Origin of the sequence: Streptomyces sp. NPDC058773 (genome assembly GCF_042746015.1) — a bacterium.
Classification (GTDB): domain Bacteria; phylum Actinomycetota; class Actinomycetes; order Streptomycetales; family Streptomycetaceae; genus Streptomyces.
Window position 1 is genome coordinate 1 of the sequence record NZ_JBHYPE010000024.1, and the last position, 54161, is coordinate 54161.

Consider the following 54161-nt stretch of genomic DNA (forward strand, 5'->3'; position numbering starts at 1 on the left):
GTCGTGGGCCGCTTCTGTGGTGTAGATCTGACTGGCCCGGCCCCGCAGACCGGGCGGGGGGCCCGGCCCCCTGGGGGGGGCGCCGCACCGCTCGCCGCTGCCACCACCCTGCTCATGAACCGCCGGCGCCGGGCCGCCGCACCTCCCCTCCGGGGCAACCGCCATACTGCGTGCGATCTTTCTTGGCACCCCGAAGGGAACCCCGCGACGTGTCCTCCACCGCCCCTGTCACCGTCACGCGTACCCGCGTCGCGATCGTCGGAGCCGGTCCCGCCGGGCTCACCGTGGCGAATCTGCTGCGCTCCGCCGGCGTCGACTGTGTGCTGCTGGAAGCGGAGAGCAGGGAGTTCATCGAGCAGCGGCCGCGCGCCGGGTTCCTGGAGGAGTGGGTGGTGCGCGCACTGGACCGGCGCGGGCTGGCCGGCCGGCTTCTCGAACGGGCCGCAACCCAGGGCGAGTTCGAGTTCCGCTTCGACGGAGAGCGGCACACGATCCGGACCGCGGAACTGTCGGGGCGCCGTCACTACGTCTATCCGCAGCCGCTGTTGGTCACCGATCTGCTGGCGTCGTACGTGGACCGGGCGGGCGGCGAGGTCCGCTTCGGGGTGTGTGACGTGGCGCTGCACGACATCGACGGTGCCCGTCCGGCGGTGTCGTACACCGACCCGGTGAGCGGTGCCCGGCACCGGATCGAATGCGACTTCATCGCGGGCTGCGACGGCGCCCGCGGGGTGACCCGGGCGGCCGTCCCCGACGGGCGGGCGGTCCTCACCCGTCATGACCACGGCGTCGCCTGGCTCGCCCTGCTCGCCGAGGCGCCGCCCTCCTCGGACGGTGTGGTCTTCGGCATCCATGAGCGCGGCTTCGGCGCCCATATGGCCCGCAGCCCCGAGGTCACCCGCTATTACCTCCAGGTCGCGCCCGGTGAGGACGCCGCGAACTGGTCGCACACCCGGGTGTGGGACGAGCTGCGCCACCGGCTCGCCGCCGACGGCGCCCCGTCGCTGACCGAAGGGCCACTGATCGAGAAGGTGGTCCTGGACATGCACAACTACGTGGTGGAGCCAATGGTGTTCGGCCGGCTCCACCTGGCGGGCGACTCGGCGCATCTGGTCGCGCCGATCGCCGCGAAGGGCATGAACCTCGCGATCAACGACGCGCTGCTGCTCGGCGATGCGCTGATCGCGCACTACCGGGGCGACGACAGCGGCCTCGCCGGGTACTCGGAGGCGTGTCTGCGGCGGGTCTGGCAGTACCTGGAGTTCTCGGAGTGGCTGTCGTACGTGCTGCACGGCGCCTCGTCCGGCGACCGCTTCCAGGCCGGCGCGGCCCGCGCCCGGCTGCGGCGGCTGCTGGGCTCCGAGTCCGCGGCGAAGGCGTTCGCCGGGCTGTACATGGGTGAGGAGGCCGATCTGTGACGCCGGCGCGGACCGGGCGGGAGGGACCTCCGTGGGGTGATTCACAGAACGGTGTGGGGTGCGATCCCGCGGTCCTGGGTACGCGGCCTCGTGATCGCCGGGCGAGATACCGTTGAGAAGTGGTAGAAATTCGGCGAAAAGCATCGCTGAGTCACTGAGGAAGGAGACGTATGTCATCCAAGCGCCGTCGTAAGAAGAAGGCCCGCCGCAAGAACGGTGCCAACCACGGCAAGCGGCCTCAGTCCTGAGCGAAGGGCTGTGACCGGACCTCGCCGATGAGGTCTCTGTGGGCTCCCCGCATCCGCACTCCAGCGGACGCGCGGAGCCCACAGCGGTATGCAGGGCTACGCCTTGGTCAGGGCCTCCGCTATGCGCTGGGAGACCTGAGCCTGGGTGGCGTCGCGCCGGGTCGCGTGGAACGAGAAGACCGCGCGGCGCTGTTGGTCACGGGTCGCGAACATGGCGGAGGCGTAGCCGTACCGTTCGCCGGTCTTGCCCCACAGGGTGATGCCGTTCACCGTGACGGTCTGGAGGCCCGCGGCATAGCGCGCCGGGCTGCCGTCCACCATGCGCACCTCGTCCGGCGGCAGGGTGAACATCAGCGCCAACTCGCGCGACGGCAGGAGTTCGCCCGAGAAAAGGGCGGTGAGGAAGTGGTCCAGATCGCCGGTGTGGGAGACCATCTCGCCCTCGCCCCAGGCGGCCGACTGGTTGAACTCGGTGATGTCCAGCAGGGACCCGTCCGTCATCCTCATATAGCCGTGTACATGGGGACCGTGGAGCCGTGGGTCGTTGCCGGGCACGCTCGTCCGCCGCAGGCCCAGCGGACGCAGAATGCGGCGGGCGATGACCTCGCCGTAGCGGCCCCCCGTCAGCCGCTCGATCAGCAGCGCCAGCAGCACGTAATTGATGCCCCGGTACTCCTGCTTGGTGCCGGGGATGAACTTCATGCGGCCGTGTGACACCAGCGCCACGAGCTGCTCGGGCGTCCACCGGTCGTAGCGGTGCCGGGCGATGGCCTCCGGGGAGGAGGGGTCGTAGGGCGGGTCCTGCTCGTCGGGGAGTCCGCTGGTGTGGTTCAGCAGCTGCGTCACCGTGATCGGCGGGAACCTGGCCGGCAGCAGACCGGGCAGCAGGCGCTGGACCGGCGTCTCCGGGGACAACCGGCGCTCGGCGGTGAGCTGGAGCACCACCGTCGCCACGAACACCTTGGTGATGCTGCCGATCCGGAAGGTGTCCCGCTCATGGACCGCGCGGCCGGTGGACCGGTCGGCGACGCCCGCGGTGCCGTACCACCGCCCCGCCGAACCGCTCACCCGCAGCTGGGCGGCCGTCAGCTGCGGATGCTCCAGATCGGACAGGGCGGCCCGCAGCGCGGGCACATTCAGCGGCGGGACGGGGACGGGAGCGGGCGGCATCGGACGGGCCGGACCGCCTCCCGACGACGAGGCGGACGAGGGGGCCGGGGCGGGGGCTCGACGGGACGCGGCGCGGACCGGTCCCGTCGTCGCGGCGACCACCGCTCCGGACAGGGCGGCCCCCACAACTGCCCTGCGCGACAAGGGAGAAAGGCTCATGTCGAACAGCTTTCCGAACGCGGGCCGCGACGGCGTCAGGGATCTCCCCGAACCGCCCCTGAAGTACCCCTGAGCCGCCCCGGAGACGCGCCCGCGGTACGCGGCGGCGCCCGAGTAGAGCGAGTCCGGGCGGCGGTTTAGCGTGGAAGGGAGTTTCGCCTCCCAGGAGGGGCTGTTGCCATGTCGCACGGCCGGACGGATACCGCCGCCGGTGACCGGCTGTCGCATTTCCTGGACAGCCCCGTCATCGGTATGTCGCCGTGGATCGCGATGTCGGTCCTCGTCGGGCCGGGCCGCTTCGAGCTGGCGGTGGGAATAGCGCTGGCCCTCGCCGTGGCGCTCGTCATCATCGGCCGTATTCGCCGACCCGGATCCTCCTTCAAAATCCTTGAGGTCGCCGATGTGGTGTTCTTCGCGGCGATGGCGATCATCGGCATCTTCGCCTCCGCCGGCACCCACCGCTGGCTGGAGGATTACTCGGGTGAGGTCGCGAACATCGCGCTGATGACGATCGCCCTCGGGTCCATGGCCTGCCGGGTGCCGTTCACCCTGCAGTACGCCCGGGAGCAGGTGCCCCGCGAGATGTGGAGCGATCCCAGATTTCTGCGGACGAATTACTACATCACGGCCGCCTGGGGCGCGGCATTCGCGGTGGCGGCGATTGCGGGCGCCTTCGGCGACCTCGTCCTGCACAATTCCAATAACGTGTGGACGGGCTGGATCATCCAAATCGCGGCCATCATCGCGGCCTTGCAGTTCACCCAGTGGTACCCGGACGTCGTACGGGCGCGCGCCCTGCGCGAAAAGAATCTGCCCGGCCCGCCCGAACCCCCGCTGAGCAGCCTGCTCATCCCGCTGGCGGGCTATCTGGCCCCGGTGGGCATCGTGGTGCTCGCCGTCGGCGCCGGGCCGGTGTGGCTGGGCGTGGGGCTGATCGTGCTCGGGGCGCTGCTCGTCAAATCCCTGAGCCGCGCCAAAGAGGAGGCCGAGCCACGCGTATCGGGCTGAGGGGGTTCACTCCGTCCGGCATCCGGTGATCTAGACTCGGCGGATGATCTTTATCGTCGTCAAGTTTCCCGTGCAGCCCGAGTACGCCGAGGAGTGGCCGCAGCACGTGGCCGCCTTCACCGACGCCACCCGCGCCGAGCCCGGCAATCTGTGGTTCGAATGGTCCCGCAGCATCGAGGACCCGAACACCTATGTCCTGGTCGAGGCATTCAAGGACGACGCCGCCGAAGCGCATGTCAATTCCGACCACTTCCGTGCCGGCATCGAGCGGATGCGCCCGCTGCTGCGTCACACCCCCGACATCGTGAGCACCACCATCGAGGGCGCGGACGGCTGGAGCAAGATGGGCGAGATCACCATCGATTGAAACTGCCGGCTGAATGGCCGACTGAAACCGCCGACGGAATGCCGTTGGCGGAAAGGGACTTGGCGGAAAGGGAAAGCGCGCCGGCGCCCGCTACGCCTGCTTCACCAAATGGCCGACAAACCAGTCCCGCGCGAGGTCGGCGACCTGCCGCAGGGCGCCGTGCTCCTCGAAGAGATGGGTGGCGCCGGGAACGATGTCCAGGCGGGTCTCGCAGCGCAGCGCCGCCTCGGCCTCCCGGTTGAGGTCGATGACCAGGGTGTCGTTGCCGCCCACGATGAGCAGCGTCGGCGCCCGTACGGCGTGCAGCAGCGGTTCGGCGAGGTCGGGACGGCCGCCCCGCGAGACGACGGCTCCGACATCCGCACCGGGTGCCGCGGCGGCCCGTAGCGCCGCCGCGGCGCCGGTGCTCGCGCCGAAGTAGCCGATCGGTACGGCGGTGCGCTCGCGCAGCCAGCCGGTGGCGTCCCGCAGCCGCTCGGCGAGGGTGGCGATGTCGAAGACGTTCGACCGGTGGGCTTCCTCGGCCGGAGTGAGCAGGTCGAAGAGCAGGGTGCCCAGGCCCGCCTCGTTGAGGGCCGCGGCGACCAGCCGGTTACGGGGGCTGTGGCGGCTGCTGCCCGAGCCGTGCGCGAACATCACCACCGCCCCGGCGCCCGCCGGCACGCTGAGGTCCCCGGTCAGCCGCACCCCGGCGGCGTCGATCGCCACCTCCTCCTCGATGTCCCGGTCCGCCGCGGCCGCCGGGTCCGGCGCGGATGCTTCCGGCTCGGGACCGTCCGCCGCCTGCGCCAGCAGCGAGACCACCTCGTCATCGGGCGTCTGGGAGAAGTCCTGGTACCACTCGCCGACGGCGGAGAAGGCGAACGGGGTGGAGAGACAGACGAATTCATCGGTCGCGGCGCGCAGCCGCTCGGCCGCGTCCGGAGGCGCCACCGGGACGGCTAGCACCACCCGGGCCGCGCCCTGGGCCCGTACCACCTGGCAGGCGGCCGCCGCGGTGGCGCCGGTCGCGATCCCGTCGTCCACCACGATCGCCGTCCGGCCCTCCAGGGAGAGCCGTGGCCGCCCGGCGCGGAAGCGCTCCGCCTGACGGGCGAGTTCCGCCGCCTCGGCATGCTCCACGGAGGCCAGATCCGCCTGTTCGAGCCGGCCCCGGCGGACGATGTCGTCGCTGATCACCCGCACCCCGCCCTCGCCGATGGCGCCGAATCCCAGCTCGCGCTGGTACGGGACACCCAGTTTGCGGACCACGATCACATCGAGCGGCGCCTTGAGCGCCCGCGCCACCTGGAAGGCCACCGGGACCCCGCCACGGGGCAGGCCCAGCACGACGGGGTCCTCCTTTTCCAGGTGCCGTAGCGATTCGGCGAGGCGGTGCCCCGCGTCCGCGCGGTCAGTGAACAGCACGGTGTGCACCCCCTAGCCAGGGGAGACGGAAGCTGCGTTCACACCTCACTTCCGGAATAACCCCATCCACCGTGGGTCCGCAAGTCGTGCCGCCGACGGGCCCGTCGTCCGCCCGGCCACGGCCGCCCGTGGTTACCGTCGGCGTATGAAAGGAATCGGAGCGGTTCTGATCGATATCGACGGTGTGCTCACCGTGTCCTGGAAGGCGCTGCCCGGCACGGTCGCGGCCATGGAGCGGCTGCGCGCGGCCGGAATCCCGCTGCTGCTGGTCACCAACACCACCTCGCGGACCCGCGAGGTGGTCGCCGAGCGGCTGGCCCGGGAGGGATTCCCGGTCGGCGTCGACGACATCCTGACCGCACCCGCCGCCACCGCCGCCTACCTGCGCGCACACCATCCGGACGCGCGCTGTCTGCTGATCAACAGCGGCGAGGTCCGGGCGGATCTGGCGGGTGTGGAGCTCGTCGACGAGGGAGCCGGCACGGCGGGCCCGGAGGCCCCGGACGTGGTGGTCTTCGGCGGCGCGGGCGCGGAATTCGGCTATACGGCCCTGAACACCGCCTTCCGCCACCTTCAGCGCGGTGCCCGGCTGATCGCCATGCACCGCAATCTGTACTGGCGCACGGCGGACGGGCTCGCCCTCGACACCGGGGCCTTTCTGCCGGGCCTGGAACGCGCCGCCGGGGTCGAGGCCGTCGTGACCGGCAAACCGGCCGCGGCGTTCTTCGCCACCGCTCTGGAGCACCTCGGCGCCGCGGCGTCGGAGACCCTGATGGTGGGCGACGACATCGAGTCCGATGTGCTGGCGGCCCAGCGCTGCGGGCTCACCGGTGTGCTCGTCAAGACCGGCAAGTATCTGCCGGAGACCCATCGCGCGGCCTCGGGCACCCCGGACCGGGTGCTCGACTCCTTCGCCGGCCTCCCCGACCTGCTCGGACTGCCCGGTCCGCGGCAGCGGCCCGCCCGCTGACCCGGGGTGCGGCCCCGGGCCGGGCGATCACCCCGCGGCGGCGGCCCCGGCGCACCGGTAGTGGAGCAGGACGACGCCGTTGCCGAACGTCCGGGTCCCGGCCAGTTCCAGCCCGGTCCGGGTGTCCGCGTCCCGGAACAGGGGGGTGCCGCGGCCGATGAGGACGGGGTGGACGTAGAGCCGGTACTCGTCGATCAGGTCGTGCTGCCGGAAGGACGCGGCGAGGTCGGCGCCGCCGAGTGTCAGATCGCCGCCCGGCTGCGCCTTGAGCGCCATGATCTCCTCGGGCACGACGTCCCGCATGAGGGTGGTGTTGTAGCCGCCGGCGTCCGCCAGGGTCCGGGAGAACACGTACTTGGGCATGTCCCGCCAGATCCCGGCGAATTCCACCATCGGGGGCGTACTCGCGGGGTCGGTGTCGGCGGTCGGCCAGAATCCGGCCATCAGCTCATGGGTGACCCGTCCGCAGAGGAAGCCGCCCATCGTCCGGAGCTGCTCGTTGACGTACCGGTGCAGCTCGTCGTCGACCAGATGCCAGCCGATGTCGCGGTCCGGGCCCTCGATGAAGCCGTCAAGGGACACCGAAAGAGACACGACGATCTTTCTCATCACGGTCCTCACCGAAGTCAGGGCACCGGGCCGGCCCCGGCCGGAGGGCTCAAGTGTGCCCCGGTGGGCGCGGCGGCGGCCGGTACGCGCGCGTACGGCGTGCCGGGCGACCGGCCGCCGGTCAGGGCGGGGCGCTGAGCAGCGCCGCGATCCCGCTCGCCGTCCAGTGGCCGTCGGCTCCCGGGCAGCCCGCCAGATACGCGCCGGCCTGCTGGACGCTCCAGCCGTGGGAGGCGACGATGCCGGCCACGATATGGCGCAGATAGGCCGCGGACGGCGGGTTCCCGGCGACGTCCTCGCTGCGCCACGGGGCGGTGAAGGTCAGCACCGGGTAGCCGTCGAGCAGTCCGGCGCACACCAGCGTCTCGTACCGTCCGGGGCCGAGCCGGGACCGGCCGCGGGTGACGGCCTCCGTCGGATCGAGGTCCGCGCCGGGCTCCCGGTACATCTCCTGAGCGGCGATATCGGAGAACTGGGAGAGCGTCAGGAGGTAGGCGCGGGCGGGGAGTTCTGCGGGTTCGTGCGGTTGCCTGCCCGGGTGGTCCGCCGGTTTCGCGTCGGGGTCGTAGAAGGCCCTGCCGCCCGTCCACACGTCTGATTCGGTGGCGAAGTAGAGCAGCCCCGGCAGCATGACCGGGGCCGTCCGCGCGGGGCCGCTGGGGTCCCGGCAGCCCGGGTAGCTGCGCAGCCCGCCGGGCGGCCGGCCGCCGGCCAGGTAGGCGGTCAGCCGGTCGAGATGCATGTTGGAGCCGTACGCGGCGTACCACAGCCGGTGGACCGGGGTGCGGCGCCGCACGGCGGCCGGGGAGGCGTCCAGGGCTTCGAGGCGTCGGGGCCTGATCACGCCTTCACGCTACGCGGACCGGCCCGCCGCCGCGGCGCGTGACAGGGCGGCCGGAGGGTGCCGCACGGTCGACCGGGGCGCGGGCGGGCGAAGCGGGAGCAAGGTGGCTTGATCGTGACCACCGCGGGTTTTGCCGCGAAGGCGCTGGAGATGCGCACTGCACGGACCGGAGTGGACCGGTCCGCTCGACAACCGCCGTCCGGTCAACGGCCGGACGCCGGGGAACGGAGGCAGTGTGGCGCACGAAACGGCAGGGCGGAACGACGCGGAGACACGCGGGACCGAGGCGGCGGGACGCCGTCCCGCGACGCCTGTCACAGCGCGGAACGCGAGCCGGCGCCAGCTGCTCGCGGCCACGACGGCGGCCGGGCTCGGACTGCTCACGGCCTGCGGGGGCACGTCCTCGGGGGCCGGCTCCGCGTCCCGGGCCTCCCCGCCGGGCGAGCCGGGGTCCTCCGCTTCGGCCGGCAGCGGCAGCCCGGGCCCGTCCGCCTCCGCGTCCTCGGACCGCCCGGAGAAGCGCCGTCGCCGTCCCGAACTCCCGCGTGGTGGGCGGGAGTTGTTCCCGCGGTACCGGCTGGTCGGGTTCTGCGGTCTGCCCGGTGCCGCGGCGCTCGGCCGGCTCGGGACCGGTGACCCCGCGCGGCGGGCGGCCGAGGCGGAGAAGGTGGCGCACTCCTACGCCGCGGGGCGGGAGCCGCTGCCGGTGCTCGAACTCCTGGCGACGGTCGCCAATTCCAGCGCGGGCGCGGACGGCATGTACCGGTCGCGGACGCCCGCTTCCACCATCCGCCGCTTCCACCGGGTGGCGCGCGACCGCCGCGCGCTGTTGCTGCTGAACATCCAGCCGGGCCGTGCCGACGTGCTCGGCGAGGTCAAGGCGCTGCACGACTGGCTCGTCCACCCGGACGTGGGGATCGCCCTCGACCCGGAGTGGGAGATGGACCCCGGCCAGGTGCCGGGCGACACCTACGGGCACACCGACGGCCGGGAGCTGACCGAGGTCGCCCGCTATCTGTCCGGGCTGGTCGAGAAGCACGATCTGCCGCAGAAGCCGCTGGTCTTCCATCAGGTCGCCACGTCGGTGGTGGGCCGGGAGTCGGCGCTGCGCCCCCAGCCCGGGGTGGCGCTGATCAAGAGCGCCGACGGCATAGGCTCGCCCGGCCTCAAGCGTGGGACCTGGCACAAGCTGGTCGACGGGCTGTCCGAGGGTCTGCACACCGGCTTCAAGCTCTTCTACGAGGAGGACGCCGAGGGCAGCCGCCTCATGACGCCGAAGGAGGTGCTGGCGCTGCGGCCGCAGCCGGAGTACGTGATGTACGAGTGAGCCGCCCGGAACGCTCGGTTCCGGACGGCTCGGGTGGCGGGCGGGGCAACGGGCCCGCCTCCGACGGTCATCGGTCCGCCGACAGGTGTGCGGCGGTCGGTGGCCCACCGTCAGTACGCGTGCCTGTCGGACCGGTTGGTCCATGCCGCATACGCGTTGGCGCCCAGCTCGGGGTGGATCTGCTCGATCTTGATGCGTCGCTGGTCGAGCGGGCGCTGGAAGTCCTCGTACTGGAAGGAGTCGTCGAAGCCGATCCGCGCGGTGTCGTCCAGGTCGCAGCTGTAGTACACCGCGTCGATCCGTGACCAGTAGATGGCGCTCATGCACATCGGGCAGGGGGCGCCGCTGATGTAGATCGAGCAGCCCTGGAGCATCCGGGCGCGTTCCGGCAGCGGGTCCGGTGACCCTTCGGGCCGGGCGACATACGCCAGGGTGCTCTCGTTCTGATGCTCCACGGCGATCGACGGAGCCTCGGGGTTGAGGATCTGGATGGCTTTCCGGATCGTCTCCACCTCGGCGTGCGCGGTGGGATCGCCGGTCAGCAGAACGCGGTTCTGGCCGCGGGCGACGATGTCCCCGTTGCGCGAGATCACCGCGCCGAAGGGACCGCCCCAGCCGTTCTCCACGGACTCCGTGGCCAGTCGTACGGCTTCTGCGAGGAGTTCTTTGTCTTCCATCACGGACTCTCCGATCGGCATGGATTCCTCTGCGGAACGGAATGGAAATAGATGCCCAATTTGCCCCAGAATTCCCTTATGTACTAGGCTACTCGATGTGAGTGCCCGTGCAAGCCGTGACTCCATGGCCCTCAACGCCACCGTCGTGACCTCGCAGAAGGTGCGCGAAGGCCGGGCCGACGAGTATCAGCACTGGCAGGAACGAATGAACCGGGCGGCCCGCGAATTCGAAGGTTTCGTGGGCGCCGAGGTGTTTCCGCCCGGCGCCGGCGAAGCGAATGAATGGGTCGCCGTATTCCGCTTTTCCGCGATGGACTATTTGACCGCATGGCTGGATTCGGCCGTCCGTCAGGAGTTGCTGGACGCGGCACGCGACCTCTTCGACGGGCCTGTGACGCAGGAGGTGCTCCAGGGCGGCAGTCCCGCTCAGCAGGCCCCGGAGGTCGTCACGGCCGTGATCTCGCACGAGGTGAAGCCGGGCTGTGAAGAGGGATTTCTCAACTGGCAGCAGAAGACGCTCAAGGAGCAGGAGAAGGCACCGGGCTTCATGGGGTCCGAACTCTTCGAGCCGGTGGCGGGCGTGCAGTCGAACTGGGTCGTCGTCTTCCGGTTCGCGTCACGGGAGTACCTGGACGACTGGCTCGGATCCGACGTCCGCAAGAAGCTGCTGGAGGAGGGGAGCAACTACTTCACCTCCTACGACGTGCGCAAGGTCGGCTCGTCGTTCAGCGGCTGGTTCCAGTTCGACCACGGTGAGGAGCGGACCGCGCCGCCCAACTGGAAACAGGCCATGGCCGTTCTGCTGGCGCTCTATCCGACGGTGATGGTGCTCAACCTGACCGTGGGGTACGGCCTGGAGAAGATCGAAATCCGGGAGTACATCGGCCTGTTCCTCTCCAACGTACTGAGCGTCAGCGCACTGACCTGGCTGCTGATGCCGACGGTGAACCGGCTGCTCGCCTTCTGGCTGGTGCCGGCCCGCGCCCGCACCCGCCGGGTGCAGATCCTGGGAACCGCGGTGGTGGTGTTCTGCTACGCGGTGTTCATCGGCGTCTTCGGCCTGATCACCGGCCAGATCTGGTGAGGAGAGCACGATGCGCCCACATGCACCGGCAGTTGCGGCGGACATCGAGGGCACGCTGATCCGGCGGGGCGACCCCGGCTACGAGGACGCCCGGACCGGCCAGGTGTGGAACGAGGTCACGCCCCGGCGCTTCCCCGCATTCCTCGTCCGGGCCGCCACCGAAGCGGATGTGGTGCACGCCGTCACCTGGGCCCGCGACCGGGGCCTGCGGGTCTCGATCCGCTCCGGCGGCCACAACTGGTCCGGCTCACCGCTGCGCGACGGCGGCCTGTTGCTGGACCTCTCCGGGCTCCGGCAGTGCGGTATCGCGCCCGCGCAGGGCACCGGCCCGCCGGCCGCCATGGTCGGCCCCGCCGTCACCGGCCAGGACCTGGTCGCCGCCCTCACCCCGCAGGACCTGGCGTTCCCCGTCGGCCACTGCCCCACGGTGGCGGTCGGCGGCTTCCTGCTCAGCGGCGGCCTCGGCTGGAACTCCCGCGCCTGGGGGGCGTCCTGCGCCGACGTACGGGAGATCCGGGCCGTCACCGCCGACGGGCGGACGGTCACCTGCAGCGACACCGAACACCCGGACCTCTTCTGGGCCGCCCGGGGCGCCGGACCGGGTTTCTGCGCCGCCGTCACCGGCTTCCGCCTCGCCCTGCACCCCCACCCCGCCTCGATCCTGACGACCGGCCTCACCTTCCCGCTGGCCGATGCCGCCCGGGTGACGGAATGGGCCGAGCCGATCGCGCGCCGCCTCCCGCCGTACGTCGAGACGGCCTTCGTCCTCGCGGCCTTGGGCCCGCCGACGGCCAGTGCCCCGCCGGGGCCCCGGATCACGGTCTCCGCCACCGCGTTCGCCGCGTCGGACCGGGAGGCCCGGCGGGCGCTGGAGCCGTTCGCCGACTGCCCGTTCGGGGAGTGCGCCGTCACCCGGCGGCTGCCCGCCCCGGTGTCCTTCGCCGGACTGCACGAGGGCGCCGCGGCGATCTGGCCGCCCGCCCACCGCTACGCGGCGGACACCCTGTGGTCCCCGGAGAGCCACACCTCCCAGCTGACCCGGATCGCCGACGCGGTCGCCCGCGCCCCCTCCGGGAAGTCCCTGGTGCTCTCGCCCGTGCAGCCGGTCTCCCAGGACCCCGCGCTGCTGCGGAACATGGCCTTCGCCCCGCTCGGCGCGTCCTACCTCGTGTGTTACGCGGTCTGGGACGACCCGGCCGACGACCAGGACAACGCGCGCTGGCTGCGGGACGCGGTCGCCGCCGTGGACCCGCGGGGCGACGGCGCCCACTACATCGCGGAAACGGACCTGGAGACCGATCCCGCACGGGCCCGGCGCTCCTACACCCCCGCCACCTGGGACCGGCTCCAGGAGATCAAGACGCAGTGGGACCCGGAAAACCTCTTCCACTCCTACCTCGCACCATGACGGGGCCACCCCGGACGCGGTGCGGCGGCGGCCGCCCGGGGGAGCGGGAACGGTGGCGCGGGGGCACCATGGCCCTATGCTGCTGGCGCATCTCGCACAGGTGTCGGCGGAGGTCGCCGCGACACCGGCCCGTTCGCGGAAGACCGCGCTGCTGGCCGGGCTGTTCCGGGCCGCGGCTCCCGAGGACGTCCCGGTGGTCATCCCGTATCTCGCCGGACGGCTGCCCCAGGGGCGGATCGGCATCGGCTGGAGCGTGCTGCGGGAGCCGGTGCCGCCGGCCGAGAGCGCCACGCTGACCGTACGCGACGTGGACACCGCGCTGACCGCCCTGGCAGGCGTCTCCGGGGCCGGGGCGCAGGCGGAGCGGCTCCGGCTCGTCCGGGAGCTGCTGGCCGCGGCGACGGCGGAGGAGCAGCGGTTCCTGACCGGTCTGCTCACCGGCGAGGTGCGGCAGGGCGCGCTGGACGCCGTCGCGGCCGAAGGGCTCGCCGCCGCGACGGGGGTGCCCGCGGCGGACGTCCGGCGGGCCGTGATGCTGGCCGGATCGCTGCCGGACGTGGCACGGGCGCTGCTGGCCGAGGGGCCGCCGGCGCTCGCGGACTTCCGGCTCACCGTCGGCCGGCCCGTGGGGCCGATGCTGGCGCACAGCGCCAAGTCGGTGGCCGAGGCGGTCGACAGGCTCGGCGCCTGTGCCGTGGAGGAGAAGCTCGACGGCATCCGCGTCCAGGTGCACCGCGACGGTCCGGACGTCCGCATCCACACCCGCACCCTGGACGAGGTCACCGACCGGCTCCCCGAGGTCACCGCGGTGGCCCGGGACCTGCCGGCCGGCCGCTTCATCCTCGACGGCGAGGTCATCGCCCTGGACGGCGCGGGACGGCCGGTGCCGTTCCAGCGGGTCGCGGGACGGTTCGGCTCCCGGGTGGACGTCTCCGCCGCACGGGCCGCCCTGCCGCTGTCCCCGGTTTTCTTCGACCTGCTCTCGGTCGACGGCCGTGACCTGCTGGAACTCCCCGGTGAGCAGCGGCATGCGGAACTGGCCCGGCTGGTCCCCGAGCCGTTGCGGGTGCGCCGCCAGGTGGTCGGCGATCCGGCCGACGCCGCCGCCCGCGCGGCCGCGGAGGAGTTCTGGGCCGAGACCCTGCGCCGCGGCCATGAAGGCGTCGTGGTCAAGGCCCTGGACGCGCCCTACAGCGCGGGCCGCCGGGGCGCAGCCTGGCTGAAGGTCAAGCCCGTGCACACCCTGGACCTGGTGGTGCTGGCCGCGGAGTGGGGGCACGGCCGGCGCACCGGCAAGCTGTCCAACCTCCACCTCGGCGCGCGGGCGCCGGACGGCGGCTTCGTCATGCTGGGCAAGACCTTCAAGGGGCTCACCGACGCCACCCTCGGCTGGCAGACCGAGCGCCTCGGGGAACTCGCGGTCGCGGACAACGGCCATGTCGTGACGGTGCGTCCGGAACTCGTCGTCGAGATCGCCTACGACGGGCTGCAGACCTCCTCGCGCTACCCGGCGGGGGTGACGCTGCGCTTCGCGCGGGTCGTCCGCTACCGGGAGGACAAGACGGCGGCCGAGGCGGACACCGTCGAGACGGTGCTCACCGCGCACGACGGCGGGACGGCGTAGCCCCGTGGCCGGGAAGCGCAGCGCCGGACTGCTGCTGTACCGGGGCCCGGCGGACGCGGTCGAGGTGCTGCTGGCGCACATGGGCGGGCCGTTGTGGGCGCGGCGGGACACGGCGGCGTGGTCCGTTCCCAAGGGCGAGTACGTACCGCCGGAGGAGCCGTGGGACGCGGCCCGGCGGGAGTTCGCCGAGGAGCTGGGCCTGCCGCCGCCCGAGGGGCGCCCGTTCCCGCTGGGCGAGGCCCGCCAGGCGGGCGGCAAGGTGGTGACGGTCTGGGCCGTCGAGAGCGATCTCGACCCGGAGCGGGTGGTGCCCGGCACCTTCGAGATGGAATGGCCGCGCGGGTCCGGGGTGTTCGCCACCTTCCCGGAGATCGACCGGGTGGCCTGGTTCCGCCCGCACGAGGCGCGGGAACGTCTGGTGGCCGGTCAGCGGGTCTTCCTGGAACGGCTGGCGGAACGGCTCGCGACCGGGGCCTGACCGCCGGCGCCGCGCTCCCCGGCTTCACCACCCGCGCAGCCACCACGCCACCACTCGCCCTGGACACCCCCGTTCGGCACCGGCAGTCTGGCGGCGGGGCCGTCCGACCCGGCCCCGGAACGGGGGCCCTGGCGACGGGGTCATGAGCATGCCGCGGGGGCCGCATGTTGCGCATTCACTTCGAGGACCGGGATGTCGCGCGGGTGCGGATAGCCGCCGAACCCGACCCCCTGTGGGAGACGGTGCTCGCCATGCACCATGTCGCGGCGGCCGGGCGCGGGGTGCCGGTCTACGGCGCCTGGTGCGCCCGCGCCCGCCGCGAACTGGACACCCGGGGCCTGACCCGCGCCGCCCGGCTGATCAGCGCACTGGCGCCGGCCGATGCCCGCTACTTCCCGGACTTCCTCACCCCCGACGCGGCCCGCGACGGGCTGGCCGCCGGGCTGGCGGCGCTGCGGGACACCTCCCCGGTCCGGCTGACCGCGGAATCAGCGCGCGCCGCGCTGCCGGACCGGCTCCCGCGCTGGAGCGCCGCGCTGGCCGCCGGAAGCCGCGAACCGCTCGACGAACTGGCCCGGGCCGTCCAGGAGGTGCACCGCGCGGTGATCGCCCCCGACTGGACCCAGGCGTCGGCCACCGTCGACTCCGACCGCGGGACCCGCGCCCGCATCCTCTGCCGCAGCGGCGTCGACGCCCTGCTGAACAGTCTCCGCCCGGCGCTCCGTTGGGAGCCACCGGTGCTGTACGTCGACTACCCCCAGGACCGCGATCTGCGGCTCGGCGGCCGGGGCCTGCGGCTGATCCCCTCCCACTTCTGCTGGCGCAGACCCATCGCCCTCGCCGACCCCGCCCTGCCGCCGGTCCTGGTCTACCCCGTGGACCACTCCACCTCCTGGGCCCCGGCCACCACCCGCGGCTGCCACCCCCAGGCCCTCTCCACCCTCCTCGGCCGCACCCGGGCCCGCATCCTCGCCGCCCTCGACGTCCCGGCGACCACCGGCGAACTGGCCCGCCGCTTACGGGTCTCCGCCCCCTCGGCCAGCGAACACGTCACCGCCCTGCGCGAGGCCAACCTCGCCCACAGCCACCGCAACGGCGGCTCGGTCCTCCACGCCCTCACACCGCTGGGCGCGGCCCTGCTGCACGGGGAACTCGCCCCCGCGCGGTTGCCGAACTGAGTGCTGCTGCCGCCGGGGGGCGACCCGCTGCTCAACGGGGCCTGACGGGCGCCCAGAACCCTTCGGCGTCGCCCGTGGCCAGGCGGCCCCGGTAGACCTCGATCTTGCGGTCGATCATCTTCAGGTTCTCCTGGGTCTCCGCCAGCTTGGCGAGGACGTCCTCGCGGTGGGCTTCCATGAGGGCGAGCCGCTCCGCCTCGTTGCCCGGTCCGGCGGCGACGAGTTCGGCGTACTGGCGGATGCCCCTGATGGGCATGCCGGTGGCCCGCAGCTTGGTGCAGATGAAGATCCACTTGAGGTCGATTTCGCCGTACCGGCGGCGGCCACCGCTCGTACGGTCAACCGGACTGACGACCAGGCCGGCCCGCTCGTAGTAGCGGAGCGTGTGCACGCTCACCCCGGTACGGCGGGCCGCCTCGGCGATGGTCACGCCTTCCGCGGGCACCGCGGCAGGGCGCGCCGTCGGTTCGGCGGCACCGGATGCTGAGTGCTGCTTGATTTCGAGCACGCTCTAAATCCTAACGTCGGCACATGAGTTCACCAGTTCTCCACCCCACCGTGGCGGCCGGGCCGGGCCCGCGCCACAAGTCCCTGGTGCTCGCGATCTGCTGCGTGAGCATCGTCGTCGTGGTGATGGACATTTCCATCGTCAATGTTGCGCTTCCCACCATGGGCCGCGACCTGCACGCCTCCGAATCCGGCCTCCAGTGGACCGTCGACGCCTACACCCTGGTGCTGGCAGGATTCCTCGTCCTGGCCGGAGCCACCGCCGACCGGGTCGGGCGGCGGCGCGTCTTCCAGGCCGGTCTCGCCGCCTTCGGCCTCGGATCACTGCTGTGCGGACTGGCGCCGGGCATCGGCTGGCTGATCGCGGCGCGTGCGCTGCAAGCCGTCGGCGGGACCATGCTCAACCCCGTGGCCATGGCGATCGTCGCGAACACGTTCACCGGCGCCGCCGAACGGGCACGGGCCATCGGGGTCTTCGCCTCGATGTCCGGGCTGGCGCTGGCGCTGGGACCGATCGTCGGCGGCGGGCTGGTCGACGCCCTGGGCTGGCGGTCGGTCTTCTGGATCAACGTCCCGATCGTGACCGTGGCGATCGTGTGCGCCGCGCGGTTCGTACCCGAGTCCCGGGCCGAGCGGGCACGCCGGTTCGACCCGGTAGGGCAGGTGCTGATGGTCCTGGTCCTGGGCAGTGTCGTCTACGCGATCATCGAGTCCCGGTCGCTCGGCTGGACCTCGCCGGTCATCGTCGGGCTGCTCGCCGTCGCCGCTCTCGGTGTGGTGGGCCTCCTCGGCTACGAACCGCGCCGCGCCGACCCGCTCCTGGAACTGCGACTCTTCCGCAGTGTGCCGTTCAGTTCCGCGATCGTGATGGCACTGTTTGCCCTGTGCGGCTTCGGCGCCTTCCTGTTCGTGACCACCCAGTACCTCCAGGACGTACGCGGTCTGCCGCCGGTGGCGGCCGGGCTGTGCCTGCTCCCGGTCGGGCTGCCGGTCCTGGTGGTGGCGCCGCTCGCCGGGCGCATGGTCGGCGCGCGCGGCCCCCTGATACCCCTGGTGGTGGCAGGGAGCGCCCTGGCTCTCGGCGGCGGCCTGTCACTGGGGATCGGCCCGGGCACCCCTCTCCCTGCCGTACTGGCGGTCTACCTGCTGTTCGGCGTCTTCCTCGGCGCGGTCAACCCGCCGATCACCAACGCGGCGCTCTCCGGAATGCCCCGCTCCATGGCCGGCCTGGCCGGCTCCCTGGCCTCCACCGGGCGCCAGACCGGCACCACCCTGGGCGTCGCGATCTCCGGCACCATCATCGGCCCCCACCTCACCCACGGCGGAACGGCATTCACGCACGCGGCACATCACGTGTGGTGGATACTCCTCGCCCTCGGCACGGGCACCCTCGCCCTCGCCGCGATCAGCTCCAGCCCGTGGGCGCGCGCCACGGCCGAACGCGCGGGGGCGATGGTGAATCTTCCGGGGTGAGGGCGGAGTTGCGACGGACGTAACGTCACATCGGCTCCGTCATCGCGATATACCGTGTGCCCATGTCGGCCTTCATACAACAACTCCCCGCCCTGATAGGCGTGGTGATCGGCGCCCTCGGATCGTATCTTGCGGTCATGCGCGGCGATCAGGCCCGCTTCCGCCGCGAGCAGGCGGTCCGTTGGGAGGAACGGCGGCTGACGGTCTACGCCGACTACGCCAGGTCGCTGAAGAAGAGCGTGACCTTGACGTACCGGGTCGCGGCCCACCTCGGCAACGATCCCCATCCGCACCCCTTGTCCCCCGAGGAGGCGGCGCCTCAGCTGGCCGAAGCCACCGACGCCCGGGATCCGGCCGGGGAAGCGCTGTTGATGCTCGGCAGCCCGGAGGTGGTGGAGAAGGCCCGCGCATGGGTCGTCGCGGTGATGGACATGGAAGGCTTCCTGCGGGACCGGACCCACAGCCCGGAAACCTGGTCCGGTCTGCTCCAGCGCCAGCGCGCCGCCCGTGAGAGCTATTACGCGGCCGTCCGGCGGGACGTGGCGCTCCCGCCCGGCCACTCCGGGGAATGGCGGCTCGCGCCGATCCGGACTCCCTGAGTGGCCGGACCGCCTCGCTACTGACGGGCCAAGGAGCGCGTGATGCCCGTCGCGATGGTCGTGGCCAGCGTCCAGCCCGTGACGACCAGCAGGTACGAGAGCCACTGGTACCAGCCCCGCGGTGCGAAGGCCCCCTCCTGGCCGAAGCCGATGATCGGCATCAGCAGATCGAGGGTGTAGAAGAACGGGTTGAAGTCCGGGGCCTCGTCGGCCTTCAGCGGGCGCGGCGGGTGCAGGGCGAAGGCGAGGGCGCCGATGAGCAGCAGGGCCAGCAACCAGCCGGCGGCGCGCATCGGGCGGAAGCCGTAGCCGACGGTGGCGTCCTGGAGGTGACCCCAGACCTTGGCGTACCAGGGCAGGGTGCGGCGGTGACGGCGGAGCTTGGCCAACTGGACGGTGCGGGCGGCGGCTTCGTCCCCCGCCGAGCGGTAGGCGTCCGCGAGCTGCTCGTACGAGTACGACACGTAACCGGCGCGCTCGCGCTCCAGCACCGGGAGCCGTTCCTCGGCGGGAAGGTGCGGGAGCAGTGAGCCGTAGGTGAGCCGGTCGAGCTTGACCTCGTCCGGCCAGACCTCCGGCGGGACGTACAGGACGTCGAACTGGGCGCGGCGCAGATTGACCGTGCCCACCACGGGCTTCGCCTCGCGCAGCCACATCTCGCCCGCGACGCAGCTGCTGACGCGTAAGGCGACCCCGCCCGGGTTGGCGAGGGCGGCATAGGCGAGGTTGAGCTGGCCACCGATCCGGGCCCCACGCAGGTCGACCCGGCCGTGGGCACGCAGCCGCATCGCGTGCACATCGGTGCCGACGGCGAGGGTCTCGGCCTCCAGTGCGTGATCGCCGGGGGCGTTGAGCTGCGCGTCGTTGAGCGTGATCTGTCCGCCGACGGTGGCGCCGTTCAGCCGGATCCGGCCGTGGGTGACCAGGCCCGGTGCCCAGAGGTCGGTGCCGATGTCGGCGTGGTTCAGCTGGAGAACCGGCTCCTCCGGGCGCTCCGCGGCCTCCGGATCACCGAAGTGGGCCCCATTGGCGAAGACCGCCCCGGATATCTGCGCCCCGGCCAGCCGCACCGGGCCCTTGATACGGCAACAGGTCAGCCGCAGTACTCCGTCCACGTGAAGGTGTCCGGCCGTGAGCCCCGGCAGGACCGAGTCGTTCAGCGCCAGGATGCGCAGCGTGGCGCCGTACAGATCCGGCGTCTCCTCGAAGTAGCAGGACCGCAGTCTTACCGGCTGCTCCACCCTGCCGTACTTGAGGTTCAGCTCCCCGGTGATACGGGCACCCCACAGCTTCAGCCCCGCTATCTCACCGGCCCGTGACGGCCCGTTGAGCAGCATCTTCCGGAGCACCGCGGCACGCACGGTCCGCTCGGGGCCCCAGGCGCCGCCACCGCCGGGGTCGTCATCGGCGCCCTCCCGGAAGTCGATGCCCTCGCCGAGGGGGAACGCCTGCCAGACACGGCGCTCCGCTGGGGTCAGCTGGGTGATCTCCACCGGCCGGATGCTGTCGCCCGGGTGCACGAACTGTCAAGCAAGGGCTGTGCGGTGGGCCCCCGGGGCGGCCCCGAAGACCGCCCCGGGCCCCGCCTCAGGGCCGTACCAGAATTTTCCGCCCCTCTCCCGCCTGGAAGCGGCTCAGGGCCTTTGCGTAGCGGTCCAGGGGGAGGCGGTCGCTGATGAAGATGTCCGGGTCGAGGGTGCCTGCCGAGAAGAGAGCGGCGGCGCGTTCGTAGCTGTGGAGGACGGCCATGGAGCCGGTGATGGTGATCTCCTGGTTGTAGATGCGGTAGGGGTCGATGGTGGCGCGGGCGGCGTAGTCGGCGACGCCGAACTGGAGGTAGGTGCCGCCCTTGCCGACGCGTCCCAGGGCGTCCTGGATGGCGCGTTCGTTGCCGGTGGCGTCGATGACCACGTCCCAGCCCCGCGGGCGGTCCAGCTCGTCGGCGGAGCCGGCCGCGGCGTCGCAGCCCAGGGTACGGGCGGTGGCCAGCCGCTGCGGGTTGAGGTCGACGACGTCGACCCCGGCCGCGCCGGTGCGCTTGGCGAGTTCGAGCATCATCAGGCCCATGGTGCCCGAGCCGTAGATCAGGACCCGGGTGCCCAACTGCTGTGAGCGCAGGATGTCGTAGCCGCGTACGGCGCAGGAGAGCGGCTCGATCAGCGCCGCGTCCTCGGTGCTGATGTGATCGGGCAGCTTGACGCAGTTCCCGACGGGGGCGACGGCGAACTCCGCGGCGCCGCCCGCCGTGGTCACCCCGATGGCGGCCCAGCGCTCACAGAGGTTGTTGCGGCCGATGCGGCAGTAGTGGCATTCGTAGCAGTAGAGCGAGGGGTCGACGGCCACCCGGTCGCCCTCGGCCAGCTCGGTGACGGCGCTGCCGGTCGCCACGACCGTACCGGCGAACTCATGGCCCGGCACGACCGGCAGGGTGGGCGCGAACTCGCCCTGGAGGATGTGCAGATCGGTGCCGCACAGCCCGCAGGCGGCGACCGAGACCACCACCTCGCGGGGGCCGGGAGCCGGGTCCTCGACGGTGGTGACCTCGACCGTGCCGGGGGCGCTGATCACTGCGGCTTTCATTTCACGGCTCCAAGCGACAGGCCCTGGACGAGTTTGTCCTGGGCGGCGAACCCGGCGACGATCACCGGGAGGGAGATGACGGTGGCGGCGGCGCACACCTTGGCCAGGAACAGGCCCTGGCTGGTCACGAGTCCGGTCAGGAACACCGGCGCGGTGCCGGCCACGATGCCGGTCAGGACCCGGGCGAACAGCAGCTCGTTCCAGCTGAAGATGAAGGAGATCAGGGCCGTCGCCGCGATGCCGGGCATGGCGACCGGTGCCACGATCCGGGTGAGGGTGCAGGTCAGCCCCGCCCCGTCGATCGAGGCGGCCTCCAGCATCTCCACCGGGACCTCGGCGAGGAACGAGCGCATCATCCACACCGCGATCGGCAGATTCATCGAGGTGTAGAGGAGGACCAGCAGCCAGATGCTGTCGAGCATCCCGGCGTTCTGCGCGACGAGATAGACCGGCAGCAGCCCGGCCACCAGCGGCAGCATCTTCGTCGAGAGGAAGAAGAAGAGGACGTCGCTCCATTTGCGCACCGGTTTGATGGCCAGCGCGTAGGCGGCGGGCACCGCCAGCAGCAGGACCAGCACGGTGGCGACGACGGACGCGGTCAGCGAGTTGACCAGCGGCGGCCAGGGGCTGACCCCGCTGCCCGCGCCGAAGAACTCGCGGTAGCCGTGCAGACTCAGCCCCGCGCCGACGCTCGGCGGATTGGTCGCCGCGTCCGTCTCGCTGTGGAAGGACGTCAGCACCATCCAGGCCACGGGCAGGAAGAAGCCGATTCCGCAGAGCCAGGCGGTCAGGCCCAGCAGGGTGCCGGTGTGGCGCCGGCGCCGGGCGGCGGGGGAGCCGGGGCGGCGCGGGGCCGGGAGAGCGCGGTTCATCGGGTGACCTCCTCGCGCAGCAGGGACGAGACGGTGCGCAGCGCGAAGGTCGCCACCAGCAGCGAACACAGCACGACGACGACGCCCTGCGCGGACGCCCGTCCGTAGTCATGGGCCTGATAGAAGGTCTGGTAGATGGTGTACGGAAGGTTGGCCGTGCCCAGACCGCCGGACGTGATGGTGAACACCGCGTCGAAGTTCTGCACGACGTACACCGTGCCCAGCAGCGCGGCCAGTTCGAGGTAGCGACGCAGATGCGGGAGGGTCAGATAGCGGAAGATGTCCCAGGCCGAGGCGCCGTCCATCCGGGCCGCCTCGACGGCGTCCGCCGCCCGGCTCTGCAGTCCGGCCAGCAGGATCAGCATCATGAACGGCGTCCACTGCCAGATCAGCGACACCTCCACCGCGGCCAGCGGCGAGTCGGTCATCCAGTCCGGCTGCGGCGGACTGTCGCTGCCGAACAGCCCCCATATCCAGGTCAGCGCGCCGTTGAGCAGCCCGTACGAGGCGTTGTACAGCGCGTGTTTCCACAACAGCGCGGAGGCGACGGGGACGACCAGGAACGGCGTGATGAGCAGGGTGCGGACGACGCCGCGCCCGCGGAAGCCGCGGTCCAGCAGCAGCGCAAGACCCAGCCCGAGCAGCAGGCTGACCAGCACCACCGTCACGGTCAGCAGCACCGTCGTGCCCACCGACGCCCGCATCGCAGGATCGGTGAAGACGGCCCGGTAGTTGTCGAGGGCGGCGAAGCCGCGGTTCTCGGGGGCCAGCGCGTTCCAGCGGGTGAAGGAGATCACCACGGTGGCCACGAACGGGAGCTGGGTGACGAGGACGAGGAAGACCAGCGCGGGGAGGAGCGGGGCGCGCCGGGCCCAGTCCTTCGCCCGCTCGGCGCGGCGGGCGCGGGCGCGGGCCGTGGCCGGGCCGTCGGCGCCGGTGACGGCCGTCGTCTTGGCCCCGGTTGCCGGCTCAGTGGTTCGTATAGGCATCGGACACCTCCCGCGCCGGTCGCCGGCTGTTCCTCAGGGCCTCGGACACGCTCTGCTTCCCGGCGATGGCCGAGCTGATCTCGTGGGACACCTTGGTGCCCAGGTCGGCGAACTCGGGGATGCCGACGAACTGGATGCCGGGGGCCGGCCGCCGCTGTACGCCGGGGTCGTCGGGCCGGGCCGAGCTGATCGCCCGTTCGGTCGGCCCGGCGAACGCACCGGACGCCTTGAGGTAGGCCGGATCGCGGTAGAGGGAGGCCCGCTTGCCGCCGGGCACGTTCGCCCAGCCCAGCTCGCGGCCCACCAGCCGCTCGTAACCCTTGCCCGAGGCCCAGCGGATGAACTTCCAGGCCGCGTCCTGGTGTGTGCTGGCCTTCTGCACGCCCCAGGCCCAGGTGAAGAGCCAGCCGGCATCCCGGGTGCGCTCCACCGGTGCCGGTGCGTAGCCGACCTTGCCCGCGACCTTGGAGCCGGTGCCCTCCAGCGAACCGGCGCCGGCCGTGGCGTCGTACCACATGGCGACCTTGCCCTGCTGCATGTCGTTGAGGCACTCGGTGTAGCCGGCCTGCGGGGCGCCCGCCTCACCGTGTTTGCGGACCAGGTCCACGTAGAACCGGGTGGCCCGGGTGAACTCCGGGCTGTCGACCCGCTGCTGCCAGTCCTTGGTGAACCAGGTCCCGCCGAAGGTGTTCACCACGGTCGTCAGCGGGGCCGCGAGCTGTCCCCAGCCCGGCTGGCCGCGCAGACAGATCCCCTTCATGTCCTTCCGGAAGCCGTCCAACTTTTCTGCCAGTGCGGCCACTTGGTGCCAGGTGGGACGGGCCGGCATGGTCAGCCCGGCCTCCTTGAGGAGGTCCTTGCGGTACATCAGGAACGAGGACTCGCCGTAGAACGGCTCCGCGTAGATCTTGCCGTCGGCGGCGGTGAGGGAGGAGCGGACGGGCGGAAGGATGTCGCCCTGGTCGAACGCACGGTCCTTGGCGGCCCGGGTGCCCAGTTCGGTCAGCCAGCCGTTGCGGGCGTAGATCGGCGTCTCGTAGTTGCTGACGCTCGCCACGTCGTACTGCCCGGCCTGGCTGGAGAAGTCCTGGCTCATCTTGTCGCGCAGATCGTCCTCCGGCAGCACGGTGAAGTTGACCTTGATGCCGGTCTCCTTGGTGAAGTGCTCGGCGGTGAGCCGCTGCAGATCCACCATCTGCGGGTTGTTGACCATCAGGACGTTGATGCTGTTGCGGCTCTCGTTGCCCGCGTCGCCGGCGCCGTGGTAGCAGCCGGTGGTGGACAGCGCCAGGGCCGCGGCGAGGGCGGTCAGCCCTAGGGGGCGGCCGCCGCGGCCTGGTCCGGGGGATCGTGCTCTCACGGCTCGTACCTTTCTGGGGACAAGTGGGGACGTGCATGTCCGGTCAAATGCCGCACAAGCGATTTTTGCGGGGCGTTCCGCGTCGATATGCGGGTACGCCCAGGGGCCGTCCGGCGGCCGGCGGTGCGGGCCCGGCGTTCGGCGGTCGGCGGTCGGTGTGGGGGATGTGGTGGGCGCGGTGCGGGGCCGGTCGTCCGGCGGCCCCGGCCGCGGTCAGACCCGGAGCACCTGCGGCCCCAGGAGCGAGTAGCGATGTGCCTCCGGCGCGGACAGCCCGGCGTCGGTCACGATCGTGTCGAAATCACGTACCTCGGCGAACCGGCAGAAGCTGCTGGCCCCGAACTTGCTGTGCACCCCCACCAGCACCCGCCGCCGCGAGGAGCGGACGGCCTGCTCCTTCACCTCCGCGACCGCCGGGTCCGGAGTGGTCAGCCCGTGCTCCCGGGAGATTCCGTTCGCCCCCAGGAACGCCAGGTCGATCACGAACCGGGCGAGCATGTCCCGGGCCCAGGAGCCCACCGTGGCCTGGGTCCCGGAGCGGACCCGGCCGCCGGCCAGCAGGACGGTGGTCGATTCGGACGCCGCGACCAGTGAGGCGGTCCGCAGCGAGGCGGTGAGCACGGTCAGCGGCCGGTCGGTGGGCAGCAGTGTGGCGACCAGCTCAGGGGTGTAGCCCTCGTCGACGAAGACCGTCTCGGCCTCGCCGACCAGCGCCGCGGCGGCCGCCGCGATCCGGCGTTTCTCGTCCACCTGCTGGGTTTCCCGCCGGGCCAGCGTGGTCTCGAACCCGGCGCTCTCGACCGGATACGCCGCGCCGTGCGTCCGCCGGACCAGGCCCCGGCGCTCCAGCTCGCTCAGATCGCGCCGCACCGTCTCACGGGCGACCCCGAACTCCGACGCGGCCTCGGCGACCTCGACCCGGCCCGACTGCCGGGCGAGCGCGAGGATCCGATGCTGGCGTTCCTCGGCTCTCATGGCTCACTCCTGCCGCTTTCCGCCTGCTTCCGTTCTGCGTTCGGTCACGGACCTGACCGTTTCCGCCCGCATCAGGTTTATAGCAACCGGGGCGGCGCGACAGGCTGTCCGTCGTGGCAAAAAACCTGACCGTTTCTGCCCGCTTCGGGGCGCTGTCAGCTTGGCAATGTGCACGAACGGGTGCCCGTACGGCACGTATGGCGGGTCCGTTCGGGCGCGACGGGCCGGGGCCGTATCCGGGCGTGCCCGGTGTGCACGGGCGGGCCAACACGGTGATGCGGTCGGCGGGGGCGCTTAGTCTGGACGGCATGAGCTCGGAGATGCGGTCGTTGGCGGTCACTGCGATCGTGCAGGCGGAGGAGTGCGCGGTGCTGCGGGTGAGCGGGGAGCTGGACCTCCGCACCGAGCAGGCCTTTCTGGCCGAGGCGCGGGAGGTGGTCTCGGCCGGCCACCGCTTTCTGGTGCTGGACCTGACCGCGCTGCGCTTCTGCGACTCTCGGGGGCTGAGCTGCCTGCTCGCCCTGGAGTGGCTCTGCCGCCGCCTGGAGGGCAGGCTCCTGCTGGCCTCGCTCGGTGTACGGATGCTGCGGCTGCTGATCGGCACCCAGTCCCTGAACGTCTTCTCCTGCTACCCCACCGTCGGCCATGCGCTGACCGCGGTCCCCGACGCCAGCCGCCCGGAGTGGCCGCCCGCGGTGGACGGCCCGCCCGCCGGGGCGGACGACTTCTGAGGCCGCCGGCCGGCGCACCCGTCCGGCGCGCGGCGGGTGGCTACTCGGCCCGGCCCAGGTCCTGGACGAGCGTGGGGGAGGGGCGGGGGATCTCTCCGAAGTCCTCGTCGTCGCTGTCCACCACGAGACGGTTGATCACGTTCTCCAGGGCGGTCGGCAGGGTCGGGGCGAGCCCGCTGTGCCACTGGACGAGGAGGTTGTGCCGGGCCGCGTCCGGAAGCAGCTGCTTCTCGTCGAACGCCGCCACCGAGCGGCGCTCCTCGTCCGGCGCGTGGGCGGCCTGCTCACGCCAGTAGGCGGCGTCGCGGTACTCGCCGTTGCGGCGGTGCGAGAGATACAGGCAGTACGCGGCCGTCCGGCTGCCCGCGCCGGCGCCGAAGTGCCACCAGAAGTGCGCCGCGTCGGTGCGCCCGGTGATGTGCAGCAGACAGGCGAAGACCAGCGCGCCCTCGGGGTCGATGTGATGCTCGTCGACCAGCCGCTCCAGGCTCGCCGCGGCCGCCGCGGCATTGACCACCAGCGCACAGGCCAGCTGGAGCTCATGGGTGGCCTCGTCGCGGGCGCTGGGATACGTGCTGGGCGCGCCCTGGTCGGCCCGGTCCGGCCGCACCGTCGTCCGCAGACCGTCCGGGGCCACCGCGCCCGAACGCAGCGACGCGCCCAGGCCGCCGAGCGCGCCCGCGTCGTCGAGGTCGCAGAATCCGGCCAGACCGTCGATGCCGGACACCGCCGCGGCCGCGCTGAGCAGCGTCTCGACGGTCTCCCGGCGGTCGGTGGGACGGGTGTGCCACATGTCAGTTCCCCCTTGTGTTTCCCTGATCGATGCCGAGCGCGGCGGCGAGCTTGCGCTTGCCGCGGCTCGCGTAGGAGCGGACGGTGACCTCGTCGACGCCGAGCAGGGCGCCGATCTGTGCGTCGCTGTACCCGATCACATGGCGCAGCACGATCACGTCGCACTGCCGCTCCGGCAGCCGGGCGATCGCCGCGTACAGCCCCAACTGGCCCTCCAGCATCGCGAACTGCTGCTGGCACTCGCGCAGCAGGGCCTGGGTGACGACGGCGAAGGCGGCGGTTTCGGTGAGCGCGGTGGGCTGGTGGTGGTCGTACAGCCACTCCACGACCCGTTCCTTGAGCACCGACCAGGCGTACGCCTCCACCGACGCCTGCCGCAGCGCATGCGGCCACAGCCGGCCGAGCTGCCCGTAGGCCGCCCGGGTGACCTCACGGGCCGCGGCCTCGCTGCCGGTGTGCAGATAGGCGTAGGTCAGCCACTTTCGCGCATGCGTGGCCAGAAACGCCTCGAAGGTGATCGACAGGCGGCGGTCGAACGGTTCCGAGCCGGGGGCCGGGAGCGAACAGCGGGGGAGCGGTGCTAACTCCGCGGTACGGACATGCGCCGGAGCGCACGCCGGTAGCTGTCGGTCCCGGTCTGCACTCACAAGCCGTCCTCATTCCGTTTGACGTGCACCGAGCCGGGCGCCGAGGCGCCGGAGGCATCGGGAGAGCGATTGCTCCCACCTTCCAATGAACCGGAAAGTGACCCCATTTGTGGCATCGGTGGGGCAAAAATCTGCCGCTGCGTATTCATATGACTACGCATGACCATGGCATGTGACCACTTGCGGCGCCGGCCCGGCCTCCGTCCTGATCGCATCGGGTGCGCCCCGGCACCTCGTGGGACATACGGGGCATCCCACGCCAACGTCCGGGCGCACGGCGGGATTTGGCACGCCGTCCGAAGTGCACGGCGCACGGAACGGGCATCATTGGGGGCGGGCGCCGGGCCGGATGCCGTACTGGGGAGGCAGCGCAGGATGAACGAGCAGCATTCCGTGGTGGACTTACGGCTGGACCGGGCCCACTCGTCCCGGATCTATGACTACTTCCTGGGCGGCAAGACCAACTTCCTGGCGGACCGGATGGCCGCCGGCAGCGTGCTGGGCGTCTTTCCCGCCGCGCTGGTCGCCGCCCGCATCAACCGCGAGTTCATGCACCGCGCCACCCGGGTCCTGGCCGCCTCCGGCCTGCGGCAGTTCCTCGACATCGGCACCGGTATCCCCACCCCGCCCAACCTCCACGACATCGCCCAGGGCATCGCCCCCGACGCCCGGGTGGTCTACACCGACAACGACCCGATCGTCCTCGCGCACGCCGCGGCCCTGCTGCTGAGCACCGCCGAGGGCCGTACGGCGTACGTCCAGGCCGATGTCAACGACCCTGAGGGCATCCTCGCCGCGCCCCAGCTGCGCGACACCCTCGATCTGACCCGCCCGGTCGCGCTCAGCCTGAACGCCCTGATGCACTTCGTCCCCGACGACGGCCGGGACCGCGCCCATGCCGTCGTCGAGACCCTCAAGGCCGCCCTGCCCAGCGGCAGCACCCTGGCGCTGAGCCATGCGACACCGGACTTCAGCCCCGAGGCGATGCGGCAGATCGTCGCGATCTACGGCGATGCGGGCACCCGGCTCCAGTTCCGCTCCCGCGCCGAGATCCTGCGCTTCTTCGACGGCTGGGAGCTGCTGGAGCCGGGTCTCACGCTCTCCCACCAGTGGCGCCCCGACCGGCCCGAGGACGCCACCCATGTCACCGACGCGGAGGCCGCCTGTTACGCGGGCGTCGCCCGCAAACCCTGAACGGGCCGGCGGCCCCGCGCGCCGCGTCGCTCACTCCTTGCGGTAGCCGTACGCCTCCCCGGCCGCCGCCGCGACCGCGTCCAGGTCCGCCCCGGCCGACGCGGTGACCACCGCGGCCACCGCGCCCTCGACGAACGGCGCGTCCACCAGCCGCGACCCCTCGGGGAGTTCGTCGCCCTCGGCGATCAGCGTCTTGACGGTCAGGACGGCGCTGCCCAGGTCGACCAGGATCGCCACCCCGGCACCGCGGTCCACCGTCCGCGCCGCCTCGGTGATCAGCTCCGCGCTCGTGCCGAGACCGCCGTCCGGGGTACCGCCCGCGGCGGCCACCGGCACCGTGTCGGCGCCGCCGGCCAGCCCGGCCGCCAGCGTCGCCACCGACTCCGCGACCGGCCCGCTGTGCGACACCAGCACCACTCCGACCGGCGCGGCCCCGCCGTCCGTACCGCCCGCCGTCGCCGCGCTCACTTGGCCACCTCCGCGAGTGCCGCGAACAGCAGCGCCGAGGACGCCGCCCCCGGATCCTGATGCCCGATGCTGCGCTCTCCCAGATAGCTCGCCCGGCCCTTTCTGGCCTGCATCGGTACGGTCGCCAGCGCACCCTCCAGGGCGGCCGCGGCAGCCGCGTCGAAGGAGTCCGCCAGCGCCACGACGCCCGGCGTCAGCGCATCGAGCATCGTCTTGTCACCCGGCGCCGAACCGCCGAGCTGCCCCACCGCGGCCACTCCGGCGGCCAGCGCCGACCGCAGCTCCTCCACCGAGGCCTTCTCGGCGTCGCCCAGCGTCTTGCCGGCGCGCCGCAGCAGCGTCCCGTAGAGCGGTCCGGACGCCCCGCCCACGCTGGAGATCAACTGCCGTCCGGCGGCGGTCAGCAGGGCACCGGGCGTCGCCGGCGGCTCCGTCTCCAGCAGCTTGACCACGGCCGCGAAGCCGCGCTGCATGTTCCTTCCGTGGTCGGCGTCACCGATGGGGGAGTCCAGCTCGGTGAGCCGGTCGGCCTCCCGGTCGATGACGGCGGCCGCCGCTGTCATCCAGCGGACGAAGAACGCGGCATCCAGCACTGTTTCGGACACGGACACTCTCCTTGGTAGTTCAGGTACTGAGTAAGAAGCGACAGGGGTACAGGTCGGGTACGGCCACGGACGGCCGCTCACCGTCCCCAGCGGAGCCCCGCCGTCTGCACCGGCGCGTCCCACAGCCGCAGCAGCTCCCCGTCGACCTGACACAGCGTCACCGAGCAGCCCGCCATGTCCAGCGAGGTCACATAGTTGCCGACGAGCGTACGGGCCACCGCCACGCCCCGCTCGTCGAGCACCCGGCGGACCTCCGCGTTGAATCCGTACAGCTCCAGCAGCGGTGTCGCACCCATGCCGTTGACCAGCACCAGCACCGGTAGCCGCGGGTCCAGGTCCTCCAGGATCGCGTCCACCGCGAAGTCCGCGATCTCGTGCGAGGTCATCATCGCCCGGCGCTCCCGCCCCGGCTCGCCGTGGATGCCGACCCCCAACTCCAGCTCACCGGCCGGGAGATCGAACGTCGGGCTGCCCTTCGCCGGGGTCGTACAGGGGCTCAGCGCCACCCCGAAACTGCGCGACGACGCCACCACCTGCCGGGCCAGCGCCTCCACCCGCTCCAGCGGCATGCCCTCCTCGGCCGCGGCACCGGCGATCTTCTCCACGAAGAGGGTCGCCCCGGTACCGCGCCGCCCCGCGGTGAACGTCGAGTCGGTCACCGCGACATCGTCGTCGACCAGCACACTGGCCACCTGTACGCCCTCGTCCTCCGCCAGCTCCGCCGCCATCTGGAAGTTGAGGACGTCCCCGGTGTAGTTCTTCACGATGAACAGCACACCGCGCCCGCTGTCCACGGCCGCCGCGGCCCGCACCATCTGATCCGGCACCGGCGAGGTGAAGACCTCACCCGGACAGGCCGCGTCCAGCATGCCGGGCCCGACGAACCCTCCGTGCAGCGGCTCGTGTCCGCTGCCGCCGCCGGACACCAGCGCCACCTTGTCGGCCACCGGCGCGTCCCGCCGCACGATCACCCGGTTCTCGGCATCCACCACCAGCTCGGGGTGCGCCGCGGCCATCCCCCGCAGGGCATCGGTGACCACGGTCTCGGCGACATTGATCAGCATCTTCACGGGTACCTCCGGGTGCGAAATTCAGCCGGGTCTCTGCCCTGTGTTCTACCAGGTGAGGATCTGTTTGTCTGGTGTTGATCTTGGCGAATTCCAGCGGCCGGCCGGGCATCCGGCGGGACGTACGGCGGGTGGGCCGTCGAGGCCGCGCTCTGCCGCACAGTGAACGGCTATGCGAGACACCGGGCCCCGGGACCGACCGAGCATCACCCAGCGTCTGGTATCCGTTCCTGCCGCGGGCGGAGAAGTCCTCCGGGACGGTCTACCCCGACGGGCTCGCATACGACGAGTTCATCGAGATGACGATCGACATCAACTGGTCCTTCTGGTGGCACCCCGGGGAGGGCCGGACCCTGCTCGATCGAGCGGTGGACCGCCTCCTCGGCAAGGCCGGCGCCACACGGACCCGCGCTCCGGAAACCGCGGCCAGTGATCACCGCTCCGGGCGGCGGCCCCATGCGGACAGGGTGATTTGCGGGATGTCGAGGAACGCCGGGTCCTTGAGCAGCGCGGCGAACCCGGCCAGGTCGGCTTCCGTGACGAGACCGTCGGCGAGCAGCGCCGGAGCCGCCTGGGAGATGAGCGGGAGCCAGCGGTCCTTGTCCAGCCCGCCCATACAGCCGGGGTTCGCGGCGAAGGCCACCTCGGTCAGCGCGCTGCGCGCGAGGAGGGAGGGCAGGGCGCGGGCCCAGGTCATATCGGCGCCGTGCTCGCGGTAGGTGCGCTGATAGGCGTCAAGGATGCGCCGGACCAGGGGGAAGGGCGAGGTCTCGGCCGGCAGGTGGTAGGGCTCCTCGATGACGAGCCATCCGCCGGGGGAGAGCCATCGGGCGGCCTGCGCGATCATGTCGTCGCGCTCCTGGAGGTGGCAGAACAGGTAGCGGGCATGGATGAGGTCGAAACGGCCGGGCGCGTAGTCCCCGCGCGTGATGTCGGCCTCCTGGACCTCAAGGTTCGCGGCCCGGCCGGCGTCCAGGTGGCGGGTGTCGAGGTCGACGGCGACCACCCGCCCCTCGGGGCAGCGTCCGGCCAGCCAATAGGCGACGGAGCCGGCGCCCGCGCCCAGTTCCAGGCAGTTCCATGAGGTGTCGAGGGGAAGGCCGTCAAGGATTCCGGTGGTGAACGCGTCGACGCTGCGCTGGATGGACGCCAAGCGGTCGGCTTCACTGGCGGCGTCATTGCCCAACAATCCGGAGGAGTAAGGGGTGTTGGAGGGCTGGTGGGGCGTCATGGGTGTGCCTGTCTCGTGGGGAGTGGCCGGGCATGGTGGTCGCATCCGGCCCGGCGCGGCGGGGCGGATGCTGACGGGACGGCGGACGAGTGTACGGCGGGGCGTCACCCGGGGCGGGACGGCGGTGCTCTGCGCCCCGACGGTGCGCGGCTGCCACGTCGGCCCTGTGCCGCAGCCGGCCCGGGAGAACATCAGCCGGGAACTTGGCCGGGACGGCGCTCTGTTGGCCCGTACGCACTGCCTTTACGGCCGGAATCCGCATCTGCACCAGCTCCAGGGCGCCTTCCGCGGGTCGGGGGCCCGGACGGCAGAGCCTGGCTCGGTCCGGCTCCCGACGGTCGAACGCACCGTAGCGCCGTCCCCGGAGCAGGCCGCGCACCTCGGTGCCGCGCCCAGGTGTGAGCGGCCGCGGACGGGGCACCCGCAGCCGTGAACCATGAGGCGACCGGAAGGAGCTGGCGCATGCCGACGGCACACCCCGTGCTGCTGAGGGAACGCACCGAGACATGTGTGGCGGTGGGGCACAAGGCGGAGCCCCACCCCGGCCACAAGGTGCCGAACCCGCCACCGCCCGGCCCGCTGGACCCCGTCCACCCCGAGCCGCAGCCGCCCCCACCGCCCGCCCCGGACCGGGAGCCGGCACCGCGGCCCGGCCCCGGGCGCGCTGCACCGCCCGGCTCACCACGGGGCAGTTGACCGAGCGGACCCTCGCCCGGTTCGGCCGGATGAGCATCGCGGACGCCGCCCGGTCCCCGTACGGCTACGGCGTGCCGCGGCGAGTCCCGGCACAGCGCGCCCCCGTCCCGGCGCCTCAAGCCGGAGCCCCCGGCCCCACCGGCAGCGCGGCCAGCAGCATCAGGGCCACGTCGTCCTGCCGGTCCGCATCGCCGTGCCGGTTCTCCAAGAGGGTGTCGGCGAGGCGGTCCGGGCTCAGGGGCGGCGCGTCGTTGAGGCGTGCGGCGAGGTCATCGACGGAGCGGTCCGGATCGGCGCCGGGCGTTTCGATCAGGCCGTCGGTGTAGAGGGCCAGGACGGAGCGCGGCGGCAGCGTGATCTCGGCGATGGAGTACCGGGCCCCGGGCTCGATGCCCAGCAGCAGGCCCGGGGGCACGTGGAGCACGGTGGTGTGCCGGTCGGGGTGGCGGAGCAGCGGCGGCGGATGGCCGGCGCCGGCCAGGTACGCGTGGCGGGTCCGCAGATCGATGTGGACGTACAGACAGCTGGTGAACAGCCCCGGGTCCAGGTCGGTCAGCAGCCGGTTCGTACGGGCCAGCACCTCGCCCGGCGCGGCACCGGCGGTGGCATAGGCGCGGACGGCGGTGCGGACCTGTCCCATGAGGGCGGCGGCCGCCGCGTTGTGCCCCTGGACGTCACCGATGACGGCGGCGACGCTGTCCTCGTTGAGGCGGATCAGGTCGTAGAAGTCGCCGCCGATGTCCATACCGCGGGTCGACGGCAGGTAACGGGCGGCGACGGCGAACCCCGGCACCGTGGGCAGCCCGTGCGGCAGCAGTCCGGCCTGCAGATCGTGCGCCAACTGCTGTTTGGTGTCGTAGAGGCGAGCCCGGTCGAGTGCCTGGGCGATCAGCCCGGCCAGCGAGGTGAGGACCTGGCGTTCCTCCAGGCTGAAGCTGCGGGGGCGGGTGTACGAGAGGATGCAGCAGCCGACCGGGCGGCCGGACACGATCAGCGGCAGCACGGCCCGCGCCGCCTTGCCGGTCAGCCGCGGCACCCCCGGGTAGTCCCGCTCCATCTCCTCGGGGGAGGTGAAGAAGCAGGGTTCGCCGGTGGTGAGGGCGTGCACGGCGGGGCTGTTGGCGGCGCCGAGTGCGACCCCTTCGAAGGCGGCGATCGCCTCGGCGGAGTAGCCGCGGTGCCCGATCGTGCGCAGCCGGCCGCCCTCCGCCACATACATGATCATGCCTTGGGCGCCGAACGCCGGCACGATCTGGTCGGCGACGAGATCGACCACGTCCTGCGTCCCCACGGCCTCGGTGAGGGCGGCCGCGAGATGCAGCACGTGGTAGATCTGGCCGGCCCGCACCGGCACGACCTCGCCCTGCGCGGGCGCCGGCGCCACCGGGCCGTAGTTCTTGCCCGACGGGCTGATCCACACGCTCAGCCCCCGGCCGTCCGGGAACAGCCGGAAGGTGAGCCAGTGGTGCGGTGGCCGGCTGGCGGTGAACGACGTCGGCCGGCGGCTGATCACCGCGGCGCGGTAGCGGTCCTCGAAGGCCGGGTCGCGCAGCCACGGCAGGACCTCCCAGGGGCGCGCCCCGACCAGCCGGCTGTCCGTCTCACCGAGCAGTTCCATCGCGCCCTGGGTGACCAGGGTGATGCGTCCCTCCAGGTCGAGGGCGCAGCATCCGCCGGGCAGCCGTTCCAGGTAGTCGGCCGCCGCCAGCGCCTCCTCCGGGCGCACGGCCCGCACCGGCGGCGGGGTCAGCACCCGCGGCGCCTCGGTCTGGCCGCAGCCGTCGGGCCGGGGACGCTCTTCCAGCAGCGCCGCCAGCCGTACGCATGCCGCCTCCACCGCCTCGTGGTCCGCCGCCGACAGCTCCGGCGGATGCCCGGCCGGCCACAGCAGCAGCAGGGCGCCCCGGCCGCCGCCCGGGCCGCTGACCGGGGCCGCCGCCAGCGAGAAGTCGTACGGCACCGCCACCGCCGTGCGGGGGAAGTCGCGGGCCATCTGCTGCTGGCCGCCCGCCCACACCAGCCGCTGTTCGCGGGTGGCGACGGCGACCGGGATGGGGGCTGCCAGCGCGACCCGGTCCCACGGTGCCAGGAACGGTGCCGGCACCCCGCTCATGACGGTCAGCTCCAGAACGGGCGCTTCGGACGCCAGCACGTAGACCCCGCCGATGGACGCCCCGGTCTCCTGCATCGCGCACAGCAGCGCCCGGCCCACCGGGTCGTCCACCGGGCCGGCCCCGGTACCGCCGGTCATCGCCCACCTGCACACAGCTGTCGTCGCGCCATCGAGACCCACTCCGGCCCGCCGGTTGCTCCCCGTGCCGAGACCGTCCTGACGTCTCTCCCGGGACAGTGCCGACGTTACGCCGCCCACCGGGCCGCGGCACTCGCTGTCCGGCCGTGCGCTGCCCGCGGACCAGGCATTTTCGGTCCCGAGATGCGGTCTGCCCGTGCCGCGTATCATGAAGTGGCGCCTCTTTGTAGTGGCGCGGGCAGCATGTCGCCTCCGATTCCGGAGAGGAACATGGCCGCAGGCGAAGAGGACGAGACCGAACGAGTCCGGCGTCCGTCCAGCAAGAAGACCGCCAAGAAACCTGCCAAGAAGACCGCCGGGAAACCGGCGGGGAAACCGGCCGGGAAGACCGTCAAGAAGACCGCAGGACGCGTCGGCGGTGGCCGGGACGACGGCCCCGGGAGCGGGAGCGAAACACCGCGCACGGGCCGTGCGGTTTCGGCACCACGTGCCATGCGGTACGCGGCGGAGCAGCTCAAGGAGCTGCTGGGGCGGGCTCCCGAGTCCGTCTCCGCGGTGAAGCCGACGGAGGACGGCTGGCAGGCCGAGGTGGAAGTCCTGGAGCTGGAACGTGTCCCCGGGACGACCAGCGTGATGGCGACCTACCGCGTCATGCTGGACAAGGAAGGCGAACTGGTCGCGTACGAGCGCACCCGCCGCTACACCCGCGGCCAGATCGACCGCCGATAGGGCCCGGGAGGCCACGGGGGACCGTTCGCCGGGCGCACGACACGGCCGCTCCGCGAGGCCGGAGCGAGCCGGTGAAGGGAGGCACCGTGACTGTGGTGCCGCAAAGCGGAGGAACCGTTGCCCCAGGCGGCGGCGGAGGCTCCGGAAACCTCTACGAGATCCTGGATCTGATCCTGGACCGCGGGCTGGTCATCGACGCCTTTGTGCGGGTGTCGCTGGTGGGCATCGAAATCCTGAAGATCGACGCCCGCATCGTCGTCGCAAGCGTCGACACCTACCTGCGTTTCGCCGAGGCCTGCAACCGGCTCGACCTGGAGTCGGGACGCAAGGCGCCCTCCCAGCTGACCGACCTGGTCGGCGAGGTGACCGAGGGCGGCTCGCACGGCAAGGCCAAGGGCGCGCTGTCCGGCGCCGCGGAAGCGGTGACCGACGCCCTCAAGGGCGGCAGTGATGACGACGAGGAGCACGGCACGAGGCACAAGGAGCCCGCCGAGCGGCGCGAGCGTCCCGCTCGCCGGCCGGCCCGGCGCCGGAAGGAGTGAGCGATGTCGGTTTACGTCTACTCCATCGTCGCGACCAGCCATCCGCAGAACCTGGAGGGCGTCCACGGAGTGGGGAACCCACCGGCCGACCTGCGCACGGTTCAGAGCCACGAACTGTCCGCGGTCGTCAGCGACGCCCCGGAGGAGCTGCGTCCCAAACGCCGGGACCTCGGCGCCCATCAGGCCGTACAGGAACGGCTGATGGCCGACGGCACGGTCCTGCCCCTGCAGTTCGGCTTCACGACCACGGATGACGAGGCCGTACGGGCCGTCCTGAAGGAGCGGGCGGACGAATTCGCCGAGCGGCTGGAAGCGCTGGAGGGATGCACCGAATACCACCTGAAGGCGGCGCAGGACGAGGACGCGCTGCTGCGGCAGATCCTCACCGACTCGGACCAGGCACGCGAGCTCAACGAGCAGATCAGAAGCGGCGATGCCGCGCCCGAACTCCCGCTCGCCCTCGGCGAAATGGTCGCGCAGGAAGTGCAGGCACGGCAGGAGCAGCTCGCCGGCGGGGTCCTCGACGCGCTCCGCGGATTCGCGCAGGAGGAGAGCCTCTCGGCGCCTACCGGGAACGACTTCCTGAGCGTGTCCTTCCTGGTCGACGAGGACAACGAGAAGAGCTTCCTCGATGCGGAGCGGGATCTCGCCAAGGAGCTGGGGGAGGACTTCGACCTCCGGCTGCTCGGCCCGCTGCCGCCGTACAGTTTCGTTTAGGGAGTCCCCATGGGCCTGTTGAGTCAACTCGCCACCCTTCCGCTGGCACCGGTGCGCAGCGTGGCCTGGGTCCTGGAACGCACCCTCGATGCCGCGGAGCAGGAGTACTACGACCCCGAACCCGTCGAGCGGGAACTCGCCGAGCTGGAACGCGCGTTGCTGGCGGGAGAGATCTCCGAGGAGACCTTCGACCGGCGCGAGGACGAGTTGCTGGACCGGCTGGAGGAGATCAGGGCGCATGCCCAGGGCACCGACATCTGACCGCGGTGGCCGCCGCGGAACGGGAGCACCGCCCCGCGCTCCCGTCGCAACGCCGGGAATCGAGGTGCAGCGGCCGTGAACGAACCCGTCGCCAGGAGGATGGGTGACTACCCGTCCCGGGCCGGCCCGTACGGCGGCCAGGGCTCCTCGGCCAACCTCGCCGACATCTTGGAGCGGGTCCTGGACAAGGGCATCGTCATCGCGGGCGACATCCAGATCAACCTGCTGGACATCGAGCTGCTCACCATCAAACTGCGCCTGGTCGTCGCCTCGGTGGACAAGGCGAAGGAGATGGGCATCGACTGGTGGGAGCACGACCCCTCGCTCTCCTCCCACGCCTCCGACGGCTACCGCTCGCTCACCGAGGAGAACCGCCGCCTGCGCGCCGAGATCGAGGCCCTGCGCGAGGGCGACGAACTGCCGTCGGCCGAGGAAGAAGAGGACGAAGAGCAAGAAGAGGAAGAAGAGCCGGAGGAAGCGGAAGCGGCGGAGGAAGCGGACGAAGAGGAAGCAGAGCTGGCGGAGGAGCGCCGTCGGCGGGCCGCGCGCCGCGCCGCCCGCGGCACCCGCGCCAAACGCGCCGAGGCCCGCCCCCGTAGCAAGAAGCGGGACGCGTCATGACCGAGGTCATCAGCTATGCGTACGCCGTCGCCCGGGATGCCGACGGTTCGCTGGCCGAGGCGCTGTCCGGGCTGCCGGGGGTCGCGGAGGCCCCCGTGCATCTGGTGCGGGCGGGCGAGCGCGACGAGGTGGTGGTCGCCGTGAGCCCGGTGCCCGAGCAGGACTTCGACGAGGCCGCGCTGCGCGCCAACTTGGAGGATCTGGACTGGCTGGAGTCGGTGGCCCGCGCCCACCACCGGGTGATCGAGGCGCTGGCCGCCCGCGCCACCGTCCTGCCGCTCCGGCTCGCGACGGTGTATCTCGACGACGAGCGGGTGCGGCGGATGCTGGCGGACCGCCAGGAGGCGTTCGCCGAGCGGCTGGCCGAATTGGCCGCGCACACCGAGTGGGGAGTCAAGATCTACGTCGAGGCGCCCGCGCCCGCCGACCGCCCGGCCGCGCCGCCCGCCGACACCGGCCTGAGCCCCGGACGGGCCTACCTCAGCCACCGCAAGGCACAGCGGGCGTCCCGGGAGGACGCCTACCGCGACGCCGAAGAGGTCGCCCGGCGCGTCGAGGCCGCCGCCCGCGGCCATGCGGTCGACCGGGTCCAGCACCGGGTCCAGCAGGGCGAACTCGCCCGCGGCCCGGGGGAGAACGTCGTCAACGACGCCTACCTGGTGCCGCTGGGGCACGCCGAGGGCTTCCGGGACGATGTCACCCGGGCCGCCGAGGGGCTGTCCGGGGTGCGCGTGGAGGTCACCGGGCCCTGGGCCCCGTACTCCTTCGCCACGCCGCCCGAAACCGAACCGCTGAAGGGTGCCGCTCCATGAGGCCGGCGGCCGGGCCCCCGGCAAGGACGGACGAGCCGCTGCCGGACCGGCAGATCGCGCTGATCGATCTGCTGGACCGGCTCCTCAGCGGTGGTGTGGTCCTCACCGGCGACGTGGTGCTCTCCATCGCCGACATCGACCTCGTCCGCGTCTCGCTGCGCGCGCTGATCGTCTCCATCAGCGAACAGAACCCTTCCCCGTGGTCCCCGCTCGCACCGTCCGTACGGCACGACCATGACGGCTGAGGACCGCCGGCCCGGCAACCGCTTCGACGATGTCGCCGACGCGGCCCACCGGGCCTTCCGCCTGCTGCCCGCCGCACCGCAGGACATCCCGCCCCCGGGCGGCCCCGCGGCCCGGCGGCCGGCGCATCGGATCAGCGCCGCCCCCGACACGGTCGAGCGCGATCTGATGAAGCTCGTCCTCACCCTGGTCGAGCTGCTGCGCCAGCTCATGGAACGGCAGGCCCTGCAACGGGTCGACGCCGGAGACCTCACGGAGGAACAGGAGGAGCGTCTGGGAGCGACGCTGATGATTCTGCACGACCGGATGGTGGAGCTCTGCGCCCGGTACGAGCTGACGATGCAGGACCTCAATCTGGATCTCGGGCCGCTCGGGACCCTGCTGCCACCCGCCGAAGAACCCTGAAAGGAGCGCGACATGGGTTTCGCGAAGAAGACCAGGAACATCGGCCAGATCGTCGAGGGCAAGGCCAAGGCGACGACCGGGAAGGCCCTCGGCAACAAGAGCCTCCAGAGGAGAGGCCGGGCGGAACTGGCCATGGGGAAGATGAAACAGGCGGTGGAGAAGGGCCGGGACAGCCTCAGGCACTGACGGCTTCGAGCACGGGCGGCGGCAAGCCCTGACCGCGAAACGGCACCGCTTCCCTTGCCGCCCGCACCGCCCGCCACGAGGCACTTCACCGCTGGTTGAAGCGGTCCGCCGCCCGTTCGTTGAGCGCGCCGAGGACGCCGCGGAGCCGCCGGGCCGGGGGCTGTTCCCCGGCGGCGACCGTCGAACCGGCGACGGTGCCGTGCGCCCCGTCGCGTGGCAGCACCCTGGCGACCGCCGACACCAGCCGGGTGGTGGTCACCGGGGCCAGCCCGTGCGCCGTGGCACCGAGCCGGGCCGCCGGCGTCAGCACGATACGGGGCCGCCGCCGCACCAGCGCGCCCACGATGCGCTCCGCCGCCCGCTCGGCGTTCATGGACAGCAGCGGCGCCCCGGCCAGCGCCGAGAACCAGGCGTACTCCCGGCGCCGGTCCCCGCCGAAGAGCGCGTGGACATGCGACCCGGTGCGCATCAGACCGGGGTGGACCGCGGTCACGCTGACGCCGTGCGGGGCCTCCTCCGCGTGCAGCCCCTCCGCCAGCGCGGCCACCGCCGACTTGGCGCAGGAGTACGGCAGCAGATGCGGCACTGCCAGCAGACCGCCGACCGACCCGACCAGGGCCAGCCGCCCGCCGACCGGGCTGCGCCGGAGGTGCGGGAGGGCGGCGAGAGCGGTGTTCAGGGCCCCGTTGAAGACGGCGTCCATCGCCTCCTCGAACCCGTCGGAGCCCAGCGCGTCCGCCGGGCCGACCTGGATGATGCCGGCGTTGGCGATGACGATGTCCAGCCCGTCGTGGTCGTGGGCGATCTCCGCCAGGCGGTCGCGCACCGCGGCACGGTCCCGCACATCGCACACCACGGCGCGTACCGTCCCGCCGCCCCACTGCCCCAGCTTGCCGACGGCCCGGCCGAGTTCGGCCTCGTCCCTGGCCAGCAGCACGACATCACAGCCGCGCCGCAGCAGTTGACGGGCCAGGAGCAGCCCCAGCCCCCGGGAACCGCCGGTCACGACGGCGGTGAGCCCCACGACGGAGGGAGCGGCCGGAAGCACACGCATGATGAGCCCTTCCCCTGGACGCGGATCGGCACGGGCGGGGGCACGGCCCCGAGGGACGGCACCGCACACCTGCTGCTTTCGACGGTAGCGGGCGGCCGATCGCGCCGGACCCCGCGCAGGCGTCGCTGAGCAGGGCGTTCGCGGCTGCTGACGGCATGGATTCACAGGCGGCCAAGGGAGGGGAGGCCCGCGGTGGTGCGGCGCATCCGCGGCCGGGCATTCGGCCAGACGGGTGAGGGCCGCCCGTGTCCGGATCAGCCCGCGTAGGGCAGCCGCACGTAGACCGAGCCGTCGCCCTCCACACGCACCCGGAACGACGGCTGGGGAGCGGTCGCCGGACCGGCCACGTTCGCGCCGTCGGCGAGCCGGAAGACGCTGCCGTGCCACGGGCAGGTCACACAGCCGTCGGCGATCGCGCCCTCCGTCAGGGGCCCGGACTGGTGACTGCACCGCCCGGCCAGGACATGGATCTCCCCTCCCGGCTGGCGGACCACCAGCAACGGCACCTCACCGAGTTCCCGGCGTACGGCCACACCGACCGGAAAGTCCTCCACCCCGCCGACGTGGTGCCAGCCCTCCTCCACCAGACGCGGCACCGGCTCGGTCTTGTTGGGGCCCGCGCCCTGCCGGAAGGCGAGATGTCCGCCGAGCATGGCACCGGCACCGGCCGCGGTCAGCCCGGCGTACCCGAGCAGCTTGCCGCGTGCGGTGCTGCCGCGGCCCCGGTGCACCCAGGACCGTGCGTACAGGCCGATGGCCACGGCGATCGACGCCGCATGCACCAGGCCGGTACGCCTCTGGTCGTCGTGCTGCTCGGCCCAGTCCACCCAGCCGGACCATGCGGCCGGTGCCGCCGCCAGCACGCCCACCCCCACCAGGAGGCGGGCACCGCGCGCGGTGCCGGGAACGGTGTCCAGCACCGCGGCGGACAGCCATGCGCCCATCGGGACCTGTACCAGCGCCGGGTGCAGCGGATGACCGATCGGCAGGCCGTGCAGCACATCGCGGAACCGCCCCAGGGGCAGACCGCGCCACACCCGCTGCACCGGGCCGGTCACCGCATCCAACTGCTCCCAACGCGCCGGTGCGTCAAGAGCCTTCACGAGCGCGTTGGAAGTCATTCCTCCTCGTCCTCCTCGCCTTCCTCTTCCTCATCCCAGTCGCCGTCTTCGTCCTCGTCCGCTTCCTCGTATTCGCCTTCCTCGTCGTAGTCCTCGTCTTCGTCCTCGCCCTCGGCTTCGCCTTCGTCCGCGTACTCGTCTTCCTCGTCGTAGTCCTCGTCCTCGTCGGCGCCCTCGGACTCGCGTTCCTCGGCCTCTTCGTCCTCGACGGCCTCTTCGTGGGTGCGTACGACCTCGCCCTCGCGGATTTCGCCGCGCCAGCCCTCCGGCTCCTCGTCGGTGAGGGTCACGTAGCGCTGGAAATGCTTGAAGTCCAGCCGCAGCCGCCGTCCTTGGGCGCGCCAGATATTTGCGGTCTTCTCGAAGAATCCCGAGGCGTAATACTCGACGACCAGCACGATGCGGGTCAGATTGGGCGCCAGTTCATGGAAGCTGACGGCGCCGCGGGTCGTTCCCTTGGCGCCCTCGGATGTCCAGATGATGCGTTCGTCCGGCACCTGTTCCTGGACGGTTGCCTTCCAGCCGCGCGTCGACGGACCGACCTTGGCCTTCCAGTCGCTGCTCGTCTCGTCTTCCAGCGAGACATTCCGGACGCCCTTGGTGAAGCTGCTGAATTTCTCGTACTGCGTCCAGTGGTCGTAGGCGGTGCGCAGCGGCACTCCGACGTCGAGCACCTCGATGATATTGGTGACCTTCTGGTCCCCGGATTTGCGCTTTCCGCCGCCGAACAGCTCCTTGGCCTTCCCCGTGACGGTGTCCTTGAGGTTCTCCGCCGTGCCCTTGACGGCGGCCTTGACGGGCGAGTCACCGCCCAGGAGGTTGGACGCGATGTGGGAGAGCGATCCGCCGTTCTCGGCGACATCGGTGAGCTGTCCGGTGACATCCGTCAGTTTGTCGCCGGCCCGTTCGGCCAGGTTTCCCACCCATTTCGTGGCGTAGTTCCCGAGTTCTTCTCGCAGCCGGTCGAGGCCCGAGTCCACGTTGTCCTGTCCCGTCTTGGCCATGACCCGTTACCTCCGGCGCTCGGCGCGCGATGCTGTCTTCTTGGCGCTCTTCTTCGCGGGAGCCGCCTTCTTCTGCGCGGCAGTCTTCTTCGCAGGGGCCTTCTTGGCAGGAGCTTTCTTGGCGGCGGACTTGGCTGCCGTCTTCTTCGCCGCGGTCTTCTTCCCCGCTGTCTGCTTGGCCGTGGTCTTCTTCGCGGCGGTTTTCTTGGCCGCTGTCTTCTTCGCCGCGGTCTTCTTGGCCGGGGCTGCCTTTTTTGCGGGGGCTGCCTTCTTGGCCGTCTTCTGAGCCGTGGTCTTTTTCGCGGCGGTCTTCTTCGTCGCCGTTTCCTTCGCCGCGGTCTTCTTGGCGGGCGGGGCCTTCTTCGCTGTGGTCTTCTTCGCCGCCGTCCGGCCGGCGGCGGTCTTCTTCGCGGCGGTCTTCGCGGCGGACGGCCGCTGCCCACCACGCTTCTGCGCAGCGGCTCGTGGCGTACGCCGACGGGGCTCCTCCTCCGGCTCCTCTTCCTCTTCTTCTTCCTCCTCGGGCTCCTCCTCGCCCTCGCCCTCGTCCTCGTACTCCTCCTCCGGCTCCTCCTCTTCCTCCTCCGGCTCCTCCTCGTACTCGAATTCCCCTTCGTCTTCCTCGCCTTCCTCGCCTTCTTCTTCCTCCTCCGGGCCGAATTCGAGCGCGAGGGTACGGTCGTGGAGCGTGTCGGCGAGCGTCTCCAGACGACGGTTGGCGGCGGTCGTCAAGGCCTGCCGGCCGACGTCCAGCACCTCCCCGCGCAGCTGCTCACCCAGCTCCGCGACCTGGGGGATCTCGCTGAGCTTGCGTACCCCCTGGGCCACGAGCTGGCGTGGTTCAAGTCCGAATTGACGCCCGGCGATGTACGACGCCATCGTGAGCGCGAACCGGCCCTTCTTGGTCCGGCCCAGCACATAGCCGCCGGCCAGAGCGGCCGCCAGCAGGACCTTGGTTCCGTCATTCATGGGTGCGTCACCTTTTCCCGGATGTGCGACCGATGCGCCTGTGCAGGGGGCCGCCGTTCGGCGGCGGCGTTCTGCCCTATCTCCAGAGTGATCGGAGTCGTGTTCTCCGCATCTTGAGCGGACCGGAAAGTCCCCGGGGACACGCTGTGAAAGGGCCCGGCCCCGCTGTGTGGCCGGGTCATGGTGCCGTGACCGTCCGTTGCCGCCCGCGCGGCAGCCTCCACGGCGACGGCCCGCGGCGGCGCCCCACGGCCACGGCCACGGCAGGTGTGCGGGACCCGTGCAACGGCCCTACGCTCGGAATATGCCGGGAACACGCCGTGCACCGTCTCGTGTGGGAGTAGGGGGAGCGCAGCGTGTTCGCCGGCGCTCGGCAGCGCTGCGACGGTCGGCTCTGGCGGCCGTGGTGGCGCTGCTCTGCGCCCTCGTGGGAACTCCGGCCGCCGTGGCCGTCGATGACCCGGATCTGGCCTCGTTCTACCAGCAGACGCTGTCCTGGGAGCCCTGTGGCCAGGATCTGCAGAACGGCGCGCAGAGCCAGGGCACCACCCCGCCGCCCGGCTTCCGGGAGCGCCTGGAGTGCGCCCGGATGGAGGTGCCGCGGAACTACGCCCATCCCACCCGGAGCACCATGCAGGTCCAGCTGATCCGGCTGAAGGCGACCGGGCCCGGCAAGCGCCTCGGCTCGCTGGTGCTCAACCCGGGAGGGCCGGGTGCTTCCGGCGTCAACTACCTGATCGACAGCGGCAACGCCTTCGCCCGGCTCGGGCAGCGCTACGACATCGTCAGCTTCGATCCGCGCGGCACCGGCCACACCGAACCCATCTCCTGCGGCAGCAAACTCCCCGCGGGCGGTGACGAGAGCCTCGCCGCGAAGGAGAAGCGCATCAACGAGGCCTGCGGCCGCTACTCCGGAGGGCTCTTGCGCTGGGTCGGCACCCCCGATGTCGCCCGGGACATGGACGTCCTGCGCGCCGCGGTCCACGACGACAAGCTCAACTACCTGGGATTCTCGTACGGCACCAAGCTGGGCGCGGTCTACGCCCATGAGTTCCCCGGCAAGGTCGGCCGGATGGTCCTGGACAGCGTGGAGGACCCGACCAAGAACACCTGGCAGACCGCACTGGCCCAGGCCCGGGGCTTCCAGAGCGCGCTGGACGACTTCGCCGCCGACTGCGTCCAGGACACGGGCTGCCCGCTGGGCGCCGACAAGAGCCGGGCGCACGAGCAACTGCGCACCTGGTACCGGGAGTTGAGCGAACGACCGATGAAGGTGAAGGGGGAGACGGTGGATGAGACCACCTATGTGTACGCCTTGCGGGAGGCCCTCTACCGCAGAAGCGACTGGCCGGCGCTGCGCCAGGCACTGTTGCAGCTGCGGCGGGGCGACGCCTCCGGGATTCTCCGCCTGAGCGAGAGCGGTGGCGGCAGCGCAGCCCGCACGGTCCCGGCCCCGCCGGTGGGGCGGGACGAGCTACCGCCGCAGGACCAACTGGCCCTCCGGGCGATCTCCTGCCGGGACACCTCGGAACGTTACGGTGCCGACGACTACCCGCGCGCGCAGCGCGAACTCACCGACGCCTCCCCGCTCTTCGGCCCGGACATCGCCCCGCTCATGCTGGACTGCTACGGCTGGCCGGTGCCGGGCGACGACTCCTCCCGCAATGTGTCCGCGCCCGACGCCCCGCCCCTGCTGCTCGTCGCGACCAGCAACGATCCGGCGACCCCCTACGAGGGCGCGTTCAACATGGCCCGCGAGCTGGACAACTCCAGCGTCGTGCTGACCTATCACGGCGAGGGGCACGCGGCCTACACCACCGGAGATCCGTGTGTGCAGCGCCATGTCGACGACTTCCTGCTGAACGGCGATCTGCCGAAGGCCGGTACCTCCTGCGGCTGAACGAACACCGCGGCCCCTGGGCCTACTTGTAGTAACGGGCGTCCTCGACGTCGACGACCGGGGCGCCGGGGGAGGGCGGCTGGGTGCGCCGCCGCTTCAGAATGCTGACATAGGTGGCGAGGCCGATGATGCCGACGATCATCATGATGATGCCGACCAGGTCGACGTTGATTCCGGCCATGTGCCAGTCCACCGCGAAGGTGAGAATCGCCCCCACCGCGAGCAGACCGATGCATCCGCCGATACCCATGGCGTCAACCTCCATAACTGTACGGGCAGTAAGGCCTGTTGACGGTGCGCGTACCCCGAGGCGGGCGCCTTATGTACACGGCGGCGCGGGCCGGCGGCGGCCCGCGCCCCATGGGGAGGCTCAGCCGGCCCGCCGCCCGCCCCGGCCCGCGGTCTTCTTCGCCGCGGCAGGCTTCTTCGTGGCGGCCTTCTGAGCTGCGGTCTTCTTGGCGGCGGACGGTGTCGCGGTGGCCTTCGTGGCGGTGGCCTTCTTCGCGGTGCTCTTCCTCGCCGTGGTCTTCTTCGCCGTACGGCCGGAGCTGGGCTCGGCCTCCTCGTCCTCACCACGGGACCGCTTGGCCGCCCGGACGCTGTCCTGGAGGGCCGCCATCAGGTCCATCACCTGCCCGGCGGGCTGCTCCTCACCGGCCGGGAACTCCGGTTCGCGGTGCGCCAGCTTCGCCGCCACGATCTCCTCCAGCGCCTCGCGGTAGTGATCGTGCAGATCGTCCTCCGACAGCTCGCCGAAGGAGTCCATCAGGGCCTCGGCGGCCGATACCTCGTTGCGCGCCACCTCCGCCTGCCGCTCGGGCAGCACTCCGTCCATCGAACGGATCTGGTGCGGCCACAGCAGTACCTGCATGACCAGCGCGTCCTCCATCGGGCGGATCATGGCGAGCGTCTCCCGCCCGTGCAGCGCGATCTTGCCGAGCCCGACCCGCTGATGCCGCTCCATCGCCTCCCGCAGCAGTACGTAGGGCTTGGCCGCGGCGGGGCTGTCGATGCCGAGGTAGTAGCCCTTGCCCATCTGCAGCGGGTCGATGTCGCCACCGGCGACGAAGGCCAGGATGGTCAGCGTCTTCGCGGTGGGCAGCGGCAGCGCGTCCAGGTCCTCGTCGCTCAGCGGTACGACCGTGTCGCCGTCCCCGGGCTTGTAGCCCCGCCCGATCTCGTCCGGGAGGATCTCCACGTCCTCCAGCGAGCAGACGGGCTGATTGCGCACCCGCCCGCCGTCCGCGGTGTGGATCCGCACGAAGCTGACCGAAGCGGAGGTGTCCGTGGCGTTGTACGCGGCGACCGGGATCGTGACCAGGCCGAAGCTGATGGAGAACTTCGCCGTGGGGCGCATGGGGGCCGCCTTCGTCGGAGCCGTTCGGCACCATGCTAGGCGGGGCGGACGGGCCGCACACCCCGGGCGGAACCGGATGTGCCGATCGGGTGGCGGCGGCCGGGGACGCCCCTCGGAGCTGTGGACGCGCTCCGGAACGGCCGCTGCGGCGCCGTCCCGGCCGGATCAGCCCGGCCGGGCGGTGACCCGGCCCTCCCGGACCGCCTCGCCGAGAGCCGCGTGATCACGCTCGTTCTGGTCCGCGTAACGCTCCGCGAACCGCGCCAGCGCCTCGTCGAAGACCGTGCCCCGCCCGAGGTAGGCGGCGATCGCGATCCGGTCGCCGGACCGGGCGTGCGCACGGGCCAGCGTGGCCCCGCAGCGTACGGCGAACCGCCGCATGCCCACCGGCACCATCATGTCCGCCGGCATGATGCCCTTCCAGTCGCGCAACTGGCGCACGTAGAAGTCGCGTTGACGTCCATCGATCCCGGTGGCCCGCTCCCAGCCGAGGAAGATGTCACTGGCGGCCTGCATCAGCCGCTGACCGGACACCACGCGTTCGCCCTGGTTGGCCTGCACGGCCGATCCGGCGTACGCGGCGAGCACCGACTCGTCGGCCTCCTTGGCCTGCAGCAGCAGCGGATCGTCCGGGTCCTTGCCGAGCATCAGCACGATCCAGCAGCGGGTGCCGACGCTGCCGACGCCCACCACCTTGCGGGCCACGTCGACCACCCGGTACTGCTCCAGCAGCCGGCGGTGGTCCGACCGCAGACTGCCGGCATAGCCGTGGATCACGCCGCGGATCTGCTCCTCCAGCCGGCCCCGCTCGGCGTCCGGCAGCAGATCGTCCAGCGGCACGATCAGCGGGGGATCGGCGGCGATCCGGACCTCGCCGCCGCGCTTCCGGGTCAGCTTGCGGAACGCCTGCACGGTGTCGCGGGTACGGGCCTCCGCGACGATCTTGGACAGTCCGGCGCGGCCCCTGCTGCCCAGTTCCTGCGCCTCCTCGGCCTGCACATCGGCCATGTCGGCATGCGCGTACCAGACCTCCAGGGTCCGCATGTCCGCGTATTCGCGCATCCGCTCGCGGTAGGACGCGCAGGCGGCCCGGACGATGCCGGCCCGGACCTGCTCACCGAAGCCGTTGCCGCGGCCCGCGATGGCGAAGCTGGCCGCCAGCCGTTTGACGTCCCACTCCCAGGGGCCGGGCAGCGTCTCGTCGAAGTCGTTGATGTCGAACATCAGATGGCGCTCGGGGGAGGCCAGCAGCCGGAAGTTCAGCAGATGGGCGTCCCCGCACAGCTGGGTCCGCAGCCCGGTCGACGGCGTCGTCGCCAGGTCCGCCGCCATGATGGCGGCGGCACCCCGGTAGAAGCGGAACGGCGACTCCAGCATCCGCCCGTAGCGGATCGGCACCAACTCCGGTACCCGTACGGCAGATTGCCGCTCGATGATGTCGACGGGATCGGCGCGGCCGGCCGCGGGCCGGTAGTCCGCATGCGCGGAGCGGGGCACTTCGGAGCGAAGTGCCCTGCCCTGTTCCACGCGTTCCTGCGCGGTGGGTCCGGTGGCCATGACCGGTACCGCTCAGTTCACCGTGTGGCGGTGTGGCGGTGATTGTCCGTGCACAGTGCCCAGATGATGAAGACATCGATGGCGATCAGCACGATGGCCCAGAACGGGTAGTGGGGAATCCACAGGAAGTTCGCGAGCGCGCCCAGGCCGGCCAGGATCACACCGATGACCCGGGCCCACATCGCCCCGGTCGCGAGCAGTGCGACGCCCGCGAGGAGGATGATGATGCCCAGGATGAGATGGATCCAGCCCCAACCCGTGAGGTTGAAGGAGAACACGTAGTTCTGGGTGGTGACGAAGACATTGTCCTTGGCGATGGCGGAGATGCCTTCCAGGAAGGCCATCGCGCCACCGAAAATCATCAGGACCGCGGCGAACGCAGTCCATCCGCTGACGCTTTGCTTCTGAGTGGCCATGGGTCACTCCTCACTTGAGAAACCTGGCCGTCCTTACCGGACCCGCCGGTGACCATGCAGTGATTCCACGTTTACACAGGGACCGGTCAGCCGCATGTCAAGGGCGTTCGAAAGCCTGCAGCACACCGGCCACCGCGAAGCACAGGGCCCCCGTGAGCGTGCCCCAGTTGGCCACTCCGACATTGACCTCGCTGCCGGTCTCCGGACGGGTGAACGCGGCCACCGCGGACACCATGAAGAGCACCGACCCCAGCTGATTGACCGCGACGATCCACCAGCCGAGGCTGCGCCCGTGGAGGCACGGCCGGCCGTGGCAGATCTCGGCGATCGCCAGATGACCCGAGATCAGGAACAGCAGACAGCCGATCATGTCGGGCGCCCAGACCAGCCGGTTCAGCTGCTGGGCCGTGAGCCCCCGGAGAAAGGAGTCCAGCAGGTTCACGCCGAACACCAGCGTCCCCGCGAACAGCACGAACGTACTGAGCCAGTCGATCCGCCCCGGCTCGTAGCTCCACCACCGGAAGTGGTGCGTGGTCAGCGAACCGGCCGCGCTCTCCCGGCGCGGCGCGTTGATGGCCTGAACGAGTGAGGCATAGCCGCCCAGGGTGAAGCACACCCCACCGATGAAGTAGACCGTGGCGTTGGTGGTCGGGGAGTCCCCGCTGAACTGGGCGAGCGCCGCACCGAGGGCGAAGAGGGCCCCGCCGGCGGTGAAGGAGACCGCGGCCGCGGCGTTGAGCCGGCGCAGCCGGTCGAGTGCCGCGGCACCGGCCCGCCGTGCACTGCTCCCGGTGGCCCCCTCGGGCCGTACCGCGAGCGTCCCGCGCTTACGCGCCGCCCGCGACTCCCAGACGGCGGTGCCCCCTTCTTCGAGGCGCCAGGTCAGCCGGGAGATGAACGGTCCCGCACCCTCGGCACGCTCCTCGGAATTCCGCACCTGCCGAGCGTAGCGAGGTGCTGGGGAAATGCCGGTAAGGCGTCGTACGGCTCTCCGGCGGCGTAGCCCGGCCTGTGGCTCCTACGGGGCGGCACCGGCGCCGGGTGTGCTGGAGGACCTCGTGTCAGGCCCTCCCTGCGGCGCCCGGCGCCGGGAGCGGGTCGGGCGCGGGGCCGGGCTCCGGGCCGGGCGTGGGTGGTGCCGGGGTGGGGGGCACCGGGTCCGGCTCGGGACGTGGCGGCGACGGGGGCACCGGATCGGGGCCCGGTGCGGGGACCGGGCCGGGCCCCGGGCCTGGCGTGGGTCCTGGCGGCCCGGGGCCCGGACCCGGCGTGGGCGGGACCGGGTCCGGATGGGTGATGCCCGGTGGTCCTGGCTGCTGTCGCACCGTCATGAGCTCCTCACACGTCGCTCCTCCGCGGCCGGACATCCGGCGCCCGCGCCGCGCGGCCTACTGTTCTCCTTGCCGATCCCGCGCCGGCCATGCGGCCGGGACGGCCGCAGTCGGCGGGATACGTCCCCACTGTGCGGCGTCCCGGAACGCCCGGCGACACGGGGGCGAACGGACGCGGTGCCCGCACCACCCGGACGCGCGAGCGTACGGCGGCCCGGATCGGGTACCCCCGCCCGCATGAACGAGACAGCGACCGGCAGCGACGCGGAGACGGGCAGGGAGGCCGGCAGGGGCCCGGCCAGGGCCACGGACAAGGATGCGGATGCGGTCATGGGCACCGATGCGGCCACGGCTACCGACACGGTGCGTGCCGGCCGCCGCACGGTGGAGATCCACCGGCCGGACAAGGTCCTGTTCCCCGGCGACGGACTGACCAAGGCCGATGTCGTCGGCTACTACCGGCGGGTGGCCGCCTCGATGGTCCCGCAGCTCCGGGGCCGGCCGCTGATGCTGGAACGGCTTCCGGAAGGCCTCGGCGGCCCGCAGTTCATGCAGAAGGACACCCCCGCCCATTACCCCGACTGGCTCCGGCGGGCGGAGGTCGCCAAGGAGGGCGGCACCGTCACCCACACCGTCTGCGACGGCAAGGCGACCCTGCTGTTCCTCGCCGACCAGGCCGCTCTCACCTTCCACCGCTGGCTGTCGCGCGCCGGCCGGCCCGGCCACCCCGACCGGCTGGTGTTCGACCTCGACCCGCCCGGCCCGGCCTTCGAAGCCGTACGGGACGCCGCCCGGCGGCTCTGCGGGCTGCTTGACGAACTCGGTCTGCCGGCCGTCCTGATGACCACCGGATCCAAGGGCCTGCATGCCGTCGTGCCGCTGGACGGCAAGGCCGATTTCGACACGGTCCGCGGCTTCGCCCAGGACGCCGCCGAGGTGCTGGCGGAGCGTCACCCGGACCGGCTCACCACCGCCGTACGCAAGAAGTCCCGCGGCAACCGGCTCTACCTCGACGTGCAGCGCAACGCCTATGCCCAGACCGCTGTCGCCCCCTGGTCACTGCGCGCGAAACCGGGCGCCCCGGTTGCCGCGCCGATCAGCCGCGAGCAGCTGGACGATCCGCAACTCGACGCGCAGCGCTGGACGTTGAAGGATGTCGCGGGCGTGCTGGAACAGGCGGCCACCCGGCCGTGGTCCGGGGTGCCGGCCCGCGGACGGTCCCTGCGTACGGCACGGCGGCGGCTCGACGTGCTGCGGTGACCGGCGAAGTGGCCGGCTGAGGCACCCCTCCGCGCCGCCGCCTCACTCCCCGTCCTCCGGCCGCCGCCGCTCCTTCTCCGGCCGTACGCCGTCCGCGGTCACCGTCTCGTCGAGCTGCCGGCGCTCGCGGCGGGCCCGCTCGCGGTCTCCCGGGGAGGCTTCCGTGACGTCCAGGAAGACCTGGTCGGCGATCGGCCACTGCTGGCGGATGGCCGACTTCAGCCGCACCAGGACCTCCTCGACCTCCTCGCTGTCCAGCCCGCCGACCAGATCGGTCCGGGCCGCGACGAGCGTGGAGCGGGTGCCCAGCCGCATGGTCAGCAGCGTGGTCACCGTGTCGATCTCCGGCTGCCGGTCCAGGAACGCACGGATGGCCCGGCGCAGCTTCGGGTCGGCGGCCTCGCCGATGATCTGGCCGCGGGACTCCCGGGCGAGCTGAAAGGCGACGAACACCAGCAGCGCGCCGATGATCATGGATGCCCAGGCCTCCCACCGCACCTCGCCGGTGACCAGGTGAAGTCCCACACCGGCCATGGCGACCAGCACACCGAAACAGGCGGTGGAGTCCTCGGCCAGCACCGTCCGCAACGCCGGGTCGTCGGCCGCCCGGACCTCCTCCCTCATGCTGCGGCCGGCCCGCCGCGCGCGGCCGTGCACCTGGACCAGGGCGCGGACCAGCGAGGAGCCTTCGGCGAGCAGCGCGACGGCCAGCACGGCGAGGCCGACGAGATAGCCCGTACGGGTCTCCGAGTGGTGCGAGCGCAGGGCCTCGATGCCCTGGAAGAAGGAGAAACAGCCGCCCATGACGAAGATGCCGACGGCGGCGAGCAGGGACCAGAAGTACCGCTCCTTGCCGTAGCCGAAGGGGTGCCGGCTGTCGGGCGCGCGGGTGCTGCGTTTGAGGGAGGCGAGCAGGAAGAGTTCGTTGAGGCTGTCGGCGACCGAGTGCGCGGCCTCGGACAGCAGCGCGGGCGAGCCCGCGAACAGCCCGCCGGCCACCTTGGCCAGGGCGATCACCAGATTCGCGCCGAGGGCCACGAAAACGGTGACCGCGGTCCTGGCGTCCTCCGCGTCCGTTCCCTGGTGTACGGCCGTCCGGCCGGAGGAGTGCGGAGCGGTGTCAGCGTGCCGGGACAAGCGTGGCCTCCCGTCGTCGGTCGGACCGCCGTCGTGAGCGTAGCCGCCCGGACCTGACCGTGCATACGGGGCGAACCGTTGCGCCCCACGGAGCAGTGGCGGTTTCCCGTCGTGCGGCAAACGGGGAGGGTGACGGCGGACACCGGAAGGACGGAGGGCAGGGCGTGGGCAGTACTTGCCGTCACGATGCGAACCGCCGATACGGGGGTGCGCCATGAGTCCCCGCGGTGGGCAGCGGGCGCTGGCGCGTGCCCTGCTGGAGCGGCACGGTGAGACCTTCGCCGCGCAGAGCGGGATCCGGGTGGCGAACACACCGCAGCCGCTGTATCAGGTGCTGGTGCTGGCCGGGTTGCTCAGCGCCCGGATCCGTGCCTCCGTGGCGGTTTCGGCCGCGCGGGCGCTGTTCGACGCGGGGCTGCGCACGCCCCGGAAGATGGCGGCGGCGACCTGGCAGCAACGGGTCGACGCCCTGGGCGAGGGCGGCTACCGGCGCTACGACGAGCGCACCGCCACCCAGCTCGGTGACGGTGCCACGCTGCTGCTCGACTCGTACGGCGGTGATCTGCGGCGGATGCGGGACACGGCCGGCGGTGACCTGGGCGCGCTGCGCCGCGCACTGCGGGAGGTGCCGGGCCTGGGACCCGCTGGCTGCGACATCTTTCTGCGGGAGGTCCAGGGCGTATGGCCCGAACTCGCCCCGTATCTCGGCACCAAGGCCGTCCAGGGCGCCGAACGGCTCGGTCTGCCGGGCGACAGCGGGAAACTGGCGCGGCTGGTGGGGCCGGACGAGACCGCGGCGTTCGCCTCGGGGCTGGTGCGCGCGGCGCTGGACCGGTCGGTCGTGGATGACGTACAGGAGGCTGCGGGGGCTTGAAACGGTGCGGTGGGGGACAACGGTCGGTGGTCGGCAACCCTGGACCGGAGCCGGAGCCGGAGCCGGAGCCGGAGCCGGAGCCGGAGCCGGTAATGGGAACCGGAAACCGGCAACCAGCAGCCAAAGACCGGGAGTTGAACCGCCTCAGCTCACCCTTCCCAGGTCCAGTCGGCGACCTCCGGCAGGTCGGTGCCGTACTCGCGGATCCAGGCGTGGTGGCGGGTGCGGACGTCCGCCATCTGCTGCCGCAGGGCGACCGCGCGTACCCCGAGGCCGGGCACCCGGTCCACGACGTCCATCACCAGCCGGTACCGGTCGAGGTCGTTGCGGACGACCATGTCGAACGGCGTGGTCGTGGTGCCCTCCTCCTGATAGCCGCGGACATGCAGATTCCGGTGGCCGGCGCGGCGGTAGCAGAGCCGGTGGATCAGCCACGGATAGCCGTGGTAGGCGAAGATGACCGGCTTGTCGCGGGTGAACAGCGCGTCGTACTCGGCGTCCGGCATGCCGTGCGGATGTGCCTCCGACGGGAGCAGCCGGGCCATGTCGACGACATTGACCACCCGTACGGCCAGCTCCGGCAGATGCCGGCGCAGCAGACCGGCGGCGGCCAGCGTCTCCTGGGTGGGGACGTCCCCGGCGCAGGCCAGCA

The 54161-nt window shown here is 71.9% G+C and carries 58 protein-coding genes (1 of these 58 running past the window's edge); 28 read left to right on the top strand and 30 right to left on the bottom strand.

Annotation, left to right across the window (positions count from 1 at the left end; all coding sequences use genetic code 11):
* Positions 1-209 precede the first annotated feature (209 nt).
* A complete protein-coding gene (locus ACFW5B_RS21005) occupies positions 210-1418 on the top strand; it encodes a 4-hydroxybenzoate 3-monooxygenase (RefSeq protein ID WP_386441515.1) in 1209 nt (402 codons plus the stop codon).
* Positions 1419-1588: 170 nt separating this feature from the next.
* Positions 1589-1666, top strand: a complete 78-nt coding sequence (locus ACFW5B_RS21010) for a 50S ribosomal protein bL37 (protein ID WP_370454205.1) — start codon at positions 1589-1591, stop codon at positions 1664-1666.
* A 96-nt stretch (positions 1667-1762) separates the two neighbouring features.
* On the opposite strand, the gene ACFW5B_RS21015 is transcribed toward ACFW5B_RS21010, so the two are convergent.
* Positions 1763-2995, bottom strand: a complete 1233-nt coding sequence (locus ACFW5B_RS21015; protein WP_386441518.1) for a serine hydrolase domain-containing protein — start codon at positions 2993-2995, stop codon at positions 1763-1765.
* Positions 2996-3175: 180 nt separating this feature from the next.
* Between ACFW5B_RS21015 and ACFW5B_RS21020 the strand changes: the two genes are divergently transcribed.
* Together ACFW5B_RS21020 and ACFW5B_RS21025 are read left to right on the top strand one after the other, a co-directional pair.
* Positions 3176-4003 (top strand): hypothetical protein, encoded by an 828-nt coding sequence (locus tag ACFW5B_RS21020; protein ID WP_386441521.1) that lies wholly within the window; start codon positions 3176-3178, stop codon positions 4001-4003.
* A 43-nt stretch (positions 4004-4046) separates the two neighbouring features.
* Positions 4047-4370 carry a putative quinol monooxygenase gene (locus ACFW5B_RS21025; protein WP_386441524.1) on the top strand — a complete coding sequence of 108 codons (324 nt, stop codon included), beginning with the start codon at positions 4047-4049 and terminating at the stop codon, positions 4368-4370.
* A 90-nt stretch (positions 4371-4460) separates the two neighbouring features.
* Here the strand turns inward: ACFW5B_RS21025 and ACFW5B_RS21030 are convergent, their stop codons facing one another.
* Complete coding sequence (locus ACFW5B_RS21030) at positions 4461-5777, bottom strand: phosphoribosyltransferase family protein (protein WP_386441526.1); 1317 nt, start codon at positions 5775-5777, stop codon at positions 4461-4463.
* 145 nt (positions 5778-5922) lie between these two features.
* On the opposite strand from ACFW5B_RS21030, the gene ACFW5B_RS21035 reads away from it, so the two are divergent.
* Positions 5923-6747, top strand: a complete 825-nt coding sequence (locus tag ACFW5B_RS21035) for an HAD-IIA family hydrolase (RefSeq protein WP_386441529.1) — start codon at positions 5923-5925, stop codon at positions 6745-6747.
* A gap of 27 nt (positions 6748-6774) precedes the next feature.
* Here ACFW5B_RS21035 and ACFW5B_RS21040 read toward each other — a convergent pair whose 3' ends face one another.
* Together ACFW5B_RS21040 and ACFW5B_RS21045 are read right to left on the bottom strand one after the other, a co-directional pair.
* Positions 6775-7356 (bottom strand): dihydrofolate reductase family protein, encoded by a 582-nt coding sequence (locus tag ACFW5B_RS21040; protein WP_386441531.1) that lies wholly within the window; start codon positions 7354-7356, stop codon positions 6775-6777.
* A gap of 121 nt (positions 7357-7477) precedes the next feature.
* Complete coding sequence (locus ACFW5B_RS21045) at positions 7478-8200, bottom strand: histone deacetylase (protein ID WP_386441534.1); 723 nt, start codon at positions 8198-8200, stop codon at positions 7478-7480.
* A 235-nt stretch (positions 8201-8435) separates the two neighbouring features.
* Between ACFW5B_RS21045 and ACFW5B_RS21050 the strand changes: the two genes are divergently transcribed.
* A complete protein-coding gene (locus ACFW5B_RS21050) occupies positions 8436-9527 on the top strand; it encodes a hypothetical protein (RefSeq protein ID WP_386441537.1) in 1092 nt (363 codons plus the stop codon).
* A gap of 110 nt (positions 9528-9637) precedes the next feature.
* Here ACFW5B_RS21050 and ACFW5B_RS21055 read toward each other — a convergent pair whose 3' ends face one another.
* Positions 9638-10225: a nucleoside deaminase gene (locus ACFW5B_RS21055; RefSeq protein ID WP_386441540.1), complete on the bottom strand. Its 588-nt coding sequence runs from the start codon at positions 10223-10225 to the stop codon at positions 9638-9640.
* Between the two features lie 76 nt (positions 10226-10301).
* Here ACFW5B_RS21055 and ACFW5B_RS21060 point away from each other — a divergent pair, with 76 nt between their 5' ends.
* The 5 genes from ACFW5B_RS21060 (at position 10302) to ACFW5B_RS21080 (ending at position 15976) form a co-directional block, all read left to right on the top strand.
* Positions 10302-11288 (top strand): antibiotic biosynthesis monooxygenase, encoded by a 987-nt coding sequence (locus ACFW5B_RS21060; RefSeq protein WP_386441542.1) that lies wholly within the window; start codon positions 10302-10304, stop codon positions 11286-11288.
* Between the two features lie 10 nt (positions 11289-11298).
* On the top strand, positions 11299-12696 hold the full coding sequence (locus ACFW5B_RS21065) for an FAD-binding oxidoreductase (protein WP_386441545.1): 1398 nt from the start codon (positions 11299-11301) through the stop codon (positions 12694-12696).
* Between the two features lie 76 nt (positions 12697-12772).
* Positions 12773-14320 carry an ATP-dependent DNA ligase gene (locus ACFW5B_RS21070; protein ID WP_386441548.1) on the top strand — a complete coding sequence of 516 codons (1548 nt, stop codon included), beginning with the start codon at positions 12773-12775 and terminating at the stop codon, positions 14318-14320.
* Between the two features lie 4 nt (positions 14321-14324).
* Complete coding sequence (locus ACFW5B_RS21075; protein WP_386441551.1) at positions 14325-14798, top strand: NUDIX domain-containing protein; 474 nt, start codon at positions 14325-14327, stop codon at positions 14796-14798.
* 164 nt (positions 14799-14962) lie between these two features.
* Positions 14963-15976 carry a winged helix-turn-helix domain-containing protein gene (locus ACFW5B_RS21080; RefSeq protein WP_386441554.1) on the top strand — a complete coding sequence of 338 codons (1014 nt, stop codon included), beginning with the start codon at positions 14963-14965 and terminating at the stop codon, positions 15974-15976.
* A gap of 31 nt (positions 15977-16007) precedes the next feature.
* On the opposite strand, the gene ACFW5B_RS21085 is transcribed toward ACFW5B_RS21080, so the two are convergent.
* Positions 16008-16484 (bottom strand): MerR family transcriptional regulator, encoded by a 477-nt coding sequence (locus ACFW5B_RS21085; protein WP_386441557.1) that lies wholly within the window; start codon positions 16482-16484, stop codon positions 16008-16010.
* A 23-nt stretch (positions 16485-16507) separates the two neighbouring features.
* Between ACFW5B_RS21085 and ACFW5B_RS21090 the strand changes: the two genes are divergently transcribed.
* Positions 16508-17956 carry a DHA2 family efflux MFS transporter permease subunit gene (locus ACFW5B_RS21090; protein WP_386441560.1) on the top strand — a complete coding sequence of 483 codons (1449 nt, stop codon included), beginning with the start codon at positions 16508-16510 and terminating at the stop codon, positions 17954-17956.
* A 62-nt stretch (positions 17957-18018) separates the two neighbouring features.
* A complete protein-coding gene (locus tag ACFW5B_RS21095; RefSeq protein ID WP_386441563.1) occupies positions 18019-18555 on the top strand; it encodes a hypothetical protein in 537 nt (178 codons plus the stop codon).
* Between the two features lie 17 nt (positions 18556-18572).
* On the opposite strand, the gene ACFW5B_RS21100 is transcribed toward ACFW5B_RS21095, so the two are convergent.
* The 6 genes from ACFW5B_RS21100 to ACFW5B_RS21125 form a co-directional block, all read right to left on the bottom strand.
* Complete coding sequence (locus tag ACFW5B_RS21100) at positions 18573-20048, bottom strand: membrane-associated oxidoreductase (RefSeq protein ID WP_386441566.1); 1476 nt, start codon at positions 20046-20048, stop codon at positions 18573-18575.
* Positions 20049-20142: 94 nt separating this feature from the next.
* Positions 20143-21135: a zinc-dependent alcohol dehydrogenase family protein gene (locus ACFW5B_RS21105; RefSeq protein ID WP_386441569.1), complete on the bottom strand. Its 993-nt coding sequence runs from the start codon at positions 21133-21135 to the stop codon at positions 20143-20145.
* Positions 21132-22007 (bottom strand): carbohydrate ABC transporter permease, encoded by an 876-nt coding sequence (locus ACFW5B_RS21110; protein ID WP_386441572.1) that lies wholly within the window; start codon positions 22005-22007, stop codon positions 21132-21134. The genes ACFW5B_RS21105 and ACFW5B_RS21110 overlap by 4 nt, the downstream gene beginning before the upstream one ends.
* Complete coding sequence (locus tag ACFW5B_RS21115) at positions 22004-22996, bottom strand: carbohydrate ABC transporter permease (RefSeq protein WP_386441575.1); 993 nt, start codon at positions 22994-22996, stop codon at positions 22004-22006. Before ACFW5B_RS21115 ends, ACFW5B_RS21110 begins: the two co-directional genes overlap by 4 nt.
* Positions 22977-24356 carry an ABC transporter substrate-binding protein gene (locus ACFW5B_RS21120; protein WP_386441578.1) on the bottom strand — a complete coding sequence of 460 codons (1380 nt, stop codon included), beginning with the start codon at positions 24354-24356 and terminating at the stop codon, positions 22977-22979. The genes ACFW5B_RS21115 and ACFW5B_RS21120 overlap by 20 nt, the downstream gene beginning before the upstream one ends.
* A 213-nt stretch (positions 24357-24569) precedes the next feature.
* Positions 24570-25331, bottom strand: a complete 762-nt coding sequence (locus ACFW5B_RS21125; RefSeq protein WP_386441581.1) for a DeoR/GlpR family DNA-binding transcription regulator — start codon at positions 25329-25331, stop codon at positions 24570-24572.
* Positions 25332-25639: 308 nt separating this feature from the next.
* Between ACFW5B_RS21125 and ACFW5B_RS21130 the strand changes: the two genes are divergently transcribed.
* On the top strand, positions 25640-26062 hold the full coding sequence (locus ACFW5B_RS21130; protein WP_386441585.1) for an STAS domain-containing protein: 423 nt from the start codon (positions 25640-25642) through the stop codon (positions 26060-26062).
* A gap of 40 nt (positions 26063-26102) precedes the next feature.
* Here the strand turns inward: ACFW5B_RS21130 and ACFW5B_RS21135 are convergent, their stop codons facing one another.
* Together ACFW5B_RS21135 and ACFW5B_RS21140 are read right to left on the bottom strand one after the other, a co-directional pair.
* Positions 26103-26855, bottom strand: a complete 753-nt coding sequence (locus ACFW5B_RS21135) for a hypothetical protein (protein ID WP_386441588.1) — start codon at positions 26853-26855, stop codon at positions 26103-26105.
* A 1-nt stretch (position 26856) separates the two neighbouring features.
* Positions 26857-27501 (bottom strand): RNA polymerase sigma factor, encoded by a 645-nt coding sequence (locus ACFW5B_RS21140; protein WP_386441591.1) that lies wholly within the window; start codon positions 27499-27501, stop codon positions 26857-26859.
* Between the two features lie 375 nt (positions 27502-27876).
* Here ACFW5B_RS21140 and ACFW5B_RS21145 point away from each other — a divergent pair, with 375 nt between their 5' ends.
* Entirely contained in the window at positions 27877-28695 is an 819-nt protein-coding gene (locus ACFW5B_RS21145; protein WP_386441594.1) for an SAM-dependent methyltransferase, read from the top strand.
* Between the two features lie 30 nt (positions 28696-28725).
* On the opposite strand, the gene dhaM is transcribed toward ACFW5B_RS21145, so the two are convergent.
* From dhaM to ACFW5B_RS21165, 4 genes are all read right to left on the bottom strand, one after another.
* Entirely contained in the window at positions 28726-29163 is a 438-nt protein-coding gene (dhaM, locus tag ACFW5B_RS21150) for a dihydroxyacetone kinase phosphoryl donor subunit DhaM (protein WP_386441597.1), read from the bottom strand.
* Positions 29160-29756 carry a dihydroxyacetone kinase subunit DhaL gene (dhaL, locus tag ACFW5B_RS21155; protein ID WP_386441798.1) on the bottom strand — a complete coding sequence of 199 codons (597 nt, stop codon included), beginning with the start codon at positions 29754-29756 and terminating at the stop codon, positions 29160-29162. Before dhaL ends, dhaM begins: the two co-directional genes overlap by 4 nt.
* 89 nt (positions 29757-29845) lie before the next feature.
* The gene (gene dhaK / locus ACFW5B_RS21160) at positions 29846-30838 is read right to left on the bottom strand and encodes a dihydroxyacetone kinase subunit DhaK (RefSeq protein WP_386441600.1); all 993 of its coding nucleotides are present in this window, start codon (positions 30836-30838) and stop codon (positions 29846-29848) included.
* Positions 30839-31268: 430 nt separating this feature from the next.
* On the bottom strand, positions 31269-32066 hold the full coding sequence (locus tag ACFW5B_RS21165) for a class I SAM-dependent methyltransferase (RefSeq protein WP_386441603.1): 798 nt from the start codon (positions 32064-32066) through the stop codon (positions 31269-31271).
* A 462-nt stretch (positions 32067-32528) separates the two neighbouring features.
* Here ACFW5B_RS21165 and ACFW5B_RS21170 point away from each other — a divergent pair, with 462 nt between their 5' ends.
* Positions 32529-32762, top strand: a complete 234-nt coding sequence (locus tag ACFW5B_RS21170) for a hypothetical protein (protein ID WP_386441606.1) — start codon at positions 32529-32531, stop codon at positions 32760-32762.
* Positions 32763-32877: 115 nt separating this feature from the next.
* Here ACFW5B_RS21170 and ACFW5B_RS21175 read toward each other — a convergent pair whose 3' ends face one another.
* The gene (locus ACFW5B_RS21175) at positions 32878-35013 is read right to left on the bottom strand and encodes a SpoIIE family protein phosphatase (RefSeq protein WP_386441608.1); all 2136 of its coding nucleotides are present in this window, start codon (positions 35011-35013) and stop codon (positions 32878-32880) included.
* A gap of 270 nt (positions 35014-35283) precedes the next feature.
* Between ACFW5B_RS21175 and ACFW5B_RS21180 the strand changes: the two genes are divergently transcribed.
* The 9 genes from ACFW5B_RS21180 (at position 35284) to ACFW5B_RS21220 (ending at position 39529) form a co-directional block, all read left to right on the top strand.
* A complete protein-coding gene (locus ACFW5B_RS21180) occupies positions 35284-35742 on the top strand; it encodes a gas vesicle protein (RefSeq protein ID WP_386441611.1) in 459 nt (152 codons plus the stop codon).
* Between the two features lie 86 nt (positions 35743-35828).
* Positions 35829-36284, top strand: coding sequence for a gas vesicle structural protein GvpA (locus ACFW5B_RS21185; protein WP_386441613.1), 456 nt, complete (start codon positions 35829-35831; stop codon positions 36282-36284).
* 3 nt (positions 36285-36287) lie between these two features.
* A complete protein-coding gene (locus ACFW5B_RS21190; protein WP_386441616.1) occupies positions 36288-37001 on the top strand; it encodes a GvpL/GvpF family gas vesicle protein in 714 nt (237 codons plus the stop codon).
* 9 nt (positions 37002-37010) lie between these two features.
* Positions 37011-37262 (top strand): gas vesicle protein GvpG, encoded by a 252-nt coding sequence (locus ACFW5B_RS21195; RefSeq protein ID WP_386441619.1) that lies wholly within the window; start codon positions 37011-37013, stop codon positions 37260-37262.
* 75 nt (positions 37263-37337) lie between these two features.
* The gene (gene gvpJ / locus ACFW5B_RS21200; protein ID WP_386441622.1) at positions 37338-37883 is read left to right on the top strand and encodes a gas vesicle protein GvpJ; all 546 of its coding nucleotides are present in this window, start codon (positions 37338-37340) and stop codon (positions 37881-37883) included.
* The gene (locus ACFW5B_RS21205) at positions 37880-38695 is read left to right on the top strand and encodes a GvpL/GvpF family gas vesicle protein (RefSeq protein ID WP_386441625.1); all 816 of its coding nucleotides are present in this window, start codon (positions 37880-37882) and stop codon (positions 38693-38695) included. Before gvpJ ends, ACFW5B_RS21205 begins: the two co-directional genes overlap by 4 nt.
* Complete coding sequence (locus tag ACFW5B_RS21210) at positions 38692-38940, top strand: gas vesicle protein (RefSeq protein WP_386441627.1); 249 nt, start codon at positions 38692-38694, stop codon at positions 38938-38940. Before ACFW5B_RS21205 ends, ACFW5B_RS21210 begins: the two co-directional genes overlap by 4 nt.
* Positions 38930-39343, top strand: a complete 414-nt coding sequence (locus ACFW5B_RS21215; protein WP_386441630.1) for a gas vesicle protein K — start codon at positions 38930-38932, stop codon at positions 39341-39343. Before ACFW5B_RS21210 ends, ACFW5B_RS21215 begins: the two co-directional genes overlap by 11 nt.
* Positions 39344-39355: 12 nt before the next feature.
* Positions 39356-39529, top strand: a complete 174-nt coding sequence (locus ACFW5B_RS21220) for a CsbD family protein (RefSeq protein WP_386441633.1) — start codon at positions 39356-39358, stop codon at positions 39527-39529.
* A gap of 85 nt (positions 39530-39614) precedes the next feature.
* Here ACFW5B_RS21220 and ACFW5B_RS21225 read toward each other — a convergent pair whose 3' ends face one another.
* The 4 genes from ACFW5B_RS21225 to ACFW5B_RS21240 form a co-directional block, all read right to left on the bottom strand.
* A complete protein-coding gene (locus ACFW5B_RS21225; RefSeq protein ID WP_386441636.1) occupies positions 39615-40583 on the bottom strand; it encodes an SDR family NAD(P)-dependent oxidoreductase in 969 nt (322 codons plus the stop codon).
* A 254-nt stretch (positions 40584-40837) separates the two neighbouring features.
* The gene (locus tag ACFW5B_RS21230; RefSeq protein ID WP_386441639.1) at positions 40838-41704 is read right to left on the bottom strand and encodes a Rieske 2Fe-2S domain-containing protein; all 867 of its coding nucleotides are present in this window, start codon (positions 41702-41704) and stop codon (positions 40838-40840) included.
* On the bottom strand, positions 41701-42708 hold the full coding sequence (locus ACFW5B_RS21235; protein ID WP_386441641.1) for an SRPBCC family protein: 1008 nt from the start codon (positions 42706-42708) through the stop codon (positions 41701-41703). The genes ACFW5B_RS21230 and ACFW5B_RS21235 overlap by 4 nt, the downstream gene beginning before the upstream one ends.
* Positions 42709-42714: 6 nt before the next feature.
* Positions 42715-43677, bottom strand: a complete 963-nt coding sequence (locus tag ACFW5B_RS21240) for a histone H1-like repetitive region-containing protein (RefSeq protein ID WP_386441644.1) — start codon at positions 43675-43677, stop codon at positions 42715-42717.
* Positions 43678-44080: 403 nt separating this feature from the next.
* Between ACFW5B_RS21240 and ACFW5B_RS21245 the strand changes: the two genes are divergently transcribed.
* Positions 44081-45577: an alpha/beta hydrolase gene (locus ACFW5B_RS21245; RefSeq protein ID WP_386441647.1), complete on the top strand. Its 1497-nt coding sequence runs from the start codon at positions 44081-44083 to the stop codon at positions 45575-45577.
* A gap of 22 nt (positions 45578-45599) precedes the next feature.
* Here ACFW5B_RS21245 and ACFW5B_RS21250 read toward each other — a convergent pair whose 3' ends face one another.
* The 5 genes from ACFW5B_RS21250 to ACFW5B_RS21270 form a co-directional block, all read right to left on the bottom strand.
* Positions 45600-45827 (bottom strand): DUF6458 family protein, encoded by a 228-nt coding sequence (locus ACFW5B_RS21250; RefSeq protein ID WP_386212401.1) that lies wholly within the window; start codon positions 45825-45827, stop codon positions 45600-45602.
* Positions 45828-45947: 120 nt separating this feature from the next.
* Positions 45948-46934 (bottom strand): Ku protein, encoded by a 987-nt coding sequence (locus ACFW5B_RS21255; protein WP_386441650.1) that lies wholly within the window; start codon positions 46932-46934, stop codon positions 45948-45950.
* A 165-nt stretch (positions 46935-47099) separates the two neighbouring features.
* Entirely contained in the window at positions 47100-48491 is a 1392-nt protein-coding gene (locus tag ACFW5B_RS21260; RefSeq protein ID WP_386441653.1) for a DUF2252 domain-containing protein, read from the bottom strand.
* Positions 48492-48508: 17 nt separating this feature from the next.
* Positions 48509-48907 (bottom strand): hypothetical protein, encoded by a 399-nt coding sequence (locus tag ACFW5B_RS21265; protein WP_386441656.1) that lies wholly within the window; start codon positions 48905-48907, stop codon positions 48509-48511.
* A gap of 97 nt (positions 48908-49004) precedes the next feature.
* Positions 49005-49844 carry a hypothetical protein gene (locus ACFW5B_RS21270; protein WP_386441659.1) on the bottom strand — a complete coding sequence of 280 codons (840 nt, stop codon included), beginning with the start codon at positions 49842-49844 and terminating at the stop codon, positions 49005-49007.
* Positions 49845-50568: 724 nt separating this feature from the next.
* Between ACFW5B_RS21270 and ligD the strand changes: the two genes are divergently transcribed.
* Positions 50569-51498 (top strand): non-homologous end-joining DNA ligase, encoded by a 930-nt coding sequence (gene ligD, locus ACFW5B_RS21275; RefSeq protein WP_386441803.1) that lies wholly within the window; start codon positions 50569-50571, stop codon positions 51496-51498.
* Between the two features lie 42 nt (positions 51499-51540).
* Here ligD and ACFW5B_RS21280 read toward each other — a convergent pair whose 3' ends face one another.
* Positions 51541-52635: a cation diffusion facilitator family transporter gene (locus ACFW5B_RS21280; protein ID WP_386441662.1), complete on the bottom strand. Its 1095-nt coding sequence runs from the start codon at positions 52633-52635 to the stop codon at positions 51541-51543.
* A 214-nt stretch (positions 52636-52849) separates the two neighbouring features.
* On the opposite strand from ACFW5B_RS21280, the gene ACFW5B_RS21285 reads away from it, so the two are divergent.
* Positions 52850-53509, top strand: coding sequence for an endonuclease (locus tag ACFW5B_RS21285; RefSeq protein WP_386441665.1), 660 nt, complete (start codon positions 52850-52852; stop codon positions 53507-53509).
* Positions 53510-53658: 149 nt separating this feature from the next.
* On the opposite strand, the gene ACFW5B_RS21290 is transcribed toward ACFW5B_RS21285, so the two are convergent.
* On the bottom strand, positions 53659-54161 hold the final stretch of the coding sequence (locus ACFW5B_RS21290; protein WP_386441668.1) for a phosphoketolase. The gene runs 1906 nt beyond the window's last position; the window shows 503 of its 2409 coding nt (coding positions 1907-2409); the start codon falls outside the window, past its right edge; its stop codon occupies positions 53659-53661.

Excerpts from the sequence above, each read along its gene's own strand:
- ACFW5B_RS21010 (WP_370454205.1), top strand. The coding sequence starts at position 1,589 with ATGTCATCCAAGCGCCGTCGTAAGAAGAAGGCCCGCCGCAAGAACGGT.
- ACFW5B_RS21015 (WP_386441518.1), bottom strand. The coding sequence starts at position 2,995 with ATGAGCCTTTCTCCCTTGTCGCGCAGGGCAGTTGTGGGGGCCGCCCTG.
- ACFW5B_RS21020 (WP_386441521.1), top strand. The coding sequence starts at position 3,176 with ATGTCGCACGGCCGGACGGATACCGCCGCCGGTGACCGGCTGTCGCAT.
- ACFW5B_RS21025 (WP_386441524.1), top strand. The coding sequence starts at position 4,047 with ATGATCTTTATCGTCGTCAAGTTTCCCGTGCAGCCCGAGTACGCCGAG.
- ACFW5B_RS21035 (WP_386441529.1), top strand. The coding sequence starts at position 5,923 with ATGAAAGGAATCGGAGCGGTTCTGATCGATATCGACGGTGTGCTCACC.
- ACFW5B_RS21040 (WP_386441531.1), bottom strand. The coding sequence starts at position 7,356 with ATGAGAAAGATCGTCGTGTCTCTTTCGGTGTCCCTTGACGGCTTCATC.
- ACFW5B_RS21055 (WP_386441540.1), bottom strand. The coding sequence starts at position 10,225 with ATGCCGATCGGAGAGTCCGTGATGGAAGACAAAGAACTCCTCGCAGAA.
- ACFW5B_RS21065 (WP_386441545.1), top strand. The coding sequence starts at position 11,299 with ATGCGCCCACATGCACCGGCAGTTGCGGCGGACATCGAGGGCACGCTG.
- ACFW5B_RS21070 (WP_386441548.1), top strand. The coding sequence starts at position 12,773 with ATGCTGCTGGCGCATCTCGCACAGGTGTCGGCGGAGGTCGCCGCGACA.
- ACFW5B_RS21080 (WP_386441554.1), top strand. The coding sequence starts at position 14,963 with ATGTTGCGCATTCACTTCGAGGACCGGGATGTCGCGCGGGTGCGGATA.
- ACFW5B_RS21090 (WP_386441560.1), top strand. The coding sequence starts at position 16,508 with ATGAGTTCACCAGTTCTCCACCCCACCGTGGCGGCCGGGCCGGGCCCG.
- ACFW5B_RS21095 (WP_386441563.1), top strand. The coding sequence starts at position 18,019 with ATGTCGGCCTTCATACAACAACTCCCCGCCCTGATAGGCGTGGTGATC.
- ACFW5B_RS21105 (WP_386441569.1), bottom strand. The coding sequence starts at position 21,135 with ATGAAAGCCGCAGTGATCAGCGCCCCCGGCACGGTCGAGGTCACCACC.
- ACFW5B_RS21110 (WP_386441572.1), bottom strand. The coding sequence starts at position 22,007 with ATGAACCGCGCTCTCCCGGCCCCGCGCCGCCCCGGCTCCCCCGCCGCC.
- ACFW5B_RS21115 (WP_386441575.1), bottom strand. The coding sequence starts at position 22,996 with ATGCCTATACGAACCACTGAGCCGGCAACCGGGGCCAAGACGACGGCC.
- ACFW5B_RS21125 (WP_386441581.1), bottom strand. The coding sequence starts at position 25,331 with ATGAGAGCCGAGGAACGCCAGCATCGGATCCTCGCGCTCGCCCGGCAG.
- ACFW5B_RS21130 (WP_386441585.1), top strand. The coding sequence starts at position 25,640 with ATGAGCTCGGAGATGCGGTCGTTGGCGGTCACTGCGATCGTGCAGGCG.
- ACFW5B_RS21135 (WP_386441588.1), bottom strand. The coding sequence starts at position 26,855 with ATGTGGCACACCCGTCCCACCGACCGCCGGGAGACCGTCGAGACGCTG.
- ACFW5B_RS21145 (WP_386441594.1), top strand. The coding sequence starts at position 27,877 with ATGAACGAGCAGCATTCCGTGGTGGACTTACGGCTGGACCGGGCCCAC.
- ACFW5B_RS21165 (WP_386441603.1), bottom strand. The coding sequence starts at position 32,066 with ATGACGCCCCACCAGCCCTCCAACACCCCTTACTCCTCCGGATTGTTG.
- ACFW5B_RS21170 (WP_386441606.1), top strand. The coding sequence starts at position 32,529 with ATGCCGACGGCACACCCCGTGCTGCTGAGGGAACGCACCGAGACATGT.
- ACFW5B_RS21175 (WP_386441608.1), bottom strand. The coding sequence starts at position 35,013 with ATGACCGGCGGTACCGGGGCCGGCCCGGTGGACGACCCGGTGGGCCGG.
- ACFW5B_RS21180 (WP_386441611.1), top strand. The coding sequence starts at position 35,284 with ATGGCCGCAGGCGAAGAGGACGAGACCGAACGAGTCCGGCGTCCGTCC.
- ACFW5B_RS21190 (WP_386441616.1), top strand. The coding sequence starts at position 36,288 with ATGTCGGTTTACGTCTACTCCATCGTCGCGACCAGCCATCCGCAGAAC.
- ACFW5B_RS21195 (WP_386441619.1), top strand. The coding sequence starts at position 37,011 with ATGGGCCTGTTGAGTCAACTCGCCACCCTTCCGCTGGCACCGGTGCGC.
- ACFW5B_RS21205 (WP_386441625.1), top strand. The coding sequence starts at position 37,880 with ATGACCGAGGTCATCAGCTATGCGTACGCCGTCGCCCGGGATGCCGAC.
- ACFW5B_RS21210 (WP_386441627.1), top strand. The coding sequence starts at position 38,692 with ATGAGGCCGGCGGCCGGGCCCCCGGCAAGGACGGACGAGCCGCTGCCG.
- ACFW5B_RS21215 (WP_386441630.1), top strand. The coding sequence starts at position 38,930 with ATGACGGCTGAGGACCGCCGGCCCGGCAACCGCTTCGACGATGTCGCC.
- ACFW5B_RS21220 (WP_386441633.1), top strand. The coding sequence starts at position 39,356 with ATGGGTTTCGCGAAGAAGACCAGGAACATCGGCCAGATCGTCGAGGGC.
- ACFW5B_RS21225 (WP_386441636.1), bottom strand. The coding sequence starts at position 40,583 with ATGCGTGTGCTTCCGGCCGCTCCCTCCGTCGTGGGGCTCACCGCCGTC.
- ACFW5B_RS21230 (WP_386441639.1), bottom strand. The coding sequence starts at position 41,704 with ATGACTTCCAACGCGCTCGTGAAGGCTCTTGACGCACCGGCGCGTTGG.
- ACFW5B_RS21235 (WP_386441641.1), bottom strand. The coding sequence starts at position 42,708 with ATGGCCAAGACGGGACAGGACAACGTGGACTCGGGCCTCGACCGGCTG.
- ACFW5B_RS21240 (WP_386441644.1), bottom strand. The coding sequence starts at position 43,677 with ATGAATGACGGAACCAAGGTCCTGCTGGCGGCCGCTCTGGCCGGCGGC.
- ACFW5B_RS21250 (WP_386212401.1), bottom strand. The coding sequence starts at position 45,827 with ATGGGTATCGGCGGATGCATCGGTCTGCTCGCGGTGGGGGCGATTCTC.
- ACFW5B_RS21255 (WP_386441650.1), bottom strand. The coding sequence starts at position 46,934 with ATGCGCCCCACGGCGAAGTTCTCCATCAGCTTCGGCCTGGTCACGATC.
- ACFW5B_RS21260 (WP_386441653.1), bottom strand. The coding sequence starts at position 48,491 with ATGGCCACCGGACCCACCGCGCAGGAACGCGTGGAACAGGGCAGGGCA.
- ACFW5B_RS21265 (WP_386441656.1), bottom strand. The coding sequence starts at position 48,907 with ATGGCCACTCAGAAGCAAAGCGTCAGCGGATGGACTGCGTTCGCCGCG.
- ligD (WP_386441803.1), top strand. The coding sequence starts at position 50,569 with ATGGGCACCGATGCGGCCACGGCTACCGACACGGTGCGTGCCGGCCGC.
- ACFW5B_RS21285 (WP_386441665.1), top strand. The coding sequence starts at position 52,850 with ATGAGTCCCCGCGGTGGGCAGCGGGCGCTGGCGCGTGCCCTGCTGGAG.